Annotated in this window: 54 protein-coding genes (1 of these 54 running past the window's edge); 41 read left to right on the forward strand and 13 right to left on the reverse strand. The window is 71.7% G+C overall.

All coding sequences use genetic code 11. From position 1 onward, the window contains the following. The first annotated feature begins 286 nt into the window (after positions 1–286). From ACGF12_RS22590 to ACGF12_RS22635, 10 genes are all read left to right on the forward strand, one after another. Positions 287–610 carry a hypothetical protein gene (locus ACGF12_RS22590; protein ID WP_393032837.1) on the forward strand — a complete coding sequence of 108 codons (324 nt, stop codon included), beginning with the start codon at positions 287–289 and terminating at the stop codon, positions 608–610. A 50-nt stretch (positions 611–660) separates the two neighbouring features. Further along, complete coding sequence (locus ACGF12_RS22595; RefSeq protein ID WP_393032840.1) at positions 661–1,134, forward strand: hypothetical protein; 474 nt, start codon at positions 661–663, stop codon at positions 1,132–1,134. A 141-nt stretch (positions 1,135–1,275) separates the two neighbouring features. Continuing rightward, the gene (locus ACGF12_RS22600; protein ID WP_393032843.1) at positions 1,276–2,004 is read left to right on the forward strand and encodes a hypothetical protein; all 729 of its coding nucleotides are present in this window, start codon (positions 1,276–1,278) and stop codon (positions 2,002–2,004) included. 273 nt (positions 2,005–2,277) lie between these two features. Then, a complete protein-coding gene (locus tag ACGF12_RS22605; RefSeq protein WP_393032846.1) occupies positions 2,278–4,002 on the forward strand; it encodes a hypothetical protein in 1,725 nt (574 codons plus the stop codon). Between the two features lie 393 nt (positions 4,003–4,395). Then, the gene (locus tag ACGF12_RS22610) at positions 4,396–4,545 is read left to right on the forward strand and encodes a hypothetical protein (RefSeq protein ID WP_393032849.1); all 150 of its coding nucleotides are present in this window, start codon (positions 4,396–4,398) and stop codon (positions 4,543–4,545) included. 148 nt (positions 4,546–4,693) lie between these two features. Beyond that, positions 4,694–5,719 (forward strand): phosphoadenosine phosphosulfate reductase, encoded by a 1,026-nt coding sequence (locus ACGF12_RS22615; RefSeq protein ID WP_393032852.1) that lies wholly within the window; start codon positions 4,694–4,696, stop codon positions 5,717–5,719. 142 nt (positions 5,720–5,861) lie between these two features. Beyond that, a complete protein-coding gene (locus ACGF12_RS22620) occupies positions 5,862–6,869 on the forward strand; it encodes a hypothetical protein (protein ID WP_393032855.1) in 1,008 nt (335 codons plus the stop codon). Between the two features lie 314 nt (positions 6,870–7,183). After that, complete coding sequence (locus ACGF12_RS22625) at positions 7,184–8,461, forward strand: winged helix-turn-helix transcriptional regulator (protein ID WP_393032858.1); 1,278 nt, start codon at positions 7,184–7,186, stop codon at positions 8,459–8,461. 214 nt (positions 8,462–8,675) lie between these two features. After that, positions 8,676–9,596, forward strand: coding sequence for a replication-relaxation family protein (locus tag ACGF12_RS22630; RefSeq protein ID WP_393032861.1), 921 nt, complete (start codon positions 8,676–8,678; stop codon positions 9,594–9,596). A gap of 39 nt (positions 9,597–9,635) precedes the next feature. Next, on the forward strand, positions 9,636–10,073 hold the full coding sequence (locus ACGF12_RS22635) for a hypothetical protein (RefSeq protein WP_393032865.1): 438 nt from the start codon (positions 9,636–9,638) through the stop codon (positions 10,071–10,073). 175 nt (positions 10,074–10,248) lie between these two features. Here ACGF12_RS22635 and ACGF12_RS22640 read toward each other — a convergent pair whose 3' ends face one another. Further along, the gene (locus ACGF12_RS22640) at positions 10,249–11,961 is read right to left on the reverse strand and encodes a hypothetical protein (protein ID WP_393032868.1); all 1,713 of its coding nucleotides are present in this window, start codon (positions 11,959–11,961) and stop codon (positions 10,249–10,251) included. Beyond that, a complete protein-coding gene (locus tag ACGF12_RS22645; protein WP_393032871.1) occupies positions 11,958–12,479 on the reverse strand; it encodes a hypothetical protein in 522 nt (173 codons plus the stop codon). Before ACGF12_RS22645 ends, ACGF12_RS22640 begins: the two co-directional genes overlap by 4 nt. A 780-nt stretch (positions 12,480–13,259) precedes the next feature. On the opposite strand from ACGF12_RS22645, the gene ACGF12_RS22650 reads away from it, so the two are divergent. The 23 genes from ACGF12_RS22650 to ACGF12_RS22760 all read left to right on the forward strand — a co-directional run bounded on the left by ACGF12_RS22650 (position 13,260) and on the right by ACGF12_RS22760 (position 40,998). Beyond that, positions 13,260–14,003 carry a hypothetical protein gene (locus ACGF12_RS22650; protein ID WP_393032874.1) on the forward strand — a complete coding sequence of 248 codons (744 nt, stop codon included), beginning with the start codon at positions 13,260–13,262 and terminating at the stop codon, positions 14,001–14,003. 1,328 nt (positions 14,004–15,331) lie between these two features. After that, positions 15,332–16,432 carry a hypothetical protein gene (locus ACGF12_RS22655; protein ID WP_393032877.1) on the forward strand — a complete coding sequence of 367 codons (1,101 nt, stop codon included), beginning with the start codon at positions 15,332–15,334 and terminating at the stop codon, positions 16,430–16,432. After that, complete coding sequence (locus ACGF12_RS22660; protein ID WP_393032880.1) at positions 16,432–16,770, forward strand: hypothetical protein; 339 nt, start codon at positions 16,432–16,434, stop codon at positions 16,768–16,770. The genes ACGF12_RS22655 and ACGF12_RS22660 overlap by 1 nt, the downstream gene beginning before the upstream one ends. Then, positions 16,767–17,405, forward strand: coding sequence for a hypothetical protein (locus tag ACGF12_RS22665; protein WP_393032883.1), 639 nt, complete (start codon positions 16,767–16,769; stop codon positions 17,403–17,405). Before ACGF12_RS22660 ends, ACGF12_RS22665 begins: the two co-directional genes overlap by 4 nt. Beyond that, positions 17,402–19,984 carry an ATP-binding protein gene (locus ACGF12_RS22670; RefSeq protein WP_393032885.1) on the forward strand — a complete coding sequence of 861 codons (2,583 nt, stop codon included), beginning with the start codon at positions 17,402–17,404 and terminating at the stop codon, positions 19,982–19,984. The genes ACGF12_RS22665 and ACGF12_RS22670 overlap by 4 nt, the downstream gene beginning before the upstream one ends. Further along, complete coding sequence (locus tag ACGF12_RS22675; protein WP_393032888.1) at positions 19,981–23,019, forward strand: hypothetical protein; 3,039 nt, start codon at positions 19,981–19,983, stop codon at positions 23,017–23,019. Before ACGF12_RS22670 ends, ACGF12_RS22675 begins: the two co-directional genes overlap by 4 nt. Next, positions 23,016–24,128: an NlpC/P60 family protein gene (locus ACGF12_RS22680; protein ID WP_393032891.1), complete on the forward strand. Its 1,113-nt coding sequence runs from the start codon at positions 23,016–23,018 to the stop codon at positions 24,126–24,128. The genes ACGF12_RS22675 and ACGF12_RS22680 overlap by 4 nt, the downstream gene beginning before the upstream one ends. Before the next feature lie 36 nt (positions 24,129–24,164). Further along, positions 24,165–24,785, forward strand: a complete 621-nt coding sequence (locus ACGF12_RS22685; protein WP_393032894.1) for a hypothetical protein — start codon at positions 24,165–24,167, stop codon at positions 24,783–24,785. Beyond that, positions 24,782–27,571 (forward strand): ATP/GTP-binding protein, encoded by a 2,790-nt coding sequence (locus ACGF12_RS22690; protein WP_393032897.1) that lies wholly within the window; start codon positions 24,782–24,784, stop codon positions 27,569–27,571. The genes ACGF12_RS22685 and ACGF12_RS22690 overlap by 4 nt, the downstream gene beginning before the upstream one ends. Before the next feature lie 579 nt (positions 27,572–28,150). Beyond that, positions 28,151–28,780: a hypothetical protein gene (locus tag ACGF12_RS22695; RefSeq protein WP_393032900.1), complete on the forward strand. Its 630-nt coding sequence runs from the start codon at positions 28,151–28,153 to the stop codon at positions 28,778–28,780. A 13-nt stretch (positions 28,781–28,793) separates the two neighbouring features. Further along, positions 28,794–29,618, forward strand: a complete 825-nt coding sequence (locus ACGF12_RS22700) for a hypothetical protein (RefSeq protein WP_393032903.1) — start codon at positions 28,794–28,796, stop codon at positions 29,616–29,618. Further along, positions 29,615–30,913 (forward strand): CpaF family protein, encoded by a 1,299-nt coding sequence (locus ACGF12_RS22705; RefSeq protein ID WP_393033017.1) that lies wholly within the window; start codon positions 29,615–29,617, stop codon positions 30,911–30,913. Before ACGF12_RS22700 ends, ACGF12_RS22705 begins: the two co-directional genes overlap by 4 nt. Then, complete coding sequence (locus ACGF12_RS22710) at positions 30,910–31,779, forward strand: type II secretion system F family protein (RefSeq protein ID WP_393032906.1); 870 nt, start codon at positions 30,910–30,912, stop codon at positions 31,777–31,779. Before ACGF12_RS22705 ends, ACGF12_RS22710 begins: the two co-directional genes overlap by 4 nt. Then, positions 31,776–32,684, forward strand: coding sequence for a type II secretion system F family protein (locus ACGF12_RS22715; protein ID WP_393032909.1), 909 nt, complete (start codon positions 31,776–31,778; stop codon positions 32,682–32,684). Before ACGF12_RS22710 ends, ACGF12_RS22715 begins: the two co-directional genes overlap by 4 nt. A gap of 51 nt (positions 32,685–32,735) precedes the next feature. Then, positions 32,736–33,041 carry a hypothetical protein gene (locus tag ACGF12_RS22720; RefSeq protein ID WP_393032912.1) on the forward strand — a complete coding sequence of 102 codons (306 nt, stop codon included), beginning with the start codon at positions 32,736–32,738 and terminating at the stop codon, positions 33,039–33,041. Between the two features lie 110 nt (positions 33,042–33,151). Further along, a complete protein-coding gene (locus ACGF12_RS22725) occupies positions 33,152–33,535 on the forward strand; it encodes a TadE family protein (protein WP_393033020.1) in 384 nt (127 codons plus the stop codon). Between the two features lie 84 nt (positions 33,536–33,619). Further along, entirely contained in the window at positions 33,620–34,054 is a 435-nt protein-coding gene (locus ACGF12_RS22730) for a TadE/TadG family type IV pilus assembly protein (protein ID WP_393032915.1), read from the forward strand. Continuing rightward, on the forward strand, positions 34,051–34,503 hold the full coding sequence (locus ACGF12_RS22735; protein ID WP_393032918.1) for a TadE/TadG family type IV pilus assembly protein: 453 nt from the start codon (positions 34,051–34,053) through the stop codon (positions 34,501–34,503). The genes ACGF12_RS22730 and ACGF12_RS22735 overlap by 4 nt, the downstream gene beginning before the upstream one ends. A 37-nt stretch (positions 34,504–34,540) precedes the next feature. Then, a complete protein-coding gene (locus ACGF12_RS22740) occupies positions 34,541–35,215 on the forward strand; it encodes a hypothetical protein (RefSeq protein ID WP_393032921.1) in 675 nt (224 codons plus the stop codon). Beyond that, on the forward strand, positions 35,203–36,201 hold the full coding sequence (locus ACGF12_RS22745) for a hypothetical protein (RefSeq protein WP_393032924.1): 999 nt from the start codon (positions 35,203–35,205) through the stop codon (positions 36,199–36,201). The genes ACGF12_RS22740 and ACGF12_RS22745 overlap by 13 nt, the downstream gene beginning before the upstream one ends. A gap of 42 nt (positions 36,202–36,243) precedes the next feature. After that, positions 36,244–39,600, forward strand: a complete 3,357-nt coding sequence (locus ACGF12_RS22750) for a hypothetical protein (protein WP_393032927.1) — start codon at positions 36,244–36,246, stop codon at positions 39,598–39,600. A gap of 87 nt (positions 39,601–39,687) precedes the next feature. After that, a complete protein-coding gene (locus ACGF12_RS22755) occupies positions 39,688–40,464 on the forward strand; it encodes a prepilin peptidase (RefSeq protein WP_393032930.1) in 777 nt (258 codons plus the stop codon). Positions 40,465–40,683: 219 nt separating this feature from the next. After that, positions 40,684–40,998 carry a hypothetical protein gene (locus ACGF12_RS22760; protein ID WP_393032933.1) on the forward strand — a complete coding sequence of 105 codons (315 nt, stop codon included), beginning with the start codon at positions 40,684–40,686 and terminating at the stop codon, positions 40,996–40,998. Positions 40,999–41,400: 402 nt separating this feature from the next. On the opposite strand, the gene ACGF12_RS22765 is transcribed toward ACGF12_RS22760, so the two are convergent. Both ACGF12_RS22765 and ACGF12_RS22770 read right to left on the reverse strand, forming a co-directional pair. Beyond that, positions 41,401–41,655 carry a hypothetical protein gene (locus ACGF12_RS22765; protein WP_393032936.1) on the reverse strand — a complete coding sequence of 85 codons (255 nt, stop codon included), beginning with the start codon at positions 41,653–41,655 and terminating at the stop codon, positions 41,401–41,403. Positions 41,656–41,806: 151 nt separating this feature from the next. Next, entirely contained in the window at positions 41,807–42,877 is a 1,071-nt protein-coding gene (locus ACGF12_RS22770) for a hypothetical protein (protein ID WP_393032939.1), read from the reverse strand. A 105-nt stretch (positions 42,878–42,982) separates the two neighbouring features. Between ACGF12_RS22770 and ACGF12_RS22775 the strand changes: the two genes are divergently transcribed. Continuing rightward, positions 42,983–43,702: a hypothetical protein gene (locus ACGF12_RS22775; RefSeq protein ID WP_393032942.1), complete on the forward strand. Its 720-nt coding sequence runs from the start codon at positions 42,983–42,985 to the stop codon at positions 43,700–43,702. Positions 43,703–43,796: 94 nt separating this feature from the next. Here the strand turns inward: ACGF12_RS22775 and ACGF12_RS22780 are convergent, their stop codons facing one another. The 3 genes from ACGF12_RS22780 to ACGF12_RS22790 form a co-directional block, all read right to left on the reverse strand. Then, positions 43,797–45,305 carry a DUF2637 domain-containing protein gene (locus ACGF12_RS22780; RefSeq protein WP_393032945.1) on the reverse strand — a complete coding sequence of 503 codons (1,509 nt, stop codon included), beginning with the start codon at positions 45,303–45,305 and terminating at the stop codon, positions 43,797–43,799. A 120-nt stretch (positions 45,306–45,425) separates the two neighbouring features. Further along, a complete protein-coding gene (locus ACGF12_RS22785) occupies positions 45,426–45,782 on the reverse strand; it encodes a hypothetical protein (protein WP_393032948.1) in 357 nt (118 codons plus the stop codon). After that, positions 45,779–46,063 (reverse strand): hypothetical protein, encoded by a 285-nt coding sequence (locus ACGF12_RS22790; protein ID WP_393032951.1) that lies wholly within the window; start codon positions 46,061–46,063, stop codon positions 45,779–45,781. Before ACGF12_RS22790 ends, ACGF12_RS22785 begins: the two co-directional genes overlap by 4 nt. 220 nt (positions 46,064–46,283) lie before the next feature. On the opposite strand from ACGF12_RS22790, the gene ACGF12_RS22795 reads away from it, so the two are divergent. The 4 genes from ACGF12_RS22795 (at position 46,284) to ACGF12_RS22810 (ending at position 49,607) form a co-directional block, all read left to right on the forward strand. Next, positions 46,284–46,586, forward strand: a complete 303-nt coding sequence (locus ACGF12_RS22795; RefSeq protein WP_393032954.1) for a hypothetical protein — start codon at positions 46,284–46,286, stop codon at positions 46,584–46,586. 59 nt (positions 46,587–46,645) lie between these two features. Beyond that, entirely contained in the window at positions 46,646–47,311 is a 666-nt protein-coding gene (locus tag ACGF12_RS22800) for a plasmid partition protein (RefSeq protein WP_393032957.1), read from the forward strand. A gap of 221 nt (positions 47,312–47,532) precedes the next feature. Continuing rightward, on the forward strand, positions 47,533–48,633 hold the full coding sequence (locus tag ACGF12_RS22805; protein ID WP_393032960.1) for a hypothetical protein: 1,101 nt from the start codon (positions 47,533–47,535) through the stop codon (positions 48,631–48,633). A gap of 338 nt (positions 48,634–48,971) precedes the next feature. Continuing rightward, positions 48,972–49,607, forward strand: a complete 636-nt coding sequence (locus ACGF12_RS22810; RefSeq protein WP_393032963.1) for a hypothetical protein — start codon at positions 48,972–48,974, stop codon at positions 49,605–49,607. Between the two features lie 237 nt (positions 49,608–49,844). Here ACGF12_RS22810 and ACGF12_RS22815 read toward each other — a convergent pair whose 3' ends face one another. Then, positions 49,845–50,600 (reverse strand): hypothetical protein, encoded by a 756-nt coding sequence (locus ACGF12_RS22815; protein ID WP_393032966.1) that lies wholly within the window; start codon positions 50,598–50,600, stop codon positions 49,845–49,847. 46 nt (positions 50,601–50,646) lie between these two features. Beyond that, positions 50,647–51,009, reverse strand: coding sequence for a hypothetical protein (locus ACGF12_RS22820; RefSeq protein ID WP_393032969.1), 363 nt, complete (start codon positions 51,007–51,009; stop codon positions 50,647–50,649). A gap of 199 nt (positions 51,010–51,208) precedes the next feature. Between ACGF12_RS22820 and ACGF12_RS22825 the strand changes: the two genes are divergently transcribed. Next, on the forward strand, positions 51,209–52,246 hold the full coding sequence (locus ACGF12_RS22825; RefSeq protein WP_393032972.1) for a restriction endonuclease: 1,038 nt from the start codon (positions 51,209–51,211) through the stop codon (positions 52,244–52,246). A gap of 469 nt (positions 52,247–52,715) precedes the next feature. Here ACGF12_RS22825 and ACGF12_RS22830 read toward each other — a convergent pair whose 3' ends face one another. Genes ACGF12_RS22830 through ACGF12_RS22845 form a run of 4 tightly spaced genes read right to left on the reverse strand, consistent with a single transcriptional unit; the run spans position 52,716 to position 56,300 of the window. Next, positions 52,716–53,975, reverse strand: coding sequence for a hypothetical protein (locus tag ACGF12_RS22830; protein WP_393032975.1), 1,260 nt, complete (start codon positions 53,973–53,975; stop codon positions 52,716–52,718). A 35-nt stretch (positions 53,976–54,010) separates the two neighbouring features. Then, positions 54,011–54,814, reverse strand: a complete 804-nt coding sequence (locus ACGF12_RS22835; protein WP_393032978.1) for a hypothetical protein — start codon at positions 54,812–54,814, stop codon at positions 54,011–54,013. Beyond that, the gene (locus ACGF12_RS22840; protein ID WP_393032981.1) at positions 54,811–55,773 is read right to left on the reverse strand and encodes a hypothetical protein; all 963 of its coding nucleotides are present in this window, start codon (positions 55,771–55,773) and stop codon (positions 54,811–54,813) included. Before ACGF12_RS22840 ends, ACGF12_RS22835 begins: the two co-directional genes overlap by 4 nt. Continuing rightward, a complete protein-coding gene (locus ACGF12_RS22845) occupies positions 55,770–56,300 on the reverse strand; it encodes a hypothetical protein (protein ID WP_393032984.1) in 531 nt (176 codons plus the stop codon). The genes ACGF12_RS22840 and ACGF12_RS22845 overlap by 4 nt, the downstream gene beginning before the upstream one ends. Positions 56,301–56,444: 144 nt before the next feature. On the opposite strand from ACGF12_RS22845, the gene ACGF12_RS22850 reads away from it, so the two are divergent. Next, entirely contained in the window at positions 56,445–57,239 is a 795-nt protein-coding gene (locus tag ACGF12_RS22850) for a hypothetical protein (RefSeq protein ID WP_393032987.1), read from the forward strand. A gap of 184 nt (positions 57,240–57,423) precedes the next feature. Continuing rightward, positions 57,424–57,671 carry the 5' portion of a hypothetical protein gene (locus ACGF12_RS22855; protein ID WP_393032990.1) on the forward strand. 238 nt of this gene lie beyond the right edge of the window, so 248 of the gene's 486 nt are visible here — the first part of the coding sequence; the start codon lies at positions 57,424–57,426; its stop codon lies beyond the right edge, outside the window.

The following is a 57,671-nucleotide window of genomic DNA, read 5'->3' on the forward strand; positions in this document are numbered from 1 at the left end:
CCGCGCCGGGGGGGGGCCCCCGCCCGGCCCCCCTGGGGGCCCCCCCCCGTCCTGGGCATGCTTGCCCCCCCCGGCCCCCCCCCCCCCCCCCCCCCCCCCCCGCCCCCACCCTCCTCCCTCACGCCATCGCTGGCACCCGGCGCACAGACCGCCGCCCGGCAGCACCTCGGGCGCCCGCGCTGCATCAAGCCCTACGGATGCACTATTCATGGTAGGCTTTTACTTGTCAGGCCGGGTGGCTCTCGGTCTGACATCGAACCCAGAACATGGCACTCCAGGAGGCCCCGTGTCGCTCGCTGACGCCACCCGCTACATCCTCACCGACGCCACCGAGGGCGACCTCGACCGCATGATCACGGCCATCCGGGACCGCCGCGACGCACTGGCGAAGATCCGCGCCGCCGCCGTCACCACCGGCAGCACCGTCACCACCCGCAACCTCAAGCCGAAGTACCTCATCGGCCTGAGCGGCACCGTGGCCGCGATCGATGGGAACCGGGCGGACCTCGACCTCGACGAGGCCTCCACCGACTCGCTGCGCTGGGCCCGCCAGACCAGGTTCCCGGTGCCCGCCAACGCCAAGTCCTCCGGGTGCACGGCGTTCCGCTGACCTGCTTCACCGTCACCGACTGACCCACCACCACACCACAAGGAGCCCCCATGGGTATGGGCCCCACCGCCCGCCTCGTATACGGCTACGCACTCGGCGGCGACGGCGACGGCTGGAAGGTGAACCAGCTCGACAGCTACGGAGCCCTCTCCGTCGACTGGTTCAACAGCGAGGACAAGGACTTCGCAGAGGCCGCGACGACACGGCTACTCGCCTCCATTGTCGGCTTCACCGAGACCGACTGGCAGATCGAGGGCTACTTCGGCCGCAAGCAGGACGCCGAGGACCTCCTCGGGATCGAGATCGTCGTGAACGGCTCCTGCGAGTACCCGCGCTACTGCCTCGCCATGAAGGTCTGCTCGGTCGAGTGGGGCGAGACCGAAGCCTTCGACTTCGTCGCCCTCACCGCCCAGGCCGCCTCCGAAGGCTGGAGCGACAGGCTCCGCAAGGCCATGGACACACTCGGCCTGACCACCGACCAGAGCAGATCCCCACAGTGGATCCTCACCGCCTACTACGGCTGACTCGCCCGATCCATCACGCCACCTCCCGGCGGCCGCTAGTCCCCACCCATGGGGGCCCGGCCGCCGGCGCCAGGTAGTCCCGCCGCAGCACCTCGCACCAGCGACAGCCCGCGCCCAGCACATCGAGCACCCGGGAGACCCGTGCACACTTTCACCGAGCACCAGCTCACCGCGCTGCACACCAGCGCCCATCTGCTGCCCGCCGACCCGAGCTGCCCCCAGAGCATGCCCGTCCTCGCGGCCGCCGGCTTCCGCATCGGCTTCCAGGTCCAGGAGGACGGCACCGTCTGGATCGGCGTCGACGCCGAGCAGGCCGACGCCGCCCTGAGCACCACCGACGGACGCCTGCGCGGAGTCGAGGTGGACGTGCCCGGCTGCGCCCGGATCCGGCGCCGGTCCGGCCCCGGCATCTGGGCCAGGGCCTGGCGGCGCCTGCGCGGCCTGCGCCGGGTCCGCACCACCATGGCGGACCGCCTCTTCCGGATGCAGGACACCGCTCTGGAGCAGCTGATCCAGGAGGCGCACTCCGAGCTGCACCGCCGTGCGGTGCTCGCCCTCGCCCAGTACGTGGGCGAGGTGTGCGCGGAGCGCGGCTGGCCCGCCCCCGCCGAGGTGCGCAGCGCCAGCGTCTACGACGACTACGACAGCAAGACCGAGTGGTCGCCGAACGGGGTGGTGGTCATCGGCGTCGACAGGAGTCGGCGCGAGGTCGATTTCGGGCGTCGTGAGGTGGGCGAGAGCTTCGCGACGGAGATGGTCCGCGCCTACCTGGCGGAGGCCACCGAGCACCAGGAGCCGCCCTTCGACGCCGAGCTGGTCGTCACCCTGCTGCCGTCGCCGGCCTTCCATCTCGACCGCTACCGCTACTGACCGGCCGGGGCGCCTCCAGGGGTGCCCCGGTCGCACCAGCGCCGAGGCCCGGCCTCCTGGGTCCACCCGGAGGCCGGGTCCCCTTTCGTCAACGGCCGGGCGGTCGGCGACCCGGTGTCGCGGCGGGGCGCTGCCCGGCCGGCCGCCGGGCTGACGCCTCGTCCGGGGTGCACCAACCCCCTTTCGGTGCACTTTCCATGGTATTCTTTTTCTTGTCCGGCCGGGTGGCTCCCGGAAGGCATCGAACCTCGCGTAAGGACAGAGCACCGCACCATGACCATCACCGCTCCTGAGAACGTCACCGTGGAGACCCGCACCGCCGACGGCCTGCTGTACCGCAGCATCGGCGAACTGCACTACCTCGACCCCCGCAAGCTCGTCCTCGACGAGTACAACGTCCGCACCGAGGACATCGACCCCGACGAAGCACTATTGGAGTCGGTGGCGACGGGCATCGACAACGCCCTGCTCGTCCGCCCCTTCCTGGACGGCACCTACGGGGTCGTGGCGGGCCAGCGGCGCATGCTCAGCGCCCAGGCCGCCGCTCAGAAGTGCATCGACGAGGGCCGCGAGCGCGACATCCTCGCCGTGCCGTGCATGGTGCGCGCGGACCTGATCGGCCAGTCCGCCGAGGTCATCGCCGCCGCCGTCGCGAAGTCGCTCCAGGAGAACCTGCTCCGCCGGGCGATGACGTCCGCCGACGTGGCCAGCGCCGCCGAGCAGCTCGACCTGCTGGGACTGTCCGACGAGGAGCTCAGGAAGGCCGCCACGACGGCCGGTCTGACGGTCGAGCAGGTCAAGCAGGCCAGCCGGGCGACCTCCCTGCCCAAGGAGGTCAAGCAGAAGGCCGCGCAGCACGAGTTCGACCTGGAGGAGCTGATCGCCCTCGCGGAGGTCGAGGACGTTCCCGGCGCGGTCGAGGATCTGGCCAGGGCCCGCGCGAAGGACGCCGAGTCCGGCTCCGCCGACAAGGGCAACTGGCAGCACGCCATGCAGGAACTCCTGAGCGAGAAGGCGGCTATCGCCGCGAAGGAGGCGGCCCGTGCGCTGTGGACTGGTCAGGGGCTCGTCGAGGTTCCCCGCCGGAGCTGGTACGAGCAGCCTGGCATCACGGACCGGCTCCTGCGCGACCTGGTCGACGCGAACGGCGAGCCGATCGACCCCGAGAAGCACAGCGCCGAGTGCCCCGGCAAGGCCTTCGTCTTCGAGTGGTCGGACGAGGTGGTGTTCGCGTGCGCCGACTGGCGGGCCAACAAGCACAAGCGGGCCGACCTGGCCCGCAAGGCGAAGGCGGAAGGTCCCAGCCCGGTCGAGGTCGGGAAGAAGAACAAGGCCGAGGCCGACGCCCGCATTGTGCGCGCGCGGTTCGTGAAGAAGCTCGTCACGGAGAAGCTGTCGGACCGCGCCCTGGCCCTGGCCATGCAGGTGGTCACGGAGATGCCGTCCTGGTACGCGGACGCGGTCTCCCCGGGCAACGCCAAGCTGATCGCCGCGTACTTCGACGAGCCGTGCCCGGAGATCAACTGGAAGACCCCCCGGGGCTTCTTCAACGCCCTGAACGCCCGCCTGCGCCGCAACCGGCGGATGTTCAACGCCGTGTTCGCACAGGTCGCCATGGCCTTCGAACTCCACTTGAGCCGCAAGAAGCACTGGGCGGTGGCGGACGGCTGGACGGCCGCCTGGCTGCTCTTCCTCAAAGCCGAGGGCTACACCCTGGCCGCGATCGAGAAGGAGATGGTCGCGGCCGTCGAGAAGAAGGAGAAGGCCGAGGCCAAGGCGGCCAAGTCCCGACCCGGTTCCGCACCCCAGCCCCAGGAGCCCGAGCAGCCGAAGAGTCCCGACGCCGAGGACGACCAGGACGACGAGACCCGGGATGACGAGGTCGCGCCGGAGACCGGCGCCCAGCCCGAGCAGGAGGTCGGCCCGGCGGAGGCCGTGCAGGACCAGGAGCCGGACGGCCAGGAGGAGAGCTCGAACGAGGGGGAGCCGCAGGCGTAGGGCGCGGCGGGCGGGGTGGGGCGCGGAGCGCTCCACCCCGGCCTGGCCGGTGCGGCGGCCGGCGGAGACGAGCTTCCCGGGAAAGCAGAACGGCGCTGCCCTTGCGGGTCCCTTGCGGGAGGGGGCTAACCCAGCGCCGTTCCAATCGAACCCCTGACACGAAAGGACCGACCGAAGTCGCTCACCATGCATCAAGAGATACCTAGACCTTAGCGCACGCAAGGGGTGCGGGACACCATGCCCAGGCACCGGCCGGCCAGTGCCCTCTCTTCAGGGCCGGGAGGCCGGACAGTACGATTCCGTCAAGGATGCTCTTTCCATGGTATGCATTCTCTTGTCATTTCGGGTGGCTCCCGGATGACATCGAACCGCACACACGCAAAGGGGCACCCCGTGAACGAGCAGCCGCAGGACTTCCAGGGCGACGAGAACGAGCCCGCAGCCCCCCACACCGACCTCCCCGGACAGCGCCCCCCGCATGCGATGCCCAGCAGCGAGCCCCGGATCCCGGGCCAGCGCCGGGACACCGGCGCCGAGGACTGACCTCACAGACCAGCAACCGGCCGGGCGGCGACAACCGCCCGGCCGGCCCACCACACCGGGTTCCGAGCAGCAGCTCCCCGCACCGCCGCCCCCAGCGGCGCAGCACCACCCCGCCGACCTCCGGCAATTCCCCCCTTCAAGGAAGCTGATGACCAGCAACACGATCACCCCCGGCCCGGTGCCGGACCTCGCCGACTACGACATCATCTGCGGCAACCTCTCGTACGGCGCGGACTCCCGCGCGATGCAGCACGTGCTGATGGAGGCCGCCCGGGCGGCCGGAGTCGCCGACCGGGTCTGGACGTTCCACGCCACCCTGGGCCCGATGGAATGGCCGTCGGTCACCGTGCGCGGCCGCCGGCATGCCAGCGTCGCCGAGCTGGCGGCCCGGCAGAGCCGCGAGTCCGGGGTTCCGCGTTCGCGGCACCTGGAGCTCGCGAAAATGCGCGACGACGGCGCCGGCGGCCAGGAGCCGTACGACCTGCTGACCTACACCGCGCTGTACGGGCGCTTCATGCGGCTCAACACTCGTTACTGCACGAAGGGCTTCAAGGAGCAGCTGGAGGAGACCTCGCACACTCCGGAGGTCCGGCGGCTGCGGCCGTTGCTGGGCCGGCCGGTGCGGGTGCTCAAGGTGCTGGGGCTGCGCGGCGAGGAGTCGGCCAGCCGGGCGCAGCGCCCGGCCTATCGCACCGTCAAGTCGAACACGTCGCGGCACGTGGACGAGTGGTTGCCGGCGAAGGCGTGGACGAAGGCGCAGGTGCGCGAACTCCATGCGGAGCAGGGCTACGAGTGGCACTGGTGCTACGACTCGGAGCCGGGGGCCTGTGACTGGCTGGGGTCGAGCCGGTGCTCGTGTTCCAGCTGCTTCCTGGCGAGCCGGCGCGACAGTCTGCTGGGCGTGTTGCGGCGGCCTCGGATCGCCGAGGCGACCGCCCTGGTCGAGCAGGTCCGCGGGGACAGCTTCCGGCCCGACATCAGCATGGCGGAGCTGATCGCGTTGTCGAGGGAGCCCGGCGCCCCGAGGCCCGGCGTGGTGATCGAGGACGAGGGCCCCGACTTCGCGCGGATGATGAAGCGGCTTCGCTGGGCCTTGAAGCAGGAGCCGCGGCGGCTTCCCGAGCTCGCGCTGTCCGCCCCGCCCCGCGCCCTGCTGCCGGTGATCACTCTTTGACCGACTGGTCGGCGGCCCCGACGGGAGCTGCCCTGACGGGCCGCCAGACCCTCACTCCATGCACTTTTCATGGTAGTCTTTTCAATGTCATTCGGGTGGCTCCCGGATGCCGATCGAACCTCGCACAGGCAAGGAGGCAGCCATGCCCACTCCCACCACCAGCACGGTGCACCCGGCCCAGAAGCAGCGGGACACCTCGAACGACCTGCTGGTCCTGCACCTGCGGATCTCCGAGCGCAAGGGCGCAGTCGCCGAGCTGACCATGTCCGTGCCCACACCGCACCTCGACGCCATCGGCTGGGAGCTGGCGCACCTGGCGGCCTACGTCGGCCACCTGCACAGCTCCGGCCAGGACCCGACCGGCGAGGGCGCCTACGAGTTCCTGCGCGCGCGCACTCCCTGGGCCTGGTATCCGTGGCAGCCGCTGCACGACACCCGGGTGACCTGCCAGCTCGACGTCCTGCTCGGCCCGCTGGACGAGACCGGCTGGCCCGCCGAGTCGCTGGTGGTGCTGGAGTCCGAGGACGGCAAGTGGGGGTTCTCCCGCAAGCGGCTGCGCCCCGGCGCAGCGGCTGCCGTGGGCATCGCGCTGGAGGAGATCGAGGGCGCGCACTCCCACCTGTGTTCGCGGGCGGCACGTGACGACGAGGCGGAGACCGCGCAGCGGCGCGACGAGGCGGACGCGCTGCTGACCGAGGTTCGGGCGGTCCACGGGCAGTTGAAGGGGAGGATCAACAGCGAAGGGGCCCGCAGGGCGCGAGCGGCCCTGCACGTTCCGCCCGGCCACGAGCCCGGCACGTCCAGGTTCGAGCAGCTCGACCCCGTGCCGGAGCGCCTGGAGACCTTCACCGGCCGGATCGCACAGATCGACTCGCGCACCAACGCCGACACAGGGGAGACCGTAGTCCTGTTCGCCGTCGAGCACGACCAGGGCCGCGCCGGGACAAGTGGTGTGGAGCTGCCTGCACAGCTGCGCTGCACCTTGCGGGGCGAGGCGGCGTCAGCTGCGGCCGACGATCTGTCGGTAGGCCGCCGCGTGGTCGTCGCGGGTCGGCTGGAGATGCAGATCTACCGCTCCAAGGAGCAGCCGGTCCCCCGCAGCCTGGTGACCTTCAAGGTCCGGGGGGTGAGCCTCGATCTTGCCGCCTAGCGGCCGTTCGCGCAGCCGGGCGGAGCTGTTTCAGCACCGCCCGGCCTTGGGCCGCGGTGTGGGCTCGGGCCTTGAGATCGCCTCGCGCCCGGCCGGCGCCGGCATGCCGCGACAGGGCGCCCTCGTGGCTTCCCTCCCGTCCGGATGCCGCACGGTCGCCGGAGCCGGCGGCCCGGCCGGCGTGACGTCCGGCGACGCGCCGCGCATACCGGGGTGGACACCAAACTTGTTTCAATGCTGGATTCATGGTATACATAATCCTGTCACTACGGGCGGTCGCCCGAAACTCAACCCAGTCCTTCAGGAGGACACCCATGATCATGATCGGACGCCGGGTCATCGACCGCGAGGACCTGGCAGACAAAGCCGGCTGGAACGTCAACTCGCTGCGCAACAAGGGCGCCTTCAAGCAGCTCGACAGAGTGGCCGGCGGCCAGGGGGCCAAGGAGCTCTACGACCTGGAGCAGGCCGAGGTGCTCGCCCGCAACTTTCAGAAGCTGAAGGGCAAGAGGAAGGCTCCCGAGCCGGGGACGCTGGAGACCATTCCGAGCCTGCCGGACTACAGCACCTACACCGAGTACGAGTTGCGCGGCCTGATCCGCAGCTGGCTCGAAGCGGAGGCCGACGACGGCACGATCGTCGACCTGGAGGCCGACGAGCTCGACTCCATGACCCAGCAGGACCTCCAGGACTGGGTCAGCGGTCACGAGCTCCTCACCCTGACGGAGGCACGGATGGCGGTGCCGAAGGACCGCCGGCCGACTCCCAAGACCTGGGAGTCCTACTACGCCAGGACCAAGGTCACCAGCCTGCCGGACCCGGACCGCACCTTCTACGGCGTGGACTTCTGGTTCCGGGCGACGATCGAGCGCTGGAACGAGGAGCGCAAGGAGCGCGGGTACAACGCCGGCTTCCACCGCCCGGCCGGCAGCAAGAGCAGCAGCTGGACGCCTCGCTCCGAGGCCATGCGCAAGGCGGTCGCCTTGAGCGAGGAACGGCGCACGCAGGTGATCGCCCTGTACGAGCAGAACCAGGACATGACGGTCGCCGAGATCGCGGACGCTGTCGGGATCCACGTGCGCACCGCGTTCCGCTACCTTCAGGAGGTCGCCGGCCCCGGCTCCTCCGACGGGGAGGCGTCGACGAGCCTGCGCGACGCGGTCCGCGAGCTGGCGGAGGCCAACCCGGGCATCAGTGGCGCCGAGGTCGCCCGGCGCCTGGGCATCGGGCACAGCACGGCCAACCGGCACCTCAACGAGCTGGGCCGCCAGGACGCCCGTCCCGAGGACAAGGCCAGCGAGCGACGGGCCCAGGCCGCGAAGCTCCTCCAGGAGAACCCGGACCTCACCGACGAGGACCTGGCCGAGCACCTCGGGGTGACGCCCGAGACCGCGGCCGCCTACCGGCGGGACCCGAACGAGCCGACCGGACCGACCAAGCGCCAGGAGGCGCAGGAGCGGCTGGAGCGCACGAAGAAGCTGCTGAAGAAGAACCCGGACCTCACGGCGGACGAGCTGGCGGCGGTGCTGGGGCTCACCCCGATCACGGCCGGCAAGTACCTGCGCGAGGCATCGGCACCGCAGCAGCCGTAGGTTGGTGGCCTTGTCTGCGCAGGTCAGAGGTGCGCAGCGAGGATTCCTTGGAGACCTTCGGGATTCCTTGGCGGCGCGATGCGACGCCTTGGCGGAAACCTTGGTGGCGGGCGTTACGGACTCGTCCCCGTGGACGCCGTGGCCACCAAGGGTTCCGCCAAGGTTCGCGGGGTTGAGTGGCGTGTTCCGCCGGCAACTCCCGAAGAGGATCTTGGTGAACCCGACCTCCGCTCCCAGCTCCCTGGCCTACATGGCCCTGGCGGCGCTCTACCAGCACCGCTCCGCGACCACCACCCAGCTGCACCAGATGCTCTGCCCCGACAAGGACATCAGCTACGTCCGCCACCAGCTGCGGATGCTGCGCAAGGACGAGCTGGTGGAGTCGGTGACGCTGCGCCAGCCGCGCCGGGCGCTGCTGCATTACCTCACCGACAGGGGCCGCGCAGTGGCGGCCGAGATGCCCGAGGTCAGCGACCGCACCAGCCCGCTCCAGAACCTGGCCGACGTCGCGGCGCGGATGCTGCTCCCGCACTCCCAGGCAGTACTGGCCACCCACCTCGCCTTCCTGGCGGACGCCCGCCGGCGGGGCGACGACTACGGCCCGCTCGACTGGGCGCCTGAGACGATGCACCGCCTGTCGGAGCGCAGGACCGATGCGGTGCGGGCGGACGCGCTCATGCGCTACACGGCCAACCGGGCGGACGGGCGGGTGCACCTGCGGGCCTTCGTCGAGGTCGACCGCGCGACGTACGGCAGCGAGAAGCTGACCGGCAAGCTGACCGCGTACGCCCGTTTCTGGCAGCTGCGGCCCTTCCAGGGCGGCGGGCGGCGGCCCACGATCGAGAGCAGCCAGGCCGAGCCGGTGTGGACCGAGTACTACCGCAAGTTCCCCCGGCTGCTGTTCGTCTTCGCCGGCGGTTCCCGGACCACCATGCTCAACCGCATCGAGGACCTTCAGGCCGCGGCGGGCGGCAGCCGCCGGGTCGTCGAGATGCTCCAGGAGGTGAAGGCCGGCGCCGCGCTGCTGGAGGAGATCTCCCCTACCGAGGACCGGCCCGACCTCAGCCCGTCGGCGCCCGCCTGGGTGTCGCTCACCGACCCCGGCCGGCCTGCCTGCGGCTGGATGGACCTGTGACACCGTCAACCGAACCGCCATCACCCCTGGAGGAACCCCGTGCCCCTGGCCGTGCTGATCGACCCCGACGGCAGCGTGGAGACCATCGCCCTGCCCGACGACCGCGCGACCCGCGACCGCTCGATCGTCACCCGGCTGTCCGGTACGCCTGAGCCTGCCTACTACCACCGCCGGGCCCTGATGCACATCCACGGCTCCGGGCAGAACCAACGGCTTGCCGACAACCTGATCGCCACCACCGCCTGTGTCTGGCGCGGTCTGGACATCACCTCCGGCGGCGGCTACTTCCTGCCCGGCCGGGTCATCATCACCTCCCCCGACGGGACGTCGGACCTCGCGCAGGACCTGGTCGAGGACGTCCACGCGGTGGCGGCCGCCGTCCGGCTGTTGCTCTCCCGGGGCCCTGCCCCGTGGAGCGAAGTCCTGCGGGCTGCCCGCGGTGCCCGGGACGACGCCGGGCACCGGGGTTCCACCTGAACCTCGGCGGCCAGGGCCGGGACGCCGCGCGACCCCGACCGGACCCTTCGCCCCCGCCACATGCCGATGCCCTCCCCACTCGGGGAGGGCATCGGCATATCCGCACCGGACAGGGCCGGAGGCCCCGCCCTGGGCCAGGCCTCCGGCGGCGAGCCGGCGAAGGCCTGACCTGGGCTCAGCGCGCGAGCGCCCGGTGAAGATCGCTCAAGCAGTCGGGGCACATCGGCAGCGGCGGTGGCGTTCCGCGGCCCGGCCGCCCGCAGACCCCTGCTCCGAATCCATCCGGCCCGGGCGCCTGACACCGCCAGGTCACCGGCCCGGCGCTGCCTTCATCCTCCCGGGAGGCCGGCTCGCGGTTCCCGGAGCCCTCACCCGCGGTGTCCAGGTCGGGGGTCTGCTCCTCCAGGTGGTGGCGGGCCCGGTCGGCCGCCCGCTCCGCCGCCCGCAGTCCGCAGGCCCGGCACTCCTCACCCGAGCCGAGCAGAAGCCCGCGCTCGCAGTCCGCCATCTCGCAGTCCTGCCGGCTCAGGATGGTGGCCAGGTAGCCGACAGGGCCGCGGATCTCGCCCTTGGCGATCCGCTCGGGCACGCCGGCCTTCCACCAGCCCGCATCGATCCGGGCGAGCGCGTGGTCGGTCGTGCGGCCGGCCGACAGCAGGTCCCGGACCGCCCGGCGCAGCGGGGGCACCCGCAGGGCAGGGTGCTTGCTCACGCCGAGGGCGTCGATGGCCGCGAAGACAACCTCTTCTCCGGGGACGGGGCGCGAGGGTGTGGTGCGGATGGTCTTGGTGCGGGGCTTCTTGGTCCGGTCGTCGGCGGAGCCGACCTGGGCGGCCGGCTTGGCGGCGCGGGCCGCGCGCGGCTCGCGCGCCTTACCACCTGTAGAAGCCCTTCGGGCGTCCGGGAGGGGCTCGCCGCGACGGTTCTCACTACTTCTCTTAATGATGTCCGCGTGGTGGGTAGACCCCTGTCCGGCTGGTGGGTAGACCCCCATCCGCGTGGTGGGTAGACCCCCCATGTCCGGCTGGTGGGTAGACCCCCCGGTGAACTGGGCGATCTCCCGTTCTTCCCGGGCAGCGGCGCGGGCCCGCCACAGCCGGCCGTCCAGGAGGGCGTAGCTGGAGGCGAGGCGGCCGCCGCCTTCGAGCTTGGGAGCGTACTGGTCCTTCATCAGGAGGACGCCGTCGGCGCGCAGCTGGGCGAGGGCGTCGGTGACGGCGGTTCGGCCCAGGCCGGTGCAGGCCATGAGTTCGCGGATGGTCGGCGGGCGTTCGGTGACGGCGCGGCTGTTCAGGTTCACGAAGGTGGCGATGGCGGCGTAGACGCTCTTGTAGTTCGGGGAGCGGCCGCCGAAGGTCACGATGCGGGCGTCGAGCTTGATGAAGTCGATGCCGGGGGTGCGCAGGACTCGGGGGACCGGCCGGCCGTCGGCGCCGAGCAAGGGGAGGGTGGGCGCCGGGTTGGCGGCGCGTTCCAGGACCTGGCGGGCCCAGCGCTCGCGGTCGACGAGTCGGTAGAGGTTGGCATCGGCGGCGCCCGGGTGGTTGGGGTCCTGCTGGGGCGTCACGATCAGGACCTCGCGCTGGACCAGGTCGTCGGCGGCGCGGTCGAAGGTGTTGGCGCTGCGGCCCATGCATGCGGCGATCGTCTTGCGGTAGGGCAGCAGGGCCTGGCGGACCTCGCGGGACCAGCCGGCCACGGCCTCGGCGGTGAGCGTGACGTGGTGCTCCATGTCGGCGAAGGCGGCCAGGGCCATGTAGGCGGCCCTGCTGGTCGAGGGGCAGGAGGGGTCGCGGGCGATCCGGACGTCGAACTCGATGTAGTCCAGGCCGTTGCACGCGAGGGTGCCGTCCGCCCCGGTGGACAGCCACGTGAGGAGGTCGGTCACCGGGTGGCTCCGGCGGTGCGGTAGACGCTGGTCACGTCGCCGTCGCGGACCACGGTGTAGGGGCTGCCCTTGGGGAAGAGGACGGTGCCGAAGAGGTCGGCGCTGCCGTGGGGGTCCATCGTCGGGCCGTAGTGGTCGAGGTTGGCGATCGCGGTGCGGGTGATCTCTGCCAGCAGTTCCCAGGCCCACCGGGTGTAGGGGTGCTCCTCGCCGAAGGTCAGCAGGCAGTCGTCGATGAGGTCGGAGATCCAGATCCGCGCGATGATCGTGCGTCCCTCGCCGAGGGCCGCACGTGCTGCGACGTACTCGTTGCGGTACCACTGCGGAGGCACCGGCGGGTGCTCGGGCCGCGGGAGTACGGGTGCGGGAGCCGACGGCTCGGGACCGTGCCCGGGTTCCGGCTGCTCCGGGCGCGCACGGTGACCTGGGCGCGGCAGGCGGTCGAGGCCGACGAGGGCGATCGGGAGGAGGACGGCCCCGAGGGCGAGCAGCAGGTCGAGGTCGAGGTGCGGCGGCATCGTGGGGCTCCTGGGGTCGCGCGGGTTCGATGCCAGAGGTAATCCCGCGACCGTTGGTGCACTCCTTGGTGCTGAGGGCTCGTGAGGTAACGGCTCTACAACTGTGCTGATCAAGGAATCGCGGCGGACCTTGGTGGCCGTCGACGGTGACCTGTGACAGCGAAGTTGGACCGATTGCCACCGAAGTTGGACCAACGGCCGTTTGTGACAGTGAAGATGGATCGCCGCAGATCAAGAGGGCCAGCCCTCTGCGGCGGCCCGGACCAGGAAGGGCGTCCGCCTCGGGGAGTTGACGCGGGCGACGGCCGCCGCTTACTGACTTCGGCCTGTCAGGGTGTTTCTTCTTGAAGTCCCTGTGCCCGAAATATCGTCACTCGTTCGAGTTGGTCGTTGAATTCTCGCTGGCATCTTCAAAGTCACGCGCCGACGATCGTGGCCATGACCATTTCACGGAAGCTATTGCCGCCCCTTGGCTGCGCCCTCGCCCTCAGCCTCACCGGCCCCGCAGCGTGGGCCGCTCCCGCCGATGAACCCACCCACGGCCACAAGGTGATCACCGCCTCCGCAAGCTCAGAGAAATGGACTTCGCCCTCCGGGGTCAAGGAAATCACCGTCTACGTCTGGGGCGGAGGCAGCGGGGGCGGCGGCGGAGCCTCCGGGGCCGGAGGCGGAGGCGGCGAAGGCAACAAGTTCAGGTCGTCGGGTAGGGACGACCCGGGCGCTGGGGGCGCGGGCGGCGCCGGGGGCGGCGCAGCGGGCGGCGGAGGAAGCGGCGGCTACATGGTCTGCCACTTCACCGCCACCAACAACAAACCGATCACCCTCACCCTCAAGGCCGGCGCCGCCGGACACGGTGGGGCCGGCGGCGCACAGGCACACGGCGGCGCAGGCGGCACCAATGTCGTTGGCGGCGACGGCAAGACCGGCCGGCACGGCAACGATGGCCAGGACGGTGCGCCCAGCGGGTCCAAGGTGAGCCTGAATATCGCTCTCGTGGGCGGCCCTTGGGAGGAAGTGCAGGGCGAGGTCAGCGGAGCCGGTGTGGGGCAGCGTGGCCGCTCCGGAACAGGCGGCAGCGGCGGCAGCGAGGGCGGCGCAGCCGGCGGGACCGCCTCCACGCTCCAGGCCGACGGCGGCAAGGGCGCCGTGGTGTACCCGATCCACCCGACGTGCGACGACAAGGCCAACGTCAAGGGAGCCGATGGCAGCCCGGGCAGCCTGGGCACTAATGCCGTCGCCCACAACGGCACCGACAGGGTGGGTACCTACGGCGGCAGGCATGGCGTCGGCGGCTCAGGAGCCCCGGTGACGGCGCCGACCCAAGCCAGTCTTCCCGGCGGCGATACCTACACCGTCCCGGTGGGCACCGGGGCCGGCGGCCGAGGCGGTGACGGAACGGTCGGCGCCCGAGGCGGCTCCGGCGGCGTCGATGCGGGCCAGGGCGGCAGCAAGGCCGGATACACCAGCAACGCGGCGGACGCTGGCCAGAACGGCGGCGGCGGACTGATCGTCGTCGCCTGGTAACACCGCCGATGCACGACACCGAGCCGCACCCGTGTCCGCACGGGTGCGGCGTCGCTCGCACCACACATACCTGCCGACTTCGGCTTCTCAAGGCAGCGTCGAGTCGCCGAGGGCGATTCCGGTGCCAGTGACGCAACCAGCGAGGATTTCGGGCCGGTACTGGAGAATCTTCGGTGAGGTGAGCCAGCCGCCGTCCGCTTCCGGGGCGCTTGCGGAGACGGACGGATCGCGGGCGTCACGGGCGGGCGAACGGGGTGTGCCGGTCCTGCCGTTGTGGCGGAGCCGGCACACGGTCGCGGCCAGGTTGTTCTATGGGTACTGGAGGTCGATGACCCGGTAGAAGGCGTGGCCGGTGTCGGCGACCTCCCACACCGCGAGCAGGATCTGGTGGCCGGGTGCACGGTTCACCTGCTCATTCGGTCCTCGTGCCGCCGGTGCTGCCGATTCTCCTTCGCCGGCCTGTGGCGTTGACCGGTGCGGCGTCGTCCTGGTCGAGGTGGTGCTTGCTGGTCCTCTTGACCTGTGGCGATCCATCTTCACTGTCACAAACGGCCATTGGTCCAACTTCAGTGGCAATCGGTCCAACTTCGCTGTCACAGGACAGACGGCCCCCGGCCGGGCGGGCCGGCGGCCCTTGCGCAACGGCGGTCGGCTCTGCGCATGCGCAAGGTCCGGGGCGTTGCGCATGCGCAGAGCGGAGCCCGCGCAGCCAGCCGGATGATCTTGCGCAAGGGAGCGGGCGCCAGAGCCGGCCGCGGTCTGGTGGCAACGCCTCGCTCACCCCCGTCCGGCCGCCAGTCCGCCGGCCGCCCTTCCCCGGGGGTGGGCCGTCGTGCCGCAACGGGGTGGTCCTAGCCGGACCGCCGGAGCCCTCCCCTCGGGTCCGCCGCTCCGCCGGCCCACCGTCCCGAAGGAACGCCACCAAGGTCCGGACAGCCTGCCGGGCAGGGCACCAAGGTTGGCGGGCCCGGCGCCCGCCCCATCACCAAGGTTCAGTACCGGGCCCGGGAGCCAGCCACCAATGTTGGTGGCCGCCGCCCGGGCCGCCACCAAGGAATCCCGCGGCGAGGCCCCCGGCCACCAAGGTTTCGCGCGGGCCCCGGCACGGCCTCACCAAGGTTGGCGCAGATCTGCCCTGACGGCCCACCAAGGTATCCGCCCGGGCCACCAAGGATTCCTTGGATGCCTACAAAGCCGCAGGTCAAAGCATTGGTGACGGCCGTTGTGCAGGTGTTACCGCACGGGCGTCGCCCACCAAGGTTTTCACCAAACGTCGCGGGGTTTCCTCGGTCGCAGCTGATCCGCTGACGACCTCTTAGGAGCCTTTCGTGAGTCCTCTGTCCACCCGGCGCGACCGAGCGCCGGACTCCTCCCCGATCGCCGGCGGGGGTGAACTCCGCCGGGCCCGGGCCCGCACGCTGGTCCTGCGCGCCGGTATCTGGACGGCGCTGGCCTGCGCCCCGCTGGCCCTGGCGGTGGCCCTCGTCGCCACCACCGCCACCGGCGCCACGGCGCCAGCGGCCGCGGCCGCCCCGTCGGTGATCGCGCCCCCGACCGGCTATGCCGAGTCGTTCGTCGACCTGTGGCTGCGCAGCTCGGCCGACAGCTCCACCTCCGATGCGCTGCGCATCCTGGCCCCAGGCGTCGACCTGCCGAAGCCGAAGACCTCTGCGCAGGTGGCGGTCGACAAGGTGGTCGCCGTGCGCAGCCAGCCGATGGGCGGGCGCACCTGGCTGGTGACCGTGGCGGCCACGGTCACCGTTCCGCCGGCCGCTGCGCAGAGCAGTGCGCAGCCCTCTGCGCAAGGCGTTGCGCAGCCTTCTGCGCAGAGTTCGGCGACGTCGGCGGGCGTTGCGCAGAGCGGCTCGGTGGGCGTGCGCTACTTCGCGGTCCAGGTGTCGATGACCCGGGCTCCGGGGTCGGGCGGCGCGCCGGACGCGTTCGCCGTCACCGCCGCCCCCGCCCAGGTTGCTGCTCCCGCCTCGCTGTCGGACCCCGACCCGGCGGTGCCGGCCTACGGGTCGCAGGTGGGCGACGGGCCGCTGCGGGACACGGTGGCCGGCTACCTGTCCGCGTACCTGACCGGGGTGGGCGACAGCTCCCGCTACCTGTCGCCGGGCGCGAGGATCCCCGCGCCGGGGTCGGCCTACACGAAGGTCACCCTCCAGACGCTCTCGGCGACCGGCACGGTCCCGGTGGCGCCGGCCGACGGGACGGTGCTGGAGGCGCAGGCGGTCGTTCAGGCGGAGGACGCGAACGGCCTGTGGCCGCTGAGCTATCCGCTGCGGCTGACGGCCCGGGCCGGGCGGTGGGAGGTCTCCGCGGTCGCCCCGCTTCCCCTCTCCCCCGCTTCTTCTTCCTCTTCTTCCTCGACCGGTGCGAGCGGCATGCCGTCGCCGGTCCCCTCTCCCACGAACGGAGCGCGGTGATGATGCAGCTTGCCGGCCCCTTGCAGAACTTCGGCAACTCCTGGGCCTCGACCCTGATGGGGTGGGTCGCCAGCGGGCTGATGATCGGTCTGACGGCGATCGTGATCACCCACGCCGTCCGAAAGATGAGCATCAAGGCCGCGATCGGCGGCGCGATCGGGCTGGTGATCTGCTGGTCCCTGTTCGCCAACCGCATCGCGTTCTCCGACATGTTCAAGACCGAGGTGCAGGAGAACAAGCCGGCCAGCACCGCGCCGATCCAGGGTGCTGGCGAGCTGCCGCGTGAGGTGCCCACCGGCGCGTTCACCGGCCAGCTGGGCAAGCCGGGCCTGCTGTGAGCAGCGCCGCGCGTCCCCGGATCGGCCGCTCCTACACCAAGGCCCGCAGGCACCCGTGGGTGCTCGGCAAGATCGGCGATTGGAGGATCCCCCTCGGGCCGTACACGCCGCCGCAGCTGGTGGTGGCGGCGGTCGGGGCGGTCGCGCTGATCAAGACGGCGACCTGGTGGGCGCCGTACCTGGGCCCGCTGCCGGTGGCGGCGTGGGCGGTGGCGGTCTGGGCCGCGCGGCACTCACGGATCGCGGGCCGCAGCCCGTTCCTCGTCGCGGCGGACGCCCTGTCGCTGGTGGTCTCCCCCCGCAACGGGCAGATCGGCGGGCGCGCGGTGCGCCCGGCCCGTCCGGTGCTGCTGGCCCGTGGGGGCTTCACCTTCGAGGACGGCGTCGCCGATGACGACTTCGCCGCGGCCGACGACCTGGCCGACGTGCCGGAGGCGGACGAGCGGCCGGTGCCCCTCCTCAGTCTCTTCGAGCCGCGCGAACCGGTCCCGGCTCCTCCTTCCCAACCCGCCGTTCCGCGGCCCGCCGCTCCTCAGCCGGCTGCCGCCCGGGCCGCGGGCCCGGCACTCACCCCGCTCCAGCAGATGCTCGCGGCCGCCGCCGTCATCACCGCCCAGAAGGGAGACCCGACGTGAGGGTCGCAATCCGCCACATCTCCGGCCACCTGCTGTGGTCCACCACCGGCACCGTCTGGGCCGTCTGGCGCGTGACGCCGATCGGTTCCCGCTACGCCTCCGACCTTGAGCGCCAGGACGTGCTGCGCCGGGTCACCTCCCTCGTGCGCTCGCTGTCCGGCACCGTCCGCCTCTACAGCCTGTGCGCCCGGGTCGAGCCCCGCGAGGTCGCCGAGCGGATCGCCGCCGACGTCGACCTGGAGGCGAACCCCGGCACCCGGGAGAGCGCGGCGGCCGCCGCCTTCATGCTGGAGGACTTTCCGATGCACCGGCGCACCCTGTGGCTGGCGCTGCCGCTCCAGGCACCCGGCCGGGCGGCCCAGCTGACCCAGGCCAGCGGCTCCTTGTGGGCGTCCTTCGGCGAGCAGGCCGGTCTTCCGGCCGCCCCGGTGCCGGTGAGCGAGGTGCAGCTGTTCCGTGGGGTGGCCCGTCAGGTCGAGGCCGGCTTCGGCGGCGGGCTCCAGATCCGCCCGGCCCGGGCGGCCGAGATCGTGTGGATGCATCAGCACGCCGTCCACCGCGGGCAGAAGGAGCCGCTCCTCACGGAGGCGGAGAACGGCCGCCGCTGGGAGGGGAAGATCGTCGGCGCGCACCTGCGCAGCCCCGGCTACGCGAGCCTGGGTCAGGCCCGGCTGCTGGAGGGCGGCCAGGAGGCCGGTGCCCGCCGGGAGGAGCCGCAGGGCCTGCGCAGCTGGTTCTCCTCGCGGTTCGACGGTGGCGCCCTGTCCAAGCTGTGGCTCCAGGTGGAGACGGAAGAAGGGGTCGGCTACCAGGCCGGCCTTGCTCTGGAGGAGATCCCCGAGGCCGTCGCCGAGGGTTCGGCCGACATCCTCGCGCAGCTGGAGCTGCTGGAATACCCGGTCGACGCCGTCGTCGACCTGACCTTGGTGGACAGCGCGAAGGCGAAGCGGGCGATCGCCAAGAAGAAGGCGGAGCTGTCCGACCAGGCGGACCAGTGGGCCGCGCACCCGACCGGCACGCCGGACAGCCTGTACGGGGCGGCGGAGATCCTGGGCGAGCAGGAGGCGCGTCTGGGGCGCACCAGCGTCGAGCTGGAGGTGCAGTCCCGCACGGTGTTCACGGTGTGGGGGCGTACGGCCCAGGAGTGCGACGACTGGGCCCGGGACCTGAAGGCGCGTCTGGGCGGGGCGGACTACCGGGCGATCCGCCCGCGCGGCGGCCAGGTGAGGTTGTTCCAGTTCGGCCTGCCAGGCGCGGCGCCAGCGCTGCGGGCGCGCGAGTGCACCCAGTTCCAACTCAGCGAGGACTGGGCTATGACCGGCCCGCTGACGGTCGGTGAGGTCGGGGACGAGACGGGCCCGATGATCGGCCGGTCGCTGGACGCGCAGACGGTGCGCCCGGTCTTCCTCGATCTGGCATCCGCTCCGGCGGCCAACATCGCGGCCTCGCTGGCGGTGCTCGGGGACCTGGGGTCCGGGAAGTCGGTGCTGCTGAAGAAGATCACGACGGACCTGATCGACCGCGGTCACCGGGCCATCGTGATCGACCGAACCAACCACCGCGAGTACGCCCACCACGCCCGTGCGACCGCGCCGGGCCGCCACCAGGTCATCGACGCCGCCGACGCCGAGATCAGCATCGACCCGCTGCGGGTGCTGCCGTCCGCCCAGGGGGAGGCGGCGGCCCTCTCCTACCTGCTCCTCCAGACGCAGATGGAGGCGATGTCGCCGGGCGGCGCGGTGCTGAGCCGGGCCGTCAAGGCGGCGGCCGCGGCGGCGCGCCCGCACATGGGCCTGGTCCTGGAGGAGTTGCGGCAGATCGCGACCGAGGGCGGCAACCGCGGCGAGGCCGCCGCCGACGTCCTGGACCTGCTGGCGACGGTCGCCGACCAGCGGCTGGCCCGCATGGTCTTCGACCCTGCGCTGCCCGCGCTGTCGATGTCCTCGCTGACCGCCGACCTGGTGGTCTTCACCACCAACGGACTGACGCTCCCTCCGAAGGAGGCGCTCGGCCGGCCCGAGGTGCTGCGTACCCAGCCGCTGGAGGCCCTGATCGGCCGCGCCGTGCTCTACCTCATCGCCGCGATCAGCAGGCACATCGCCTTCTCCGACCGTTCGCAGTTCGCGGCCGTGATCTTCGACGAGGTGTACTGGCTGACCTCCTCCGCCGAGGGAAGCGCGCTGATCAACGAGCTCGCGCACGACGGGCGCAAGCACAACGCCGGCTTCGCCGCCGGTGGCCACGACGCCCTCGACCTGGGCGACGAGACGATCCGCGGCCTGATCGTGCAGCGGATCCTCGCCCGCACCACCGACGACGCGATGGCCCGCCGGGGCCTTGAGTTCCTGGGCCTGCCCGGCGACGACGAGGAGCTGATCCAGCTCGTCACCGGCCTGTCGCCGCACGGCCACGTCAACCGGGCCGGGGAGATGCTCCTGCGCGACACCCGCGGCCGGATCGGCCGGATCCAGGTGATCATCCCCAACCTCCCGAAGTACGACGCGATCTTCACCACCCCCGTCACCAAGCGCCAGGCCGCCGGCCAGGCCGAGCAGCCGAAGAAGGTGGCACTGCGATGACCCGCCTCCCCATCCCGAAGAAGCTGAGCCGGCTCGCCGCCCGGCTCGCGCCCAAGGCCCGCGCGGCCGGGAGCCGCTGGCGCAAGATCCGCTCGATCGCGGCCATGTACTGGCCGGGCCGGCGCACCGTGCTGCTCACCCTCGGCATGACCTACCTGTTCCTGGCCGCCGGCGAGCAGGCGGCCTTCGCCGCCGACAACGAGCGCGGCGGGATTCTGGCGCCGCTCAACGTGATGAGCAGCGAGGGCGCGCCGCTCGACAACTACGACCTGAAGTCGGACCCGGGCGGCACCACCGACATCCGCAGCCACGTGTGCAACCTGCTGATCGGCGGCGGGTTCGCCCTCGTGCGGCTCGCCGTGGGTCTCATGTGCTGGATCGTCGGGTGGATCTGGAACTTCCCGATCGTCAGCACCCTCATCGACACCGCTCACGTGATCAACTACAAGCTGTACGTGGTCACCGCCAACGACCTGAACCTGTACGACCTGTTCCTGGCAGGCGGGGTCGCGTTCGGGGCGCTGCTGATCATGCGCGGGAAGGTCGGCCGCGGCGCCGGCGAGATGGCGATCACTCTGCTCCTGTCGGCGACGGTCATGCTGCCGATGTTCACCCCGCGGGCGATCCTCGGCGAGCAGGGCCCGCTCGTGCAGGCACAGCAGGCAGCCCACGAGGCCGGCCAGATCGTGACCAACGTCAACGGCCCTGATCCGGGGTGCACGTCGGACAAGGACAAGGACGACCCGTCGTGCCCGATGCGCATGATGTTGACCCGCACGCTGGTGGTGCAGCCGTTCGAGCTGCTCCAGTACGGGCAGATCCCGGCCAAGGACAGCTGGCTGGCCGACGTGCACAACCGCTACATCCACGGCCAGCTGAACCGCAAGGGCAACTGCGACGACGTGATCGACCTGCCGGGTAAGGACGCGATCTGCGACCACGGCAGCGCCGGCTACGCAGCACTCAAGGACGAGCTGAAGGACAAGCACGGCCAGGAGGGCAAGGACGTCTACAACTACGCGGTCAACTCCGACTGGGACAAGGTCGGCGGCGTGGCCCTGATACTGCTGGCCGTCCTGATCGTGGCGATCGTCGTGTTGGGCATGGCCCTGGTGCACATCGGCACCCAGTTCGCCGACGTCGTCGCCGCCTCCCTCTCCGCCCCTGCCGGGGTCTGGGCGATGCTGCCAGGCGGCAACCGCGCCGCCTTGTGGAAATGGATCGGCGTGTTCCTGACCAGCGTGGTCACCGAGCTCGCCGTTTCGATGATGCTGCCCCTGTTCACCCTCGGCGCCAACGGGATCCTCACCAACTCGGCGAACACCGTGATGATCCAGCGCCTGCTGATCCTGGACGGCTTCGCCGTCGTCGTCCTGGTCTTCCACCGACGGATCTTCGCCGCCGCCGGGCAGCTCGGGGACCGCTTCGCCAACCGCATGAGGTTCGCGAAGATCGGCGGCACGCTGTTCATGGGCGAGAACACCGGCCTGGGCCTGGCCATGTCGCAGGCCATGGGCAACCTGTCGCCCGGCGCGGGCGGCTACTCGGGAGGGCGCAGCGGCGGCATCGCGGGCTTGGGCCTGTTCGGCGGAGGCGGAGGGGGCGTCTCGTCGGCGCTGATGCGCAAGGCCCGCATCGGGGAAGGCCTGGCCGCGCTCGCCGACCCGGGCCTGGGCAGGATGAGCGCCGGGGTGATGGCCGCGGGTGCGGCCGGAGAGGTCCGTCGGGGCATGGCGGCGTTGGCGCTGCCCGTCCGGGCCGCGCACCAGCTGGTGGTCGGTAATCCGCTGCCGCCGCACAAGCTGGCCCGCCGCATGAAGCCGGTGGGAACGAAGGGGCCGCTCGGTGGCGAGCTCCCGTACACGAGCGGGCCGCACGCCGGCCAGCACGGGCCTGGCGGTCAGGGCGGCCCGGGCCGCGGCGGGACGACGGCCGGACGCCACGTCATGATGCCCAAGGACGGAACCACTCCGATCGGCCACGCCCTGCACAACCGGCTGCTCAACACGAGGGCCGGCCGGATGGCGATCCTGGCCGGCAAGGCGGGCAAGTTCGGGTGGGACGTCACGGCCGGGGCGCCGGCCACCGCCACCAGGCTCCACCGCAAGGGCGGGGTCCTGCTGAACCACGCCGGCCAGCAGTGGCGGCACTACTCCGCCGTCGGCAAGGCCTGGTGGAAGGACGAGAAGCAGGGCTTCCGCGCGGTCGCCAACGGCACGAAGGAGACCTACAACACCGTCAAGGGCGCGGCCCGCCACCAGTACATGCAGGCCGCCGTGATGGGCCAGACCTACGGGCCCAAGCTGATCAACGGCGTCCGCAGCGCCTACGACAACACCCGTCTCGCCTACGACGCCACGATCGGATCGGTCGCCGACACCAGCGGTCCGCTGCCTTCCCGGGCGGGCACCGCGGCGCACGGCGAGGTGTGGGAGCACGCCCGCGACCGCGGCCCCGAGTACCCCTTCTACGAGACCGAGCCGAGCGTGTCGGCCCTGGGCGGTGACAGTCTGCGTGACGACGGCCGGGTCATCGTGCGCCCCGACGACGTGGACAACGGCCCAGCCGACCTGTGGTCGGCGCTCGGCCCAGGAGTGGTGCCCACGCCGCAGCCGCTGGCCGTGGTCGAGGACGAGCCCGGCATGCTCGTCGACCGCTCGACCGGCGAGATCCGGCCCGCTACGCCTGTTGACCGCCTCCGGACGTTCGACGAGGAATTGCTCGCGGATCCCAACGTGACCTCCTATGGGCCCAGTCCCACGGAGTCGGGCTGGCATTGGACGAAGCCGGGCAGCACGCCCGAGCCCGGGGAACCCGCGCGGATCGACCGGACGAGCGGCGAGATCCGGCCCACGCCCTCGGCGGCCGAGCCGGACCCGGCGATGGACCCCTCGGTGCTGCGCCGGGTGAGCCCGCAGTTCCGCGACCCGGGCCGCGACCTGCTGGAGGCGATGCGGATGCGCCGTCACCTCGACGGCCGCGCGGGCGGCGGGAGCGTCCCGGACGACGGCTTCGACGGGGAGCCCGAGCTGTGAAGCTGGTAAAGGCCTTCCGCAGGCTCGGGTGCCTGGGCGCCCTGATGGTGGTCGCCGTGCCGGCCCTGACCGTCATCTCCATGTTCGGTGGCGAGGATCCCGGCTCCAGCAAGCCGGTGGGCGCGGTCAGCGACATCCCCGCCCGCATGATGCAGGCCTACGTGCGCGCCGCCGGGGCGATGGCGCAGATGGCCCCTTCCTGCAAGGGCATGACCTGGCAGCTGCTGGCCGGCATAGGCAAGGTCGAGAGCGGCCACGCCTCCGGGCACCAGATCGACGCCTCGGGCGTGGTCACCCCTCCGATCATCGGCCCGATCCTGGACGGGTCCGGGGCCGGAGGCAACACGACTGCCGTCAAGGACACCGACGGCGGCCGGTGGGACGGCAATAGCCAGTACGACGCCGCCGTCGGCCCGATGCAGTTCCTGCCGTCCACGTTCGCGGGCTACGCCGCGAAGGTGCGCCCGGACGGCAGCGCGAACCCGAACAACGCGGACGACGAAACCATGGCCGCGGCCTTGTACCTGTGCGGGAACGGCCGGGACCTGACGGACACCGGGCAGCTGCGCAGCGCGATCTACTCCTACAACGCCTCCCAGGCGTACGTGGACGAGGTGATCCGCTGGATGACCCAGTACACGCAGCTGGGCGGCGCCCAGCCCCCGACGGGCGATGCCTCCGACCAGGTCCAGACCGTCATCAACGCGGCGCGCAGCCAGATCGGCGTCCCCTACTCCTGGGGCGGAGGCGACGCCACCGGCCCGACCACCGGGGTCTGCTGTACCAAGGGCGGCCAGGACGGCCGCACGGTGAAGGGCTTCGACTGCTCGGGCCTGATGGTCTACGTCTTCTCGAAAGTCGGGGTGAACCTGCCCCGCCTGGCGGCCGACCAGGCCGGCGTCGGCCAGCGGATCCCGGCATCGGCCGGAGTCGGCGCATTGAAGCCCGGCGACATGGTGTTCTTCAGCAATCCCGCTGAGGGCATCTACCACGTCGGCCTCTACATAGGCGGCGGCCAAATGCTAAATGCCCCAAAACCGGGCGATTCGGTCAAACAGGCAGCGGTCTGGAACTACGACTTCGCGGGCGGCGCCCGTGTCCTCAAGTGAGAGAAATCATCTGAAATGACATCAAATCGCCCGTTTATGCTGCCCGTTCTCGGCGCCGCCGTCCTGCTGACGATCGGCCTGGCCCTAGTCGTGCCCGGCAGCAGCCACCACGGCGCCGCCCACCCTCCGGCCGCCGCGGCCACGCCGTCCGGCCCCGCGACCGTCGCCGGCCCGCCGCCGGCCACCCCCTCCCCGGAGACCCGCATCCCTTCGCCGACGGCGGCGGCACCGGCCTCCCCCGGCTCTCCGTCCGCCGCCCCGGTTCCCTCGGGGGTCGCCGCCGCCGGTGACGGCCCGCAGGGGGACCCGGCGATCCAGGCGGCCCTGAGCGCCCAATACCCGAGCGACCTCCCGCCGGCCGAGGCCGACAAACTGACCGCCCTGGCACGCGACATCTGGCTCGCCGAGACCACCGGCACCGGGCGCGACCGCTGGCCCGCCTACTTCCCGGCGACCGCGGTGGGCGCCAGCCGGCCGTACTTCTACACCGGGGTCCGCGTCCAGGCCGCGGTCGCCCACACCTCCCGCGACACCGCGGACCGGGCAGCCGTCAACCTGCTGTGGGTGGGCACCTCCCCCACGGGCGACTACGGAGACCACCGCCCGGCGACCCTCTTCTTCACCCGCGTCAACGACACCTGGGAACCCCAGCGATGAGCGCGAACTCCGACTCCCTCCCGCAGACCCTGGGGCACGCCGCCGTCGCAGTGTGGTCCTGGGCCGGCTCGGTCGCCGCCTGGTTCTCCGCCAACGGCGAGCTGATCGTGCTGGCCCTGGCACCGCTCGCGATCGCGGCCGCCGTCGTGCGCCACCGCCTGGCCATGAAGACCCTGGCCAGCCGCCAGCGCTACATCCTCACCCCCACCCGCCGGTTCGACCCGAGCCCGGAGGACATCTGGCGCCAGGCCGCCGTCGTCCTGCGCGCGGCCGGCAAGGGCCCCTGGTTCGCGCCCGCGCCCTCCAAGCAGGTCCGCATCCGGCTGCGCGCCGACGGCACCACGCCGCTGGAGTACTCGCTGGAGGCCCACACCGACGCCGCCACCCTGCTGCGCGACAGCCGGTACCGCGAGGTCACGGTGGCCAAGGCCCCGGCCGCCGAAGACCCGTTCGCCGAGCAGGAGCGCAAGGAGCGGGCGGAGAAGAAGGAGCGCAGGAAGAAGGACCGCGCCGCCCGCAAGGACAAGAAGAACAAGGAGAAGGAGAAGAAGGAGGAGCGTCTGCATGCGGTGCGCGCCGAGTTCGTCCTCAAGGGGAAGGCGTCGGCGGCGCTGCGCGAGGTGCCGCTGGAGCCGGACCCGCTCCAGCCCGTCATCGACGCCGTCTCCGACCTGCGTACCGAGCTCGGGGAGCTGGCCGAGGTCGTGATCGACGTACAGCGGATTCCGCGCTGGCAGGTGAAGCTGCGCCAGTGGCACCTGGTCCACGAGGAGCGCGAAGCCGAGCGCAAGCGCGCCCGCAAGGCCGCCGGCCACGCGGCGGCGGACGCCGCCGACATCCAGGACTCCTGGCGCTTCCAGCTGGCCAGCCTCTTCGACTCCTCCTCCCGGCGCCCGCCGTTCATCCCGGCTCCGCGCCCCCAACCGGTCAACGCCTCCAAGGCCCTCGGGCGCCTGGCCTCCTCCCAGGGGCTGGTGCGCATCCAGCTGCTGGTGCGCTGCACGTCGACGATGGAAGGCCGGGCGCGCCAGCTGCTGGGCCAGCTGACCGCGGCGATGGACGTCTTCGGTGAGGACAGCCGGCTCGGCCAGGACGCGGGCCGGTTCCTTTGGATCACCTGGAGCGCGGACAGCCGCCACCGGCGCGAGAGCTTCGACCGGCGCTGGCGCAGCGGCCTGGTGGGGCCGCGCAAGCCGAACTGGCTGCACATCGGCGAGCTCCAGGGGCTGCTGAAGCCGCCGACGAAGCACGCGTTCCTGCCGGTCCTGGCATCCGAGCTGCCGGACTACGTGCCCGGTGAGGCCCTGGTGCCGCAGGGGTGGCTGCGCTACCCGGACGGGCGCCGGCGCCTGATCGCCACGCTGGCCAAGGAGTTCCTCTTCTCGATCAAGGTGGGCAAGGCGAACTACGGCAAGACCGAGTTCGCGCTCGTCCAGGCGCTGGCCCTGGCGCTGGCGGGCGAGGGCGTGCTGTTCGTCGACCCGCACGGCGACACCTGGAAGTCGGTGGCCCCCTACCTGGCGCACCCGGCGTTCTCGTCGCTGGTGTGCCGGATCGACCTGGCGCGGGCGGAGGATGCGGGCGCGGTGATCCCGAGCTGGAACATGATCGGCATGGACCGGGGGCAGGACGCGGCGCGCACCGTGACCGCCGCCGTGGACGCGCTGGCCATCGCGCTGTCCTGGAACGAGGCGACCCACCCGCGGGCCGCGACCATCCTCACCAAGGCGATCGAGGCCCTGGTGGCCTACAACCTCGCCGCCGTCGCCGCCGGGCGCCCGGACGCGCAGGCCACGCTGTTGCAGGTGCGGGCGCTGCTGACCGACAAGGCGGTGCAGTTGCCGATCCTGGACTTCCTGTCCGCGGAGCAGCGGCGCTGGTGGGAGACGACCTTCGCCGCCTACCCGCCGGACGTGCTGGCCCCGGTGACCAACCCCCTGGACCGCCTGGCCGCGAACCCGGTGACCCGGGCGTTCCTCGGGAACCCGCAGGGCGCCTACGACATCCGCAGGGCGATGGACGAGGGCAAGATCGTGTGGCTGTGCCTGGAGGGCACCGGTCCGAGCGACCGCCTCCTGATCTCGATGATCATGCAGGACCTGCTGCGTGACGGCCTGTCACGACGGGACACGGCCGAGGACGACCGCCGGCCCTTCCACGTCTTCGCGGACGAGCTGATCAGCCTCGACCCGGCCGGCGGGCCGACGTTCGCGGCGATGACCGAGCAGCTGAGGAAGTTCAAGGTCAGGCTGCACGTGATGGCCCAGCACCTGAACCGGGTTCAGGTGACCACCCGGGAGGCGCTGCTCCAGAACTCGTCGGTGGTGAGTACCACCGCGGGCGCCATGGCGGCGATCAAGGCCGTGACCGACGAGTGGCACGGCGCGGTGGAGCCCGGCGCGGTCGCCGAGCTGCGCCGGTTCGAGCACTACGTCCAGGTCACCGTCAACGGAGCCCCGGTCGGGCCGCTGCGGATCGAGGGCCCGCAGGTCAAGGACGTGTTCAAGGAGTACTACAGCCCCAAGCTGGTCGGGCGGATGACGGCTTCGGCGAACCGGGCGGTTCAGGCCGAGCCGATGGAGGAGCGGCTGCGCCGCGCGCAGGAGCAGGACGCGGTGGTGCTCGCCTTCCTCCAGGGTGAGAGGGGCGGCGGCCAGGCGGCGCAACCGGGTGTTCCTCCGGTTCCCGGCGGGGGACCGGCCGTGGATCTGGCGAAGCCTCAGGTCGCGCAGCGGCGCGGGCCGGGGCGGCCGCCTGCGCCCAAACCGGTGAATCGGGCGGAGTAGGGGCCGGCCCGGGCCGGTGTCCGATCGGCCCGGGTCCGCACCTGACAGGGCATTAGATGCTTTCACCGCCTTTGTTCCAGTTTGTCGTGTGACTATGCCAGCAGCACGCGCTCCATGACCGAAAACATGCAGACAGCGACTCAAAAGTTTCGTATTGTGACGGGACTGAAGCTCTGGGGCGAATGTGCTCAGGGCGATCCGGCCGTACGTGCACAGGTCACTGACGGATCGTCCGATCATCGCCACCACGAAGCTGAGTAACGGGGGGCGGTTCTGGCGTGTTAGGCACGTGACACAACCATCAGAGCATTCGGGCAGCCGCAGGTGAGGGACCTGGCATGGCTCTCGTAGGCATGCCCAGGGTCGCCCTGCCGACCCATTGATTTGTCATATCTGGGTCAAATTCGAATTCAGGCCGGCTCACGCCGGATCGACGCGAGTTGGGCAGAGAACGTGAGTCAAGGAACAGCGAAGCAAGCCGCCCAGAAGCCGGGCGCGCCCGCACAGCGAACCGCATCGAATCAGCCAGCCTCCCCGGCGGACCGGCTTCCGGCCACGGTCCGTGAGCGCCGACCGGCGATGGCGGTCCTCGCGGCGCTGCTGGTCCTGGCCGGCGGGCTCGGCGCCACCGCGCTGGTCCAGCAGGCCGGTCAGAAGGTCGACGCCGTCAAGATCACGCAGCGGATCGCGCCCGGCCAGAGCATCCCCGACTCCGCGCTCCAGCAGATCCGCGTGGCCAAGGACACCGACGTCCCCTTCGTGCGGTGGGACCAGCGCGCCGCCCTCACCAGCAAGTACTTCGCTGCCGCCGACATCCCGGCCGGCACCCTGCTGACCGGGCCGATGCTGACCACCAAGGTCGGTGTCAGCAGCGACCAGGCCGTCGTCGGCCTGGCGCTGAAGGCCGGTCAGTTCCCGCCTGGCCTGCGGGAAGGCGACAAGATCCGGGTGCTGTGGGTCGGCAAGGACATCACCAAGGCCCCTGTCACCGGCGGCACCCCCGCCGCCGGCCAGGGCTCCAGCGCCTCCAACGGTCTCGTGCTGGCCGACACCGCCGTGGTGCGCCAGGTGTTCAAGGCTGACTCCGGCTCCGCCGGCTCGAACCTGTCGCTGTCCATCACCGTCGCCGCGGACAAGTCCGGCCCGATCGCGCAGGCCGCCTCCGCCGGCGAGGTCGCCCTGGTCCTGCTCTCCGCAGACCAGAAGTAGGAGGGACGGCTCCATGGCACTCGTCGCCGTCGCGTCCGCCAAGGGCGCACCGGGCGTCAGCACCGCCGCTCTCGCCATCGCCGGGGTGTGGCCGCGCCGTTCCCTGTTCGCCGAGTGCGACGCGCAGGGAGGCGACCTGGTCTACCGGCACAAGGCCGCCGACGGCAGGGACCTCGACCCGCGCATGGGCATGCTCTCCCTCGCCGTGGCCGGCCGTAACGGCATCGGCCCGCAGACCGTCTGGGAGCACACCCAGCAGGTCAACGGCGGGCAGGAGGCGCTGCTCGGCCTCGCCTCCCCCGAGCAGGCCGGGGCGTGGCAGGGCCTGTGGCCGATCCTCGGCCGCGGGCTCGTAGCCATCCGCGACGCCGACGTGATCGCCGACCTCGGCCGGATCAGCCCCTCCTCCCCGAGCTTGGACCTGCTGCCGATGGCGTCCCTGGTCGTCCTGGTGACCCGCACCTCCCCCGAGGAGATCGCCGCGACCCGCGACCGCGCCGCGGCCCTCGCCCAGCGTCTGGGGCGCACCGGCGGCGGGCCACCGATCGGCGTCCTACTCATCGACCACAAGCGCAACCACGCCAAGGTCAACGGGGAACTCGCCCAGCTGTTCTTGCAGCAGGGCCTGCCCGTGCAGATCCTCGGCTGCCTGCCCCTCGATGCGTCCGGCGCCGCCCAGCTGGCCGGCCGCAAGACCGGCAAGGTCGAGAAGTCCGAACTGGTCCGCTCCGCCAAGCACATCGTCGCCAACCTGCGAGGCCGCTACGGCCTGGGCGTCGAGCAGACCGTCGTCCCGGCCGCCGAGCCGGCCCGCACCACCGCCCTGGGGGTCCGCTGATGGCTGTCCAGCACGAACTCGTCGCCCTGCTGCACGGGCGCGTCGGCGAGCAGCTGACGCAGGCCCAGCGGGAGGACGCCCGGCAGGGCCGAGCGCCGATGGCGCGCGAGGTGGAGCGCGAGTTCGCCCGCTCGCTGATCAACAACACCCTGCAGGCGTACAACGCGGAGCAGGCCGCCATCGGCATCCCCGCCATGTTGCCGGACGAGGAGCGCGAACTCGCCGACGCCGTGCACGCGCGGATCTACGGCGCCGGGGCACTACAGCCGCTTCTCGAAGACCCGCGCATCGAGAACATCGACATCCAGGGCGACCGCACCTTCGTGACCTACGCCGGCGGCGTGCGTGAGCGGCTCCCGGCCGTGGCCGCGAGCGACGACGACCTGATCGCCCTTGTGCAGGGCCTGGCTGCCACCGCCGGTCTCACCTCCAGGTCCTGGGACCTGGCAAACCCTCAGCTGGACCTGACGTGGGACGGCGTCCGCGTGTCCGCGGTCCTGGGGGTCAGCAAGGTTCCGTCCATCAGCATCCGTCTGGCCCGTCTCGGCAAGGTCTTCCTGGAGGACCTGGTCAAAGGCGGGACGCTCACCGAGGAAGCCGGGTCTTTCCTGCGGGCCGCTGTCCTGGCCCGCAAGAACATCGTGATCGCCGGAGCAACCGACGCCGGGAAGACCACCATGCTGCGGGCCCTGGCCAACACGATCCCGCCCGATGAACGCATCATCACCGTCGAGCGGGCCCTGGAGCTCGGGCTGGACGAGTTCGAAGAGCTCCACCCGAACATCATGGTCATGGAGGAGCGCCTGCCCAACAGCGAGGGCCTGGGCGCCGTGACGATGGCCGACCTCGTCAAGCGGTCCCTGCGGCAGAACCCCGACCGGGTCATCGTCGGCGAGGTCCTCGGCGACGAGATCATCACCATGCTCAACGCCATGAGCCAGGGCAACGACGGCTCCCTGTCCACCCTTCACGCCCGCACCAGCGGCGAGGTCTTCAACCGCATCGCCACCTACGCCCGCCAGGCGCAAGAGAAGCTCGACCGCGAGACAACGAACATGCTCATCGGCGGCGCCCTCGACTTCGTCATCTACCTGACCAAGGTGAAGAACCCCGCCACCGGGCTCAAGGAGCGCCGGCTGGTGAGCATCCGCGAGATCAACGGCGTCGACGGTCAGGTCCTGTCCAGCGAGGTCTTCAAACTCAACGCCTACGGCGAGCTGAAGCCGTCCGCAGTGGTCACCTGTCTCGACGAGCTGGCCGAGCACGGCTACTACCCGAGCGGGGACTACGAGTGAGCACCGACATCCTCAACCCCACCACGCTCCTCGCGATCCTGGCCGGCATCGGCGCCGGAGGCGGCATCGCCCTGTTCGTGGCATCCCTGGTCGGCTGGCCCCGCAAGGAGCGCACCGGCCCCTCCGGCGCCACCCGGCTGATCGCCTTCGCCCGCCAGCGCGGCGCAGCGGCGGCCATAGCCGCCCTGGTCATCCTCGCGATCACCCGCTGGCCGGTGGCCGCCATCGCCGCCGCGGCCCTGGCCCTGTTCTGGAACAAGCTGTTCGGCGGCGCGAAGGAGGAGAAGGCCGCGATGGAGCGCGTGGAGGGCCTCGCCGCCTGGACGGAGAGCCTGCGCGACACCATGTCCGGCGCCGTCGGCCTGGAGCAGGCCATCCAGGCCTCCGCCCGGTCTGCCTCGCCCGCCCTGCGCCCCCACCTGCTGAAGCTGATCGACCGGCTGCGGGCCAAGACCGCCCTTCCGATCGCGCTCGACCTGTTCGCCGAGGACCTGAACGACGGCTCGGCGGACCTCGTGATCATCGCGCTCAAGGACAACGCCCGTCAGCGCGGGCCTGGTCTGCGCGACGTGCTGTCCGAGCTCGCCACCACCGCCCGCGACGAAGCCGACATGCGCCGGCGCATCATGGCGCAGCGTTCCGGTACCCGACGCAGCGTCAAGATCGTCGTCACGGTGTGCGTGGTGTTCCCTCTCGGCATGGCGCTGTTCAACCCGTCCTACGTCGAGGCGTACCGCACGGTGCAGGGCCAGGGCGTGCTGACGGTGGTCCTGGCGTTCTTCGCCGCGGGCCTGGCCTGGCTGCGGAACCTGTCCAGCGTCCCGGCACCCGCCCGGCTGCTGATTCCCACCGGAGGTGCCCGGTGATCTGGCCTCTGCTGGCCGGTGCCGTGTGCGGCCTGGGCCTGTACCTGCTGATCCGCGCACTGCTGCCGAGCCGTCCCGGTGCGGTGGCCACCGTCGCACGCATCGACGCGCTGCGCAGCACGTCCACCCAGCCGGCTGCGGCGCCGACCGTCCTGGGAGGCACCCAGGACCGGGCGCTGGCCAGGATCGGCCCGGGGGTGGCGGCGTTCTACGCCAAGCAGGGCTGGCGGCTCGCCCGCCTGCGCCCGGACCTGGCGCTGGTGGAGAAGCCGCTGGACACCTTCCTGGCCCAAAAGGTCCTGTACTCCGCGGCCGGCCTGCTGCTCGGCCCGCTGCTCGCGGTCGTGCTGTGGATGGCCGGCGTGACGAGCAGCGTGCTCGCCCCGATGTGGCTGACCCTGCTGCTCGTCGCCGGGTGCTTCTTCGCCCCGGACCTGGAGGTGCGCAGCGAGGCGAAGGAGAAACGGCGCGAGTTCACGCGGGTGGTGTCGGTGTACCTGACGCTGGTCCACCTGAGCCTGTCGGGCGGCTCCGGTCTTCCGGAGGCGCTGAAGTCGACGGCGGAGGCGTCCGACGCCTGGCCGATGCGGCGCATCCGGTGGGCGCTGCAGGAGGCCCGGGTGAAGGGTCAGCCGTACTGGTCGGCGCCAGGCCGGCTCGGTGAGGAGATCGGTGTTCCGGAGCTGGTCGACCTGACGTCCACGGTGGCGCTGGTCGCCGAGGACGGAGCGAAGGTCCGCATGTCGCTGCGGACCCGCGCAGAGACCCTGCGCAAGCGGGAGCTTGCCGAGCTGGAGGGCGCGGCCGCGGCGAAGTCACAGTCGATGCTCGTCGCCCAGTTGCTGCTGTGCTTCGGCTTCCTGATCTTCCTGATCTATCCGGCGCTCACCCTCATCAACCTCTGATCTTTCCGAACCGCTGTCCCACTGGATTTCCGAACACGAGGGGAACTGCACATGTCCAGCAACGTCATCAACCCGGCGGGCGGCCTCAGCATCGGCGACCGTGCGCTGATGTTCGCCGTCACCGCGATGTCCGTCGTCGCCGGTGTGCGCGACGCGGCCGTCACGCGGATCGAGCGGGCCCGTCAGCGCAAGGAAGGCGGCTACACCGCCGTCGAGCTGATTCTGATCACCGCCGCGGTAATCGTCGTCGTCGGCATCGCGGTCGTGGCCATCAAGGCCGCGGTGACCACGAAGTCGAAGTCGGTGAGCAACTGCATCACCGGCGCCGACACCACCAACAACGGCGGCTGCAACTGACCTGCCGCTGACCGGGGCTGACTGGACGACGGAGAAGGGGGAATCGAGCGGTGGAACGTCTCAGGGCCCGGGTCGCCGCGCGGCTGCGCGGCGACCGGGGTGCCAGCACGGTGGAGTTCTTGTTCATCACTCCGATCCTGTTCCTGCTGCTCCTGGCCGTCGTCCAGTTCGGCCTGTACTACTTCGCTTCGACGGTCAGTGAGGCGGCCGCCCAGGCGGGTGGGGGGGGGGGCCCCGCCCCCCCCCCCCCCCCCCCCCCCCCGGCGGGGGGGGGGGGGGGGGGGCGCCCCCGCCCACACAAAGACATCAGAACCCCCGGGGCCGCGGGGGGGGCGCGCGCGGCGCCGGCCCGCCCGCCCCCCCGCGGGGGGGGGGGGGGCCCCCCCCCCCCCCCACCACGACGCAGAACCGGATCAGCACGCTCGGGCCGTCGCTGGTCGGCGACCCCTCCATCACGACGTTCCAGAACGGTGAGCAGGTCGGCGTCACCGTGAGGGCACGGGTCGTCAAGGTGGTGCCGTTCCTGGACCTGACGGTCACGGCGAAGTCCGTCGGCCCGATCGAGAGGTTCGTGCCCGATGCCGGCTGACACCGAGCCCCGCCAGCGGCGCGCGCGCCGCGGGGACGCGGGGATCTCCACCGTCGAACTGGTGCTGATCGCGCCTGTGCTGATGCTCCTGGTCCTGCTGCTGGTGGGGCTGGGGCAGATCGTCAACGCCCGTGGCTCGCTGGAGGGGACCGCTCGGGACGCCGCCCGGGCCGGGTCCCTGCAGCGCGACTACCGGTCGGCGCTGGCCGCGGCCACCAGCACGGCGAACCAGGACGCGGCCCGGGTGTGTGCGGGCGGCCAGGTCCAGGTGTCGGCGAGCGGGAACTTCGAGCCGGGCGGGATGTTCACCATCACCCTGTCCTGCCGGGCCAAGGGCGTGGCCGTCTCGAAGCTCCCGGTGGTCGGCGACATCCGGGCCACCTCGACCTCGCCGTTGGACGTCTACCGGAGGGTGGTCCAGTGACCTCGCTCGTCCACCGACTGCACCGCCGGACGCACCGGGGCGGCCGAGACCGCGGCTCCGGCGCCCTGGCGCTGATCCTCGCCGCGATGCTGTTCATGGTCATCGCCGGGTTCGTCATCGACACCGGCCGGGCCATCCACCAGCGCGAGAAGGCCTCCGACGTCGCCGAGCAGGCGGCCCGGTACGCCGCCAACCAGATAAGCGCCGCCGACCTGCGCAACGGCCGGGTGGTCATCGACACGGCCGGCTGCACCGGCCACGTCCAGGATTTCGTGCGCGCCAACGGGTTCTCCGGAGGCGACGTCGGAGCCACCCGTTGCACCGCTGCGGCCGGCAACCAGGTCACCGTCGAGGTCCGCCTCACCTACACCCCCCTGCTGCTGCCCACCTTCAAGGACGGGCTGACGGTGTGGGGGCACGCAACCGCCCAGGCCGTACAGGAACAATGACCACTTGATGGCCAATCAGGGGACGGGAGAACACCGCATGTCCAGCACCAAGAAGACCACCAAGCTCCTCGCCGCCGCAGTGGCGGCCGCTGCCGTACTCGCGGGCGCCACCGCCTGCGGCTCCGACGGCAAGAAGACAAGCGGGGATATCACCGGCGCCCAGACCGCCTCCCCGGGCACAACGTCCAGCCCCTCCCCCACGGCCACGGTCTCCGCCGCGCCGGGGTGGACCGCTCCCGTCTTCGCGTTCCCCAGCGACGTCACCATGCAGCTGGACGGCTTCACCGCCGCCGACCCGGCGAAGAGCACCGCGCTGCGCGACCTCGGGTACGCCATGAGCGCCTACGAGGAGGGCCTGGCCACCAGTGCCACCGACCGCCCGGCCCTGTCCCGCTACTGGGCCGGCCTGGCCAACGGGGCCGTCGCCAAGAGCATCAACGACTACAAGGCCGGCGGGCACCGCATCACCGGCGTCAGCCACTTCCTGCGCCCGAACCTCACGCTGAAGGACGCGTCCTCGGCCACGGCGACGCTATGCGAGGACCAGAGCAAGTCCTTCCCCAAGGACCTGGCCAGCGGCGCAGTGAACACCGGGACCCCGAGCGACGACGACTACGTGAGCTGGAACCTGACCTTGCAGCACGGCGCCGCGGGGGACTGGCAGGTCAACGCCGTGGAGTGGACGCACGGGGTGGTCTCGTGCAAGCCGTGACCCGCGGCCGCGCCGCCTTCACCGCCAGCGTCGTGGCCGCCGCCGTCGTCGCGGGCCTGTCCTGGCCGGCCTACGCCGGGCAGGGCAACGGCAACGGCTCATCCACACCCGGCTCCATCGAGTCCCACGTCGTGATCACCGACAGCGCCGGCGCAGCGGTCGAGGGAGCGCAGCACCTGGTCTCCGCAGGCGTGGCGTGGGATCCCCCGGCGTGCTGGTACGAGCCGGCCTACACTCCCGACCAGTTCGACAGCGCCTACCAGCAGACAATGGCCGGCTTGTCCGGTGCCGGCTCCTACGATGCGCTGGCGGAGTACCAGAAGCTGAAGGCGGACGGCGACTTCCACCGCGGCCAGGACGGCATGTGGTGGTCGATGGTGAAGTCCAAGAAGGCCTGGGGCATCCCCAACAGGTCCAGCTGCGAGCAGCCCCCCGGCGTCGTGTGGGTGCCGACCGGGACCCGGCTGGCGGGGGTGCTCGCGGTGACACCGGAGATGCTGAGCAAGTTGGCGTATGGCGCGACGAAGCTGCCGCCGCCGAGCGTGAAGCTCTCCCCAGCCCCGGACAAGCAGACAGTGAACCTTCCGACGTTCGTGTCGTTCGCGCAGCCGATCCAGCCGGTGTCCGTGACAGCGTCCCTCAACTACGCCGGTGTCAGCGTCGCGGCGTCCACGCTCGCGGTGCCGGTGTCGCTGCGGATCGACGCGGGCACCAGCGACGCCTCCCCCGCCATGTGCACCTACCCGTTCACCAAGTCCGGCAACGGCTATCAGGTGGACTCCTCCGGCGCGGCCTGCAACATCACCTACCAGCGCTCCAGCCGGGGCGGGTCCTACCCGCTCACCGCGCAGGTGACGTGGAAGGTGACGTGGACGCCGTCTGCGGACCCGAACGCCCAGCCCGCGAACCCGCTGCCGGACGGCGTGACCGGCGGTGCTCCGCAGGACGTGATCGTCCGGGAGATCCAGACGATCGTCACCCAGTAGCCGGCCAGGCAGCGGCCCGGCCCGAGAACAGGAAGACCGAGGATGGCGAGAACACGGATCAAGGCGCCCGGCGGCGCCCGCTCCCGCACGGCTGGTGACGTGCTCGGGGCACTGGTGGCAGGCCTGCTGCTCGCCGCGCTGCTGGCCGGTATCCCCTACGGTCTGGTCCGGTTCATCGGCTGGCCGCTGCCGACCGAAGTGCCGTCCATGGACGCGCTGGGCGAGATGCTCCAGAACAGCGTCTCCGTCAGCGTCTTCATGGACATCCTGGCCGTTCTGGTCTGGCTGCTGTGGTTCCAGTTCCTGCTGTCCGTGGCGGTGGAGGTCCGCGCGGTCGTCTCGGGGGTGGAGATCCACCTGCCGGCCGCGGGGGCCTCCCAGGCGCTCGCGCGGAAGCTGGTCACCATGCTGCTGCTGGTCGGGGCCGGAACGCTGACGGCCACACAGGCCGCGTCGGCGGCAACACTCCCCCAGCACCTGGCCCTTCCCCAGCCGGTCGCCGCCACCGCGCAGGCCACCCCCGGCGCCGTCGTGCAGGCCTCCGCGCACACCGACGCCGCACCCGCGGCGGGCCCGGTCTACACCGTGCAGGCCGACGCCAACGGCCACCACGAGACGCTGTGGGACATCGCGCAGCGGCACCTGGGCGACGGGCGCCGGTTCGGTGAGATCTTCGACCTGAACAAGGGCCGCGTCCAGCCGGACGGCTCCACGATGACCGAGCCCGGCCTGGTGCGCGCCGGGTGGCAGCTGGTGCTTCCCGCCGACGCCAAGGACGTCCCCGGTGCCGCCGCCGAGGCCCCCGCCGTCGGCCAGGCCCAGGAGCGCACCGTCACCGTCCGGGACGGCGACACCCTCTCGGCGATCGCGGAGCACGAGCTCGGCAGCGCCGACGCCTACCCGAAGCTGCTGGAGGCCACCAAGAACGTCGAGCAGCCCGGCGGCCGCCACGTCACCGACCCGGACAAGTTGTTCCCCGGCGACACGATCGTGATCCCCGCCAGCGCGCTCGCCCCCGCGCAGCCCACCCCCGCTCCGCCGGCTGCCGTCCCCAACCAGCCGGCCCCGCCCGCCAAGACCCCCGCCCCGCAGACGCCGGAGACGTCGACGCCGAAGGCCCCCGAGACTGCGGCCCCGGCCGCGCCCGTCACCCCGGCACCGGCCGCGACCCCGCAGCAGGCCTCCCCCGCCAGCCCCGCCCCGGCCACCACGCCCGCTCCCACCTCCCCGGCCAGCCCAGCCCTGGCGCAGCAGAGCCACGCCCCGGCACCGGCCGCCCCCGAGGCCCCCGCGCCGGCGGCCGAGTCCCAGTCGCCGGTCTCGATCCAGGACGTCGCCGGGATCGGTGCGCTCCTGGGCGCCGGCCTGCTCGGGGTCCTCGCCTGGCGCCGCCGCGAGCAGCACAACGCCCGCCGCCCCGGCGAGACGATCGCGCTGCCGGAGACCACCAGCACCGCCGAGCAGGTCCTCGACCGTACGTCCTCCCCCGCCAGCGTCGAGCTCCTGGACCTCGCGCTGCGCACCCTGGCCGCCCGCAACCCCGGCGCCCTGCCCACCGTCCACGGCGCGAAGGTGACCGCCGACCGCGTCGAGATCCTGGTCGACGACCCCGACGAGGAGGCGCTGTCGCCGTTCACCGACCGTCCCGACGGCTGGTGGGGCGTACGCGCGGACCGGGCCGATCTGCTCACCCCGGAGCAGGCGCAGGACGTCCCGGCGCCCTACCCGGGCCTGTCCACGATCGGGGCCGGCCCCGACGGCACCCACATCCTGGCGAACCTCCCGCAGGCCGGGGTGCTGCTGCTGGAAGGCACCGACCAGCAGGTCCGCGAGGTCGCCCGCGGGATCGCGATGGAGGCGGGCACCTCGGCGTGGGGAGGCCACGTCGAGGTCCGCACCTGCGGCTTCGGGCTGGAGCTCCAGCAGCTCCTCCCGGCCTGCCGGGTGATGTACACCCCGAGCCTGGAGTCGGCGACCGCCGACCTGGCCCGGGTCCTGATCGAAGCTCACCAGGCCGAACACGAGGGAGGCGAGGAACCCCTGCCGTGGATGGTGATCTCCTCCGCCCGCGCCAGCCACGAGGAGCTGTACGCCTTCGCCGACCTGGTCGGCAAGGCGCGCGGCCAGCGGATCGCCGCAGTGCTCCCGGCCGCCGGCGCGGTGGAATTCTTCCCCGACGCCCAGGTGCTGGACGCCTCGCTCGCCGACCCGCAGCCGGTCGAGCCGCTGGGCGTCGCAGTCATCCTGCAACGCGTCACCGACGAGGCCTACCGGCAGCTGACCTCCGCCATCGCCCTCACCACCGAGCCGGCCCGCCCGGCCGAAGGCGCGTGGGCGCAGCTGACGGACCCGGACCGGGTGAGCGTGGTCACCGCACCAGTTCCGGCGCCCAGCCACCTGTCCCTGGTCAAGGACCAGCGCCAGGCGGACGAGCAGGACGAGCCGGACGAGGAAGCGGTCACCGACGCGGCGGAGCAGGACGACGACCAAGGCGCCGAGACCGAGGCGGTGCCCGCGGACGCAGACAGCCCCGAAGCCGCTGCCGCCGACTCGGCGGACGGCAAGCGGGTGCCCGTGCCCGGGCAGGCGTCGGCTCCCGCCGCAGCCCGTATCGACGTCGTCCGCGAGGCCCTGCCCGACGGCGAGGCGACCACCACGCCCGAGATCCAGATCCTCGGGCCGCTCCAGATCGTCGGCATCGGGAACGCCACCGTCTCGCCGAAGCTGGTCCTGCTGGCCTGCTACCTGATGTTCCGCAACGAGCGGAACCCGAGCAGCATCGGCGACGCCATGAACGCCGCCACCCCATGGGGCCCGAAGATGGTGGCCGAAGAGATGTCGCGCCTTCGCTCCCGGCTCGGGCTGGACGCCAACGGCGTGGCGCACGTGCGACCCAAGCCACGCGGCGTGCAGATGTACTCGCTCAGCGACGAGATCACCTCGGACTGGGCGAACTTCGTCCACCTCGCCGAGCGCGGCATCCCGAGGGGCCCCGCCGGCATCCTCGACCTGGAAGCCGCGATGGGGCTCGTCCGAGGCAAACCGTTCGGCGGGACCGCCGACCACTCCTGGGCCGCACCCCTGGCCCACACGATGACCTGCCGGATCATCGACACGGCCGAGCGGATCGCCGAGCTGCGCACCGGTGACGACGTCCTGGACATCGACGCCGCCCGCGCCGCGATCGACACCGGCCTCAACGTCGAGCCGACCGCCGAGCGGCTGTACCGGGCGTGGATGCGGATCGAGCACCGTGCCGGGCACCCGTCCGCGGTTCGGGACGTGATCGCCAGGGTCCGCAAGATGCAGATGGACTGGCAGCTCAGCGGCTTGCAGCCGCAGACCCTTGAGACGATCCGGCGCCTGACAGCCGTCCGGGAGACCGCCAGCGGCGTGTAGCACCGCCCCGCCCCCACTTCAGGGCCCGGCCGGACTCATCGGCCGGGCCCTTTCCCATTGCCGCTCCCCTGCCCCGAGGAACAGCCGATGTCCCACTCCCCTGCCGTCGTCGCCCTCGCCCTTGCCCTGGCCCTGGCCGTCGGCCTGCTCGTGATCCGCCCGGTCGCCTTCGCCTACACCCGCCCAGAGGACGACCCGGTCCCCGACGCCACCTGCCCCCACTGCAGCGCCGCGGTGCTCGGGAAGGGAGCAACCCCGGGGGCCTACATGGCCCTAGTGCTGCGCCGGCGCTGCGCCGCGTGCGGGTCCGTCGGGCCTGACGGCACCGCGCAACGGCCCGGTCCGCCGCTGCTGGCGCCCGAGGGCCTCGCCGTCGTCGGCACCGCCGCGATGCTGGCAGCCGGTGCCAACGGTGTGGTGCTGGCGGCCCAGTTGTGGCTGGTCGCGGTCGGGGCCGTGCTGGTGCTCACCGACTTCGCGGTTCACCGGATGCCTGATCACCTGACGGCTGCTGCCGGGATCGGCGTGGGCTTCCTGCTCACGGCGTCGGCATTCGCCTCCGGGCGCTGGGGCCCGCTGCTGCTGGCCGCGGTGGCCGCCTTCGGGCTGGGCTTCATGTACTTCGTGCTGGCGCTGTTCGGCCAGGGGCTCGGTGACGCGAAGCTGGTCCCGGGCCTGGCCGCGCTGGTGACCTGGCAGTACTGGTTCGGCTCGTTCTACGCCGTCTTCCTGGCCTGTGTGCTGGGGATCGTGCAGTGGATCGTTATGAAGGTGGCATTCCCGGCGACGACGCGGAAGACGGAGCTAATGCTCGGTCCGGCGCTGATCACGGGATTCCTGACCGTTTCGGCCTGCCTGGGGTGAGCGCCAGGCCGCAGTGCTCGCCAGGGAGGACACAAGGCGGCCGGGACCCGGTCGCCCCGGACCAGGCGCGGCCGGGACCCCCACAGCGACGCGGGCGTCCCCGGCTCTGGCCAGCCCCGGTCGGCCAGCCCCGGTCGGCCAGCCCCGGTCGGCCAGCCCCGGTCGGCCAGCCGCACCCTACAGTGGTGACCGCACTCGGCTCCGAACAAGGTGGTGGACGTGGCTTCTGACGACTTGGCGTTCTTCTCGATCGTGCAGGGGGAGGCGCAGCTGGACAGCGACAGGGCGTTGGTGGCCTTCCTTCGCGAGCGGATCGCCGAGCGGGACGGTCAGGCGACGGATGAAGAGCGGCATCTGCTGAGTGCGGTCCTGCGCGTCCTGAAGGTGTTCGACGCCGACTTCGAGGCGGTGTCTTCAGCAGGCCGCGATGACCGGGCAGCCGGACGGAGCGAAGCCCTGGGGTGGACCCTGCGGGCGGTGGCGTTCGCCGCGTTCTGGAGCCACCCGGCCTGGCAGCCGCAGTGGAGGCCGTGACGGCAGCTCGGCACCGTGCTGGGGAGCACCGGGAGGGAGGCAGGTGGTAGCTGACCCCTCCCGGGTTGCGGTTCACGGCAGGTCCCTCTGCGTGACGATCACGGCGCCGAAGTCCGCACGCGCCTGCCCGAGCACGCTCTTCGAGGGTGCGCCGGGTGCGCACCAGGCGGTCGCGGGTCCCGACGAGGAAGCGGCCGGGGTGGACCTCGGTGACCTTCCAGTCGGACAGGGCGTGCGGGCGCACGTCTGATCCGGCGGCCCGGGGGGAGGCAGGTACCAGGCAGCCTCACCGGACTAGTGCCGCGGCTGGCAACGTTTGCCCGGTTCGCGGCGCGCCGGACGGGTTCCACCCCGGCTGGTGCCGTCGCGGGACACTGAGAGCGAACGTTGCCAGCCGCGGCACTAGCCAGCGGACCGGTTCTCATCGAGGGGTGAGACCTGGTCGTCCGGCCAGCAGTCCGGGTTCTGGTAGATGCCAGGCTTGCGGTCAGGGGTGGCTTCGGTGATCGGGCCGTATTCCCATCCGTCGGCGCGCACGGTCACCACATTGTCGGTGACGACGAGCTGCCAGACGTCGTCGGTCTCGTCGCCCTGGGCGTCGACGGCGCCGTTCACCACGTGGCCGGGCAGGAGGAAGTGGCTGATCAGATACGCCATCCACTTCTCGGGCTCGTAGAACTGCGGCCCCCCGTTCCACCGGATGACGCTCCCCTCGCCCGTGGCTTCCCAGTGGCACCACCGGCTCGGCAGGTCATCGCCTGGCGTAGTTCTCCCAGGCCGCCTGAGGCAGCCTTGGTTCGGCAGAGCGTCAGCTCAGGTCTTCTGGCGTTGCGAGGGCGGGGCCGAAGTCGGCGCGGGCTTGGGCAAGGACGGCTTCGGAGGGCGCGCCTTGCGCGCACCATGCGGCAAGGTCGCGGGCCTCGACGAGGTAACGGCCGGGGTTGACCTCGGTAATGGTCCAGCCGGACAGATCCACGGCCTGGTTGAGGTGTGTGCTGTTGAGTAGCTGGATGGCGTGCACGTCAGGCAGGCGCCGGGCCCACAGCGGGTCGTTGTTGTACACGGCGTGGACGGGGACGGCGGGCAGCTCACGGCCGCGGTCCTCCCAGCCATAGGACCACTTCGGGGTCATGTCGATGAAGGCCAGGCGGGCCCGCGCGGCGTTGGCCAGGACGGCGTCCCGGGCCCGCTTCACCAGGGCCTCCCACCCGGCGGCCGGGTCGTAGACCTGGAGGACGGCCAGGCCGTCGTCCTGCGCCCACACCCGGGAGGCCCGAGGCCGGTCCGGGTCGAGGTAGGCGAGGGTGGTGCGGGTGTTGGCCAGCGACCGCGCCAGGTACCGGGCAACGTCGGTGGAGGGGACGCGCTGGAGAACGGCTCCGGCGGCGAGGTGCGCCTCTCCGCCGCTCCGGCCGGCCCAGGCGTACGCGCTCTGGCACCAGGGCTCGGCGAAGGTCCGCTCGGTGAGGGGCCGCTCCAGGGCGAGGAAGGCGCCCGCCCTGGGCTCCGCGCCGAAGCGGAACCAGCGCGGGGGCATCACTGCGGGGGTGGCGGCGACCCGGCCGGTGAGCCCGTGCACTGCAAGTGCGCGGGCGAAGGCGTCGAGCCAGGAGGTCAGGGAGTCTGGCCCCCAGTAGTCTTTCAGCGAAACACCGGCGCCTGCCAGAGTGAGCGCGGGGGCCTGACCCCACATCGCTCCCTCGGCCCCGTCGCCGTTGGCCGCGGCCACCGCCGCCTGGACGGCGTCAAGCAGCTCCGCCCCTCCCCCGGGGTGCTGCTGCTCCGGCACGTACTCGATCTGGCAGCCGTCGTGGCCGCGCTCTTCCAAGTCCCGCTCGATCGACGCGTGGTCGACCCGGACTCCCCCTGCGGTGGTCATGGCCCGGACTCTACCGACGGCCGCCGACACCAGCCCGAGATCCGCGAACCGGCCAATCTCAGCGAAGACCCTCCGCACGGTGCCGGGCGGCGGGAGGATCGCTCCATGGCCGAAACCGTGGAGCAGCACGACGACACCGGACTCCTTCCGGCGGACCCGGCCGGTCTGCGGCTGTCCCTCAGCGTCGAGTCCTGGCCGGCGGGGCCCGGCGGACGGGGCGTCGAGCACTGGTCGCTGCTGGCCCGTCACGAGCGCCTGGCGCCGGGGCAGCTGCCGAGCCGGACCGTCTTCGGCGTCGACCTGGCCCACGTCGGCGTGATCAGCCTGAGGCGGATCCCGCTCGCCCGGGGGCTGGTCGACCCTGCCGCCTACGACGAACTGACCGGGCGCGCCCGCGAACCGGCGCTCGACCAGGAGCTGCTCGACGCCGTCGCCGAGCAGGTGTTCACCCGCAGGGACGGCCGGCACCGCCTCGCGCCCGCGGTCCGGGACTGCCTGGGCAAGGGCCCGCGGGCCGACGTCGGCGACCTGCTGGTGCTGGAGGCCTACTCGATCACCGCCGACTGGGCGGTCCAGGACCTCGACCTGCTGCTGCTCGGCGAGGCGCTCGCCCGCGCCTCTGCCGCCGGGCCCTGCTTCGTGGCCACGGCCCCGTCCTTCCTGCGCACCGCCCCCGGTGAAGAGCCGCGGGTGCTCGGCGCGCTGCGCCGTGCCGGGTTCCGCCCGCTGGCCGGGCTCGTGATGGTCGCCCCCGGCACGGGGGTGCCGCGGCTCACCGGCCGTGGGAGCAACGCCCCGACCTGGCGCCACCGGGCCGCTCCGTGATCAGTGGGCCTGCCGGCCGACCGTTCCGCACCCCGGGCCCCGCGTTCCAGAGGTCCGATGGCCGGTCAGGCGGCGGCCCGACGGCCTGGCCGTCTCACACCAGCGAGCCGTGGAGGTCGAGGCTCTGCTGGGCAGCGTCCGCCGGGGCCGGGAATCGCTCGCACAGCTGGTTGTAGTACCGGCGGACGCTGTCCTGGCTCACCGGACCGTCGCCGGACTTGTTGCTCCTGTACGCGCGCGCGTGCAGGTAGTCGGCGAGCTCCGTCTCTTTCGGACCGAACTTCGGGTGTCGCCCGAACTCAGCGACGAATGCCTGGAACCCCTCGGCCCAGCCGGAGGGGATCTTCTGGAAGTCGTCGGTCTGCTGGGTGACCACGGGGCCGGTCACGGAACCGAGAGCGGAGACCCGCGCGGCGGGGACGGGCTGCCCGCTCGCGGGCTGCCACTGCTGGTGGACGGCTTCCTCAGCCGGCTGCGCAATGCCGCTCTGCGCGGCGGCGGCAGCGGGCCCGTCGTGCGCATCGCTCATGCGCAGAAGATCGGCTTCCGCGGCGCCCCCGACGGCCGCCCCGGCAACCTGCGCAACGCCGGCCGGTGCTTCCGCCGACTCCGGTTCCACGTGCGCAATCACCGCCTCATAGGTGCTGACCTGCATAAACGCCTGTTCTGATTGCGCAGCGAACGGCTGCGCAATCTCCGGCTCCACCGCGTGCGCAGGGAATTCCTGCGCAAGATGATCTTGCGCAATCGTCCCGGCGTGCTGCTGCGCAAGGGCCTTGCGCAGCTCGATCTCGCCGGGCTGGACCTGCGCATGCGCAACGGCGCGGTCGGCCTGGTCGAGTACGGGGGCACCCGCGCGGACGGTCTGCGCGTGGTGGGCGAGGAGGCGGGCGAGCGGTTCGGCGTCGACGCCGGCGGCGGCCAGGCCCGCCTCGTAGGTGACCTCCAGCGGCACGCCGAGCCCGGCGAGCTTCTTCGGCAGGGCGGCTGCGGGCGACAGGCCCCGGTCCCGGAAACGGCGCCACCAGGAGCGCTTCTTCGTCGCCACGAGGGTGTTGTAGGTCTGCAAGGCCTGCTCGCCGCGGATCGCGTCGTCGAGGCTGCGGATCTCCCACAGCTGCATGCGGCGCCACAGCCGCCAGGTCTGACCGGGTGCCAGGAGCCACCGAATCAGGCGGATCTTGTCGATCGCCCGGTCGGAGGTGAGCCGGGCCAGCCGGGCGATGGCATGGCGGCCGGCCTCGGAGATGATGATGAAGAGGATCGGGATCACCGCGTGCATGCCCACGCCGAGGGGGTCCGGCCACGAGGCGGATGCGTTGAATGCAATGGTGGCGACCGTGAGCAGCCACGCGGTCGGCCGCACCAGGGGGAACGGGATGCGCAGCCAGGTGAGGACGAGGTCGAGCGTCAGGAGCACGAGGATCCCCGCATCGACGCCGATCGGGAAGACGTTCGCGAAGAAGCCCATGCCCTTGCGGAAGGCGACATCGCGGACGGCGAGGTAGGACCCGCCGAGGCCGACCGTCGCGATGAACAACGCGCCCAAGGCGACGGCGCCGATCATCCACCAGTGGATCGTCTTCAGGACCGGCCGGGTCACTTGCTCCCCCTTGCAACGTACTCATGTTCAGGGGGTCACTGTGTCACGTGGGTCTGTCGTAGTCACAAGACATAAGGGCCGGGACGGCTTCTGGGCCCACCGCGTGGAGCATTCGGATACTCAACGCCACGGAGCGGTGGCGTTCCGCGTTCGAGCGGATCGGCCTCGGGAGCTGGTGCGCGGGAGGGCGGTTGACGGGGTGTCGGTCAGGGGCCGATGACGAGCCAGTAGATGAGGGAAGTCGAGGGCGCGGTGGTACCGGTGGAGGATGCTGATCGGTCGGCCGCCGGTGGCGCCCTCGTCGAGGTGCACGACGTAGTCCTCCGCCTGGGGGTCGTAAGAGGGCCGCCTCTCCCCCGTCCGCGGGTCGACCTCCAGCTGGGCACGGACGGAGTGGACGGCACGGGCCTCCGTGGCGGTGAGCTCCACGAGGCCCTCCTTCTCCACGCTGTCGGAGAAGGCGACGAAGGTGCTCACCGGGCGGCCGCCATCTTCTCGCGCAGTTCGGCGGTCGAGGCGGAGACGGGCAGCCGCAGTGCGGCGACGGCCTGGGGGGTGGTGCTACGGCGCACGTAGGCCCGGTAGCGCTCGGCGAGTGCGGGGAACTGGTCGAGCCGGGTATTGGCGAGGTCCGCCTCCAGGCGGTCCAGCCGGGTGTCGATGCCGAGCTGGGCCAGGCCGGCCAGTGCTGCCTTCAGCTGGGGCAGGGTGTCCATGGGGGGCGGGGTCGGTTCGGCGTACTGGGCTGCGGTGCTCACTGGGCGCTCTCCTTCGTCTCGTCCGATGACGCTACTGCTTCTTGGCGAGTCAGCGGAAGGAATCCCCCGAGGCGGACGGTCGGTCAGGCCGGGGCCGGTCGGCGGTGGCGTCGGTCGGGGGTCTGGCGCACGTCCGCGGGTGGCGTAGCGACCAGTGCGACACGCCGTCCGAATTTCGGCTTATTAGCTTGCTGGATACCTGATGGGCCAGAATGCGGCCATGACCGCCCCTTCACCCGAGGCTCCGACATCTTCCAAGCGCGGCCGCGGCCGGCCCAAGGCACCGCCGTCCGACTGGGAGTCGTTCGGGACCTACCTGCCCGAGTCGCTGGCCCGGAGGTTCAGGTCCGCCTGCTCGCTCAGGGGTATCGAGATTCGCGAGGGGGCCCGTGAGGCCGTCGAGGAGTGGGTCAGGGCGCAGGCTTTCCGGCTCGACCCGGAGCCCGACGCCCCCGGCGGCTCCGAGGCCGCGACCGGCCGCCAGTCCGAGCCCGAGATCGAGCACGGCTCCTCGCCGTCGTAGCCATGCCGCCGGGCCAGGCTCCGGCGCGTCCCCGTCCAGCAGATCGAGTTAGGTATCCGATGACCATCCTCGCCGCCATCTCTCCCCGGTCCACGGGGAAGACCACCGCCATCTGGTGGTTGCTGCACGCCCTCGCGGCACGCGGTTACCCAGCGAAGGGGTTCGACGCCGACGAGTCCGAGCAGCTGTACCGCTGGTGGAAGGCTCGCCCCGAGGACGAGGACGGCAACCCGCTCGACGGGCTCAGCTTCGAGGTCGAGAAGCTGGCGTCCAAGCGCTTCCACGAGGAGGCACCGGGGAAGCTTCCCGAGGGGAGCATCGGCGCGGTGGACTGCGGTCACCTGGAGAACCACGCTGGCATCGGGTGGAGCGTCCTGCGCGTGGCCGATCTGGTCATCGTGGTCTGCGCGTCGACTCCTGGGGATGTTGAGCGCATCGAGGAACTCCCGATGGGTCACTTCATCGACCAGGTGATCCCGAAGAGGGCGGACAAGAAGCGGCCGAACACGTGGGCGCTGATCGTGCGCGTCCAGCCGGGGACCACCGTCGCCCCGACCGGGGTCCGGGACGACCTCAAGGCCCTCGGGTTCAACGTCTTCACGACCATGATCCCTGCGACTCAGCAGTACGCGGGGACGGCGGAGGGCGTCCCCATCCATGCCCCCGGGTCGGCGTTCGACGAGCTGGTGACGGAGATGGAGACCAGGGGGCTGATCAGCAAGTGAGTAAGCCGAAGAGGGTCGACCCGGCGGTACTCCGGGCTCAGCGTGAGGCCCGTCGCCTGGCCGATGCAGCTGCCGAGGCGGCGGCAGCGGCCGCTGCCGCTGGTGAGACGGCGGGAACCGGAGACGGTCGGGGGCAGGAGCTGGTGCCCGTCGGTGCTCCGGCTGAGCCAGTGTTCGCTCAGGGCCGCCCGCAGCCGATGATCCGGTTGGAAGACCTCCCGGTGGCGATCGACGCCCCGGATGCCGACGGGCCGCTGAGTGCGGACGAGGAGGAGCGCTGGGATCTGTGCCGGCAGAGCTTCCGGCAGGCCAAGGATGCCTGGTTCGTGGCGGGCCGGGCGATGGACATCGCTCTGCGTGGACGGCTGTGGCGCGCGGACTACGCGACGGCGGCGTTGTGCATCGAGGGCGAGATGGGGATGTCCACCTCGAACGCGTACCGGCAGATGGGAGGGTCCGAGGTCGCCGCCATCCTGGCCTCTCCTCCGCGGCTTGAGCTGGAGGCCGGCCTTTCGACCGCGGACGCCTCTATCGAACAGGAATCGAACGATCTGTCCCGCACGCGGGACAACGGGACCGCGCACCAGGCCTCCCCCACCGCGGCGACGGCGGACGGTTCGCCGACCCTGGACACCGAGCCGCAGCACTACGGCACCGGCGGGACGCCTGGAGTCGAACAGGAATCGAACGATCTGTCCCGCACGCGGGCCAACGGGACCGCGCACCCAGCGCTTGGCGCCGAACCGGCATCGGCGGACGCCTCGCAGGCACCGACCTCGGCGGCGCCGGCCGAAGAGCCCGCTATCGAACAAGAATCGAACGATCTGTCCCGCACGCGGGACAACGGGAATCCGGGCGCCAAGCCGACGGGGCGGCAAGAGCCTGCCGCGCAGGCGGAACCCACGATCATCAGCCAGCGTGCGGCGGAGGCGCTGAACCCGATCCGGGAGGACTACGGCGCCGCCGTCGCGGCGGAGGCCTACCGCACGATCAGCAAGGCCACCGGGACGCAGGTCCTCACCGGCAAGGCCATCAGCGGCGTGATGCGCGAGCTGCCCCGCAAGAAGGCCGAGGCCCTCACTCCAGAGCAGCTGCACGAGCGCATCAAGTCGGTGGTCGCCAAGCAGAAGGCGGCCAAGGACAACCCGCTCCAGGACCTCGCGCAGTACGTTGCCGCGGCCTCCAAGTTCAGCCGCCAAATGGAAGGGCTCGCCGAAGCTCACCGCAAGGCGGCGAAACACGACCCCGAAGCCGCCGAACAGCTGATGTCCCAGCTGCGGACACACCTGTCCGAGGCCGCCGACGGCCTCCCCGTCGGCTAGTTGCCCCCCGGGAAGCCGGCCCGGGACTCGATCGCTTCTCGATCACCGAAGGCGGTGTTCACACCCTGCGGGGTGCGGGCGCCGCCTTCGCCCGTCGCGGGCCCGGCATCGCGGGCTCAGCGCCGGCTCGGCCGACCCGCCCAGACTCGCCCGGCCGGGCGGCGGTCGCGGCCCGCGCGTCGTCTTGTCCCGCGTGCGGGACAGACCGTTCGATTCCTGTTCGACCGCGGTGGTGTGCTCGTCGGCCCGAACAGGCGAGTACCCCGCGCGTCCTCGGCAGGACGCGGCCGCGCCTACGACAGTCTTCCGACAGCAGCACCACCGAAGGGAAGACGCCTATGTGCACCACCGCCGAGCCGGACGCCGTCCACGACCCGCTGACCTCAGCGCTGATCGACGGCGTGGGATACAACTCCGTCCACGAGGACGGCCGGATGCGGGTGGTCATGGACCCCGAGGCATTCGACGCATTCCTGGAGCTCTTCGAGAGGCGCAAGCGCCACCTTCCGGTGCCGGAGTCGGCGCTCGACTACCTCCGGCAGTACCGCGCGCCCGTGTGCGCGGCCGACCTCGACTTCGGCGGCATGAGTCCCTGCATGCGGCCAGTGCAGGTAGGCCGGCGCTGCGGCGCCCACCCAGCCTTGGGCCAGGTCCACCCGAGGGCCTCCCAGGCCCTCGACTCGCTGTCGCCCCGGGCCCGGCGCTTCTGGGAGCTCCTCATCGAGAAGCCGTGGCTGCGCAACCTGCGCAAGGACCGGATGCCCGAACGGCTCGACGTGTCCGCTTCGACGATCAGCCGCAGCCTCACCGAGCTGCGGTCGATGCACCTGGTGGTGCGGAGCCGCACACACTGGCAGACCATTCCGCACCCTGCTGTTGCCTTCTTCGGCCCCGCCACGCTCCAGCAGAGGGAGCTGGTCCAGCTGGACACGGCGCAGCGCGCGGCGTTCGAGCACCTGGAGTCGGCCGCCTGAGCGCCCGGCCCGGTGCGGCGGTGCTGTGAATCCGCGGGTGCCGTGGCCGCCGAAAACGGTGCGCCCGGTGCCACGGACGCCGGGCCGAGCCGCGCGAGCCGTGACCGGTGGACTCGTGTCACAGGGCGCGCTGGTCCGGTGCCGTTTCCAGCGGAAGGGGCACCGGACCGGCGCTGCCTGCCGGTGGTGGAGGCTGGTGCAGCGGTCTGGGTCGCTGGCCTGGACCGGCCGGCTGGTTTAGGCCGCCAGGTTCTTCAGGTCGGCGAGGGTGAGGGTGTGGGGGTGCCGTCCGTCGAGCTGCTGGAGGTAGTCCTCGATCCTCGGGGCGGGGCGGGTGGTGCTGCGGGGGCGGCCGATGAAGGTGTCGCGGCCGTTGGAGTCGGCCAGTTGCTGGATGAACTCGGCCAGTGCGCCCCGGCCGCCGGTGCCAGCGAGGCCGAAGCCGTGGGCCCGCCGTTGGGGGAGCAGGGCCAGGGTGCCTCGGTCTGTGCGCATCCAGAACGTGTCGCGGTCGATGATCAGCGAAGCGAGGGATTCGCCGTCGCGCAGGCCGACGGGGGTGTAGGTGCGGTAGGTCCACTGGTCGATGTCCTGGGTCTTCCAGGGCAGCGCGCGCGAGCGCCCGTCGTCGGTGCACGTGCGGAAGTGCTCGCCGATGACGGGCAGTCCGAAGGCGGGGTCGGTGAAGGTGCGTCGGCAGACGCAGCCGGTGCCCGCGATGGCGGAGGGGCTGTCGGCGTCCTCGTCCACGCAGGCGTGGAAGAGCTTGGGGATCTCCTGGTTGGCGACCAGCGTGGTGTGCAGGGGGTTGGGCTCGCAGCGCTGCAGCCGGTCGAGCCACTCCTGGACGTAGGCGCTGCGGTGCTCGATGACGACTGTGCCCTGCACGTGGGCCGTCACGACGCCGAGGTCCGGCTCGGTGTACAGGACGAAGTGCCCGAAGGGCTTGGTCGGGTCGTACGTGAGCTTCAGGTCCTGCTGGGTCCCGGTCATGGTTTCCCCACCTCTGCGGCTTCTCAACGTGCCTGTACGGTCACGCTCAGTCTTCCATCGCGGGTCCACCGGCGGGGCCGGTTCGGGAACCTGCTGGCCCGGCCGCACCGGCTGGGTTCAGCGGCGGATCGGCGGGTTGTCGCTGGGCCCGTAGGCGCGCAGCTGCGGGGGGAAGGCCGTCCGGGCGGCGCCACCACACGTCGAGGCCGCAGGCGCCGAGGGCGACGGGCAGGGCCTGGCGGACGGCCTCTTCGACGGCGGCGCGCAGGATCCATCCCTCTGTTGTCCATAGCCAGACAGCAAGCAGGTCGCCTTGGCTTGCTGAGGCAATGAGGGAACCCATCTGCTTGCGCAGCGCGCGGCCGTTGTAGCGGGTCGGGATGACCTTGGCGGTCCTGTCGATAGTCACGGGGGAGGAGGGTAGCTACGAGCCACGACGATGTTCGGGCTCGGAGTGCGCCTCCCGAAGGTGTCGTGCTCGGTCCCCGGGCGGCAGGGGCACGGTTCCGGCAGTGCGACCGGCCGTGGCGGAGTGTCACTTGATGACTGGTCAATCACTGAAAGTATCGAAATTCCCTCGATTGCGTGACTCTGTGTACATTCTGGCCGTGATCATAGAGTTCGCCGACCCCGACCGGCCGGCCAACGACCGCTTGACGGTAGTTGCCCGCCAGGTGCGTCCTGTCCGGTATCGAAGCCGCGAACTGCGCCGGTCGGTGGGTGATCTCATCGGGCGCACAGGACACGACGACCTCTTGGCCGGGGCACTGTGGCTGGCCGAAGGACAGGCCGCCCGCTCGGTCACCGATGAGATCGTGGACTGGGAATCGAACCTGAGCAACCAGATCAGCATCCTGGAACGGGACCTGAAGGGCATTACCCGCGCCTCCATCAAGCACGAGGCCACACAGGCGGCCACCGCCGCCCTCGCCGTCTACCGGCGCGAGCTCGCCATCATCTCAGCCGCCCGCGTTGCCGCCGAGGGGGCCTTCGAACGTCTGCGGGATCGCTTCGGAAGCGACGTCACGGACCTCTTCACTCAAGACCGTCCCAATTCCCCCGCCGAGGAGGTGTTTGACCAGTGGTTGGTGGCAGACCAGGCCATCGACAGCGCAGTCGAGCAGTACAACGCTCTCAACGCGGAGTACCGCCGGCTGATGTCCGCCGCGGCACGGAGAGAGGCCTTCGCCGCCACTGACTGCAGCATCTCGCAAGCCGAACTGGAGAGCCTCGACGGCGACGCTCTGGAGCGGCTGACTGCCAGGCTCCTCCAGCGCGATGGGCTGGTTCTGGTCAGGGCCGGCGGCGGCCCCGGCGACCAAGGCGTCGACCTCATCGCGCTGACACCCGGCGACGTCCGAATCGCCGTCCAGTGCAAGTTCCGCCAACGCCGTCCCATCGGCCCCGAAGTCGTCTATGTCCTGAACGGCACCGCCCGGGACCTCCACGACGCCAGGATCGCCGTGGTCGTGACCAATCAGCAGTTCTCGGACCAAGCGATTCAGGACGCCCGCACTCTCGGTGTCCACCTTGTCGACGGGCACCGCCTCGATCTCTGGGCCACCTGGGGCGAGAGCCTGTACGACCTCATCGGGCACACCGTCTCTCCGAGCCTTCCCGATCTGGCTGGTACCGACGCCTCCTGAGCAGCCCGGCGACGAGTCACCTACCGGTTGAGGCCCCACGGCTGGGGCGCCACCCCGACACCATCCACGTCCTGCCCGACGACCGGATCGCAGACACCGGAGGTTCAGTGCGCCTTTGCCTCAGGTGCGGGCATTGCGCAGCGCAATGCCGTTGCGCGGAGAAGCGCATGCGCGACGATCATGCGCAATGACCGGCTGCGCAACGGTCTTCCTGGCCATTGCGCATGATCCTTCTGCGCAATCTGAACAGGCATTTCCGCTGGTCAGAGCCACTGCGCAGAGCATCGCGCACGGGCCAGGGCGGTCTATGCGCGATGCGCACGGATGGCGCTCTCGCTGCGGCCCAGCGTCCCGGCTGCGCAAACCCGCCCGCCTGCGCCCGAGTCGCCACCCCTACCAGGGGGCCCTGCCGGATGACCGTCGCCTGACAGTCGGGGGCCGACTGCCGGGCGCTGGCATCTCAAGTCGCTCAGGGGTGGTCCACGTTGCGCCGGGACCCCGGTTGGCCCGGCCGCAGGCCGAGGAGCCGTGCAAGGCCGCGGCCCGGGGCGGTGGGCCGTGTGCGGGAAGTGAGCAGCCAGTTCTCCCAGGACTCGGCGTTGTCCAGGGCGTGGGGTGGGACGCCGAGGCGGCCGAGAGCGCCGGGGTAGGTGCGTTCGTAGGCGGTGTTGTACGCCATGGCGGTCTCTGGCGCGGCGAGCATCCACGGGGCCGGGCAGTGGCTGATGCGCAGGCTGGCGGTACGGGTGCGGCGATGGACCTGGCCGTTAAGCAGGCCGTGGGCGATCAGGCCCTGCCAGCGGTCGGCGTCGGCGATGGATCCGGCCATCTCCCAGGGGGTGATCAGGGCGGTCTGGGTAGCAAAGATCCAGGGCAAGCCGAGGATGCGGAACAGGTGGGTGCGGTGCGCGCCGCCGCTGTTGAGGTTGTAGACGGGTCCTTCGGGGCCGTTGATCGTGACGAGGTCGACGGGGCCCTCGTTGTCGAGCAGGTGGTGGTTCAGGAAAGCGGGCAGGTCGCTGTCGGGTTCGGCGAGGAGTTCGCCTGCGGCGCGCGGGATCCAGGAGGAGGAGCGGCCGTAGCCGGAGCGGTCGATGCGGCCCCAGACGGGGTCGGCGGCTTCCACGATCGCGTTGGTGCGGACCCAGCCGCAGCTGGTGGCGTTGCACCACGGCTGCTCCCCGAGGTTCAGGTGGTCCTCCAGCACCGGGACCTGGGGCTCGGTGGCGCGCAGCCGGGCGGCGGCCTGTTCGACGTGGTCGGGGATGGCTGCGCCGTCCCATTGCCGGCGTAGATCGGCGATCGCGGCGGCGAGGTCGGCGAGGGGCTGCGCGCCGTGGTCGAAGGCCGCTTCCAGCTGGTCGTCGTCCGGGCAGGGGTAGGTCGGCGTTGCCAGGGCGTCCGCCAAGCCGCTGTCATCGGTCGGTGGGAAGGCGGGTTGCCGGAGGGTGCCGCTCTCGAAGGGGGCGAGCACTTCGGGGACGGCGCAGGGGACGGCCGCCCAGCCCATGGCGAGGGTGCCGTCGGTGGCGGTGGCGTGGACGGTGCCGTCGTCGTCCAGGCGCACGGTCCACTCCTGTCCCGGTTGGGGTCGGCCCGAGGCGCGGGCCGGGAGGGCGGCGGCCAGGTGGAGGCTCTGCGCCCGGGGAGAACGCTTGGGAGTCGTGTTGTCGAAGAAGTCCTGGGCGATCGCGGTCAGGGTTTGCTCGTCCATCTCGAACGGATCCACGGGTGTTTCCCTTCGGTGCGGGTGGGCGGGAGGCTTCAGCGCCGGATCGGCGGGTCCTCGCTGGGCCCGTAGGCGCGCAGTTGCGGTGGGAGGCCGTCGGGGCGGCGCCACCACACGTCGAGGCCGCAGGCGCCGAGGGCGACGGGCAGGGCCTGGCGGACGGCCTCTTCGACGGCGGCGCGCAGGTTCCAGGCGGCGTGGCCGGTGGCGGCGGCCGCGAGGCGGCGGGAGGGGTTCCAGCCGAGGTCGGCGATGCCGGTGGTGTCGTCGCCGGGGTCCAGGGGAGGGCACGGGCGCAGCGTGATGCCCGGGTCGCCGGGGTGGGTGGCGACGGGCAGGCCGGCGAGGGCGGCGCTGTGGCGGACAGCGGTGATGACGTCGGGCCGGATACCAGGGGCGATGGGCGCGGGCCCAGAGGGACGCGGGCCGGGCAGACCGGTGAGTTCGCGGGGGAGGGGCTCGGCGGCGGTGACCCGGACCTCCCAGAGGTGGAAGGCCCGGTCGGCGGTGGTGCCGAGGAGGGGGAGGAGCACGGTCAGGGTGTGCTGGACGGCGTTGACGACGAGCTGCTGGGCGGCGTGGGCGGGTTGCTTGTGCTGCTCGGTGGCGGCCGCGTGCGCGAGGCGCCGGGAGGGGAGCCAGTGCAGGGCGATCAGGCCGTGGCAGTCGTCGTTGTCGTCGAGGGGTTCGGCCGGACGTAAGTGGACGCCCGGGCCGTGACCGCCGTGGGCGATGGGCAGGCCGGCCAGGTGCAGGGCGTCCATCACGTGGTCGGCCAGCACCGGGTCGAGCCGGCCCCGGCTGGCGGTCGGGGCGGTCGTGGACGGGGGAGTGGTCACCGGCGCAGGCCCTGCGCGGCGTCCTGGTGGTCGGCGCGCTGGCGGGCGGTGGCCTGGGCGGGGATGGACCCGAGGGCGAGGACCTCGTCTCGGATGCCGTAGGTGATGCGGTAGACCAGGGCCTGGGTCGCGGCGTCAAGCCAGTCCGCGGTGTCCTCCCGGGGTGGCATCGGGCCCAGCGCGGTCGTGAACCAGACCGGAAGGAGGTCGGTGCCGATGATGGCGGCGCTGATGCGGGCGCGGGCGATCCCGGCGAGACGCTGCTCGGCGGCCTCGCCGGCGGCAGCGGCCTCATCCAGGGTCTGATCGAGGGATTCGTCGCGGTCGAGCACGTTGCGCGCCATGTCAGCAGCGCTCTTCAGCCGTCCGACCTGGGCTGCCGTGCCACGCACCTTCGTGCTGGCCAGGCGATAGGCGGTGGCCGCCTTCGTGAAGGGGACGCTGCCGTGGGCGGCGGTGGCGAGGGTGGAAGCGGCCGCCAGAACAGCGGTACGAGCCTCCTCCAGGGCGGTGGTCGCCTCGTTGAAAGCGACCACGCTGCGGGTGTGGCGGGCGCGCTCCGCAGCGGGCAGCAGCTGAGCTTCAGCCGCCCGGCCGGCAGCGATCCTCTTCACCAGCTGATCGATCTCATTGTCAGTGGCGTCCAGATCAACTGCCGACCCGCCAGCTGCGGTCCGCACGCGGCGTTCCAGCCAGGCGACCCGCTGGCCGAGGTCCTCGACCGCTGTCCGCAGGTCCGTGATGTCGCTGTCGGTCGTGTCGGCACGCTCCTCCAGTTCCTCGGTCTCGCTGCGCCGCTGGCTCAGGTCGTACTCGACGGTGTCCAGGCGGCGGCTGGTGCCGGAGGTCTGTTCGTCGAGGTCTTCGCGCAGGCGCCGGACGTCGGACTCCACGTCGTCGACCGAGCGGTCGAGGCGCTGGACCCGGCGCTCCAGGTCTCCGCCGTAGGGGGTGGTCACTTCGTGCTCCTTGGCTCGTCAGGCAGTCCGGTGAGGAAGGCGGCGCCGGCGCAGGCGAGGGCGGCGGTGAGCCACCAGGCGCTCAGCAGGCCGATGGCCACGGCGCTCAGCACGAGGGCGCAGGCGGCGAGGAACACGGCGCTGGTGCGGTGGCGCAGGTGCGGGCGGCCTTTGGGCAGGGGCTTGGCCTTCCACCCGGTGCCCAGGGCCGCGAGCAGGACGGGCAGCAGGAGGAGGAGCCAGCCCCAGGCCACCCAGCCGGGGATCACGGCGGCGCCGGTGAGCGCGGCGACGGCGGCCGTGCCCCGGGAGGTCCACAGCACGAACAGCTGGGTGGTGCGGCGGGCCGGTTCCTCGCGCAGGCCGGGCACCTGCGCGGCGTAGGCGAGGAGGCTGTCGGCGGCGGCCAGCAGCTCGTCGAACGCGGCTTGGCGGCCGGCGGCGCCGGGTTGCAGCGCGGCCGCGGTGGCGTGGCGCCGTCCGACGTCCCTCTGCAGCTGTGCGAACCGTTCGGAGACCTTGTCCACCCGTGCCCCTCCATCTCTCGAAACAGCTCCTGCCGCTCCGCCACAGACGGTATCTATGGGCACTGACAGTCCGTCACCAATTCCGGAAAGTGACCGCCCGCCCCGGTGTCGGCGCGCGGGCGCCGCAGCAGAGGAGAACCGCTGATGGAGAACACCGCGCAGGCCGGGATCGACCGGCAGGTGGCGCTGCTGCTCGCCGAGACCATGAACTCGGTGCTCAAGGGTGGTCCGCTGCGCCTTCCCGAGGGGGTGGAGTTCACCGGCGCGGTCCAGGACCGCTTCCTTGGCATGGTCCTGGGCGCCGTGCGCGGCCTGTCCCCCGACTACGAGGACGCGCTGCGTCGCGAGCTGCACGACAAGGGCGTGTACGCGCCGCCGTGCCTGGACTTCGCTCCCGCCGGCGACCCGGGCGCTGGGCGTCCGGTGGTGGGGGAGGGCTTCCACTCCCTCCACCCGGAGGTGGGCGGCTGGAGTATGGAGCGGTGGCAGCTGGCGGTGCCCGGCGACGGGGACGACGAACTCGGTCAGTTCGCCGCCTCGGCTCTCCAGCAGCACCTGCTCGGCGCGTCGGACTGCGGCGTCGGACTGGACCGGCTGCGCGCCTCGACGGTCACGATGCACTTCTTCCAGCAGACCGGCTTCGACGACGACCTCGGGGCGGAGAGCTTCCAGGGAGTGCTCTACGTCTCCGCCGTCGGCTGGGTCGCGGTCGACTGCCCGGACCCCGAGGACGACCAGGGCGAGATCCCCGAGGCGCAGGTGTGGACGTCGCCGTCCCTGGCCGGCCTGGTCGCGGCCGTCGGCGACCGCCCGTCCGGGCTGCGCCCGGGCCCCGAGGGCGCGGGCGACGACGAGTTCGGGTGCCGCTGGATCAGCGACTACCTGCGCGGCGCGCTGGAGGTGTGGCCCGGTCTCGGGCAGGACGGTGGAGCCCGCTGACGGGCTCCGGGGACGAAGCGGGCTCCGCGTAGCCCCGGGCCCGGGACAGCCGGTGGGCGTCTCGGCGGGGTTCTGCTCTGCGGCTCGGTGTGGTCTGCGTCATGGTCTCACTGCCCAGTGCTGGGCAGCGCGCGGCAGGCGGACGCGGCACGATCTGGGTTCCACCGACTCGGGAGGACTGACCATGGCCATGACGCTCCGCCAGCTCACCACCTGTTCCTCACCTGCGACCCATGTCCTTGAACGCCGAAGCCAGCGCCGCGACCGTACGTACGACTACGTCCTGCACACGTGCGTCCGCCACCGCTGGCTGGCCGACAACTGGAAGGGCAGCCGCAGGGTGGTGGAGGAGGGGGAGCTGCGCTGCGGGGTGCTGTTCGAGTACCGGGGCTATGCGGAGGTGCTGCGGTCGCACAGCTGGGAGTGGGTCTG

The organism is Kitasatospora sp. NPDC048296 (genome assembly GCF_043201815.1).
Lineage (GTDB): Bacteria > Actinomycetota > Actinomycetes > Streptomycetales > Streptomycetaceae > Kitasatospora.

Coding starts and splice junctions, on each gene's coding strand:
- ACGF12_RS22595 (WP_393032840.1), top strand. CDS start 661: ATGGGTATGGGCCCCACCGCCCGCCTCGTATACGGCTACGCACTCGGC.
- ACGF12_RS22605 (WP_393032846.1), top strand. CDS start 2,278: ATGACCATCACCGCTCCTGAGAACGTCACCGTGGAGACCCGCACCGCC.
- ACGF12_RS22615 (WP_393032852.1), top strand. CDS start 4,694: ATGACCAGCAACACGATCACCCCCGGCCCGGTGCCGGACCTCGCCGAC.
- ACGF12_RS22620 (WP_393032855.1), top strand. CDS start 5,862: ATGCCCACTCCCACCACCAGCACGGTGCACCCGGCCCAGAAGCAGCGG.
- ACGF12_RS22625 (WP_393032858.1), top strand. CDS start 7,184: ATGATCATGATCGGACGCCGGGTCATCGACCGCGAGGACCTGGCAGAC.
- ACGF12_RS22645 (WP_393032871.1), bottom strand. CDS start 12,479: ATGCCGCCGCACCTCGACCTCGACCTGCTGCTCGCCCTCGGGGCCGTC.
- ACGF12_RS22650 (WP_393032874.1), top strand. CDS start 13,260: ATGGTCTGCCACTTCACCGCCACCAACAACAAACCGATCACCCTCACC.
- ACGF12_RS22660 (WP_393032880.1), top strand. CDS start 16,432: ATGATGCAGCTTGCCGGCCCCTTGCAGAACTTCGGCAACTCCTGGGCC.
- ACGF12_RS22675 (WP_393032888.1), top strand. CDS start 19,981: ATGACCCGCCTCCCCATCCCGAAGAAGCTGAGCCGGCTCGCCGCCCGG.
- ACGF12_RS22685 (WP_393032894.1), top strand. CDS start 24,165: ATGCTGCCCGTTCTCGGCGCCGCCGTCCTGCTGACGATCGGCCTGGCC.
- ACGF12_RS22690 (WP_393032897.1), top strand. CDS start 24,782: ATGAGCGCGAACTCCGACTCCCTCCCGCAGACCCTGGGGCACGCCGCC.
- ACGF12_RS22695 (WP_393032900.1), top strand. CDS start 28,151: ATGGCGGTCCTCGCGGCGCTGCTGGTCCTGGCCGGCGGGCTCGGCGCC.
- ACGF12_RS22700 (WP_393032903.1), top strand. CDS start 28,794: ATGGCACTCGTCGCCGTCGCGTCCGCCAAGGGCGCACCGGGCGTCAGC.
- ACGF12_RS22720 (WP_393032912.1), top strand. CDS start 32,736: ATGTCCAGCAACGTCATCAACCCGGCGGGCGGCCTCAGCATCGGCGAC.
- ACGF12_RS22730 (WP_393032915.1), top strand. CDS start 33,620: ATGCCGGCTGACACCGAGCCCCGCCAGCGGCGCGCGCGCCGCGGGGAC.
- ACGF12_RS22740 (WP_393032921.1), top strand. CDS start 34,541: ATGTCCAGCACCAAGAAGACCACCAAGCTCCTCGCCGCCGCAGTGGCG.
- ACGF12_RS22750 (WP_393032927.1), top strand. CDS start 36,244: ATGGCGAGAACACGGATCAAGGCGCCCGGCGGCGCCCGCTCCCGCACG.
- ACGF12_RS22755 (WP_393032930.1), top strand. CDS start 39,688: ATGTCCCACTCCCCTGCCGTCGTCGCCCTCGCCCTTGCCCTGGCCCTG.
- ACGF12_RS22765 (WP_393032936.1), bottom strand. CDS start 41,655: ATGGCGTATCTGATCAGCCACTTCCTCCTGCCCGGCCACGTGGTGAAC.
- ACGF12_RS22770 (WP_393032939.1), bottom strand. CDS start 42,877: ATGACCACCGCAGGGGGAGTCCGGGTCGACCACGCGTCGATCGAGCGG.
- ACGF12_RS22775 (WP_393032942.1), top strand. CDS start 42,983: ATGGCCGAAACCGTGGAGCAGCACGACGACACCGGACTCCTTCCGGCG.
- ACGF12_RS22795 (WP_393032954.1), top strand. CDS start 46,284: ATGACCGCCCCTTCACCCGAGGCTCCGACATCTTCCAAGCGCGGCCGC.
- ACGF12_RS22800 (WP_393032957.1), top strand. CDS start 46,646: ATGACCATCCTCGCCGCCATCTCTCCCCGGTCCACGGGGAAGACCACC.
- ACGF12_RS22810 (WP_393032963.1), top strand. CDS start 48,972: ATGTGCACCACCGCCGAGCCGGACGCCGTCCACGACCCGCTGACCTCA.
- ACGF12_RS22815 (WP_393032966.1), bottom strand. CDS start 50,600: ATGACCGGGACCCAGCAGGACCTGAAGCTCACGTACGACCCGACCAAG.
- ACGF12_RS22850 (WP_393032987.1), top strand. CDS start 56,445: ATGGAGAACACCGCGCAGGCCGGGATCGACCGGCAGGTGGCGCTGCTG.